Origin of the sequence: Pseudomonas sp. HMSC066A08 (assembly GCF_001813025.1) — a bacterium.
GTDB classification, from domain to species: Bacteria; Pseudomonadota; Gammaproteobacteria; order Pseudomonadales; family Pseudomonadaceae; genus Pseudomonas; species Pseudomonas aeruginosa.
The window spans coordinates 337478-389932 of the sequence record NZ_KV811305.1; the positions used below are offsets into that span (position 1 = coordinate 337478).

Genomic DNA, 52455 nt, shown 5'->3' on the forward strand with positions numbered 1-52455 from the left:
ACTGCGCCGCTTCGAACGCCTGCTGGAGATGCATGGCCTGCGCCGTTCCCCGGGCGAAGGGCTACGCTCCTATGGCGAGCGCGCCGCCCGCGTCCTGCCGGCGCAGGCGCCAGCCATCGCGGCCTTCGTCGGCGCGTTCGAAGCGCAACGCTATGGACACGGCGGTGCCGATGATCCAGGGTTGCGTCTGCGCGCATTGCGCCGGGCGCTGCCCTGGCGCCTGGTGCGCGCGCCGACGCGGGATGCTCGGGGAGAGGAGAAGGCATGACGGGGTTCATCGATGAACTGCTGGCCGAGGTGATCGGCCAGCAGGTGGCGTTGATGTCGGCGGTCGCCCGCCTGGAGGCGCGCACGGACGGCGAGGCACTGCACGACCTGCGCATCGCCCTGCGTCGTCTGCGCAGCCTGCTGCGGCCGATCCGCGGAGTCCCCGGTGTCGAGGAGCTGGAGCATGCCGCCGCCGAGGTCGGGCGGCTCAGCGGGCCGATCCGCGACCTGGAGGTGCTGCTGCCGGCGCTCGCCGCCGAAGGGCTGCGGGATGCGTTGGCGGTGCGCCGGCCGGTGCTGGAGTCCGGCTACGTAGCGGTTCTCGCCAGCCAGCCGTTGCACCGCCTGCAGCTTTGCCTGGACGTCTGGCCGGCCCTGTTGCGTACGGCCCAGCGGCATGCCGTGCTGGATGGCTTGCACGGCCGGGTGCGCAAGCGCCTGCGCCGGCAATGGAAGATCCTGCGCGCCGAGCTGGCGGACACCACCTACGAGCACTGGCACCCGCTACGGCTGCGGATCAAGCGCGTGCGCTACGGGCTGGAGGCCTATCCGCACGATTGCAGCATTCCCGGCTCGCTGCTGGCGCCGCTCAAGGCGGCCCAGTCGGCTCTGGGCGATTGGCACGACCTCGAACAGTGGCTGTTGCGATGCCAGCGCGAGCCGGACCTGGCGCCCGTGCGCGAGGTCTGGGCGGCACGCTTCGAACTGGCCCGGGAGCGTGCCGGAAGGGCCCTGTCGACATTGCAGGAGGCGCTTGCCGGGCACTGACGCCGCCGGTATTCCGATCGGCTTTTTCCCAAGGATCGCCTCGCCTAAGATGGGCCCTCGAATCCCCTCGCGAGGCACACATGAATTTTTCCGAATTGATCCAGGCGGTCCGCCGCGACCCTTCCTCGGTGGTAGTACCGGCCAGTTGGGGCCAGGGCCGCGCCACCTTCGGCGGCCTGGTGGTGGCGCTGGCCTACGAGGCCATGCTTGCGGTGGTCGAGGCGGGGCGTCCATTGCGCTCCATCGGCGTCAGCTTCGTCGGACCGCTGGCCCCCGAGCAGCCGGCGAGCTTCAGCGCCCGGTTGTTGCGCGAGGGCAAGGCGGTGAGCCAGGTACAGGTCGAGGTCCGTCAGGGCGAGCAGGTGGTGACGCTGGTCCAGGCCAGTTTCGGCGTCGCCCGCGCGTCGGCGGTGGCGGTTGAAGCGTTGCCGGCGGCCGGGATGAAGGGCCCCGAAGAGAGCCAGGAGCTGCCCTATATCCGTAACGTGACCCCGGAGTTCACTCGCTACATCGCCATGCGCTGGGCAGTGGGCGGCCTGCCGTTCTCGTCGAACAAGTCGCGCCAGATGGGCGGCTGGATGCGTTTCCGCGACGAACCCGAGGGAGAGCCCATGGAGGTTTCCCACCTGCTGGCGCTGCTCGACTCCTGGCCGCCGGCGCTGCTGCCGCACCTGGGTACCCCGGCGATGGCCAGCTCGCTGACCTGGACCGCCGAGTTCCTCCAGCCGCTGCCGCAGCAGCGCAGCGGCGACTGGTGCCGTTACCTGGCGGAGATCGAGGAGGCGCGCGACGGCTACGGCCACGTGGCGGCGCGGATGTGGAGCGCCGACGGTCAGTTGCTGGCGATCAGCCGGCAGATGGTCACGGTGTTCGGCTGAGGCGCATGTCAGGCGGGCGCGTACTCGGTGCGGTTGCGCCCGCCGCTCTTGGCCTGGTAGAGCGCGCTGTCGGCGCGCACCAGCAGGCTTTCCAGGTCGTCCCCGGCGTCCCTGCGCAGGGCGACGCCGATGCTCACGGTCATCCGCAGCGGTTCGCCGTCGGGATTGCTCACCCGCAGCGCCTCGACGCTGGCGCGTAGCCGTTCGGCGACGTCCAGCGCCTGGTCCAGGCTGACCTCCGGAAGCAGCGCGGCGAATTCCTCGCCGCCCAGGCGACCGAGCAGGTCCACCTCGCGCAGGCCCTGGCGCAGGGTCTCGGCGACACGTTGCAGGGCGCGGTCGCCGGTCAGGTGGCCGTGGCTGTCGTTGATGTTCTTGAAATGGTCGATGTCCAGCATCAGCGCCACGCAGGGATGGCGGAAGCGTTCGGCGGCCTTGAGCATGAGTTCCGCCTGGTGCAGGAACGAGTGGCGGTTGTGCAGGCCGGTGAGGGTATCGGTGCTGGCCAGCAGACGGAGTTCCTGCTCCATGGCCTTGCGCCGGCTGATGTCGTAGCACCAGATCAGGGTCGCCGGCTCGCCGTCGATTTCCAGGTGGCGCGCGCAGATCACCGCCCAGCAAGGCGTTTCCCCGCATAGCTGGGCTTCCCAGCCATCCACCTGGCCGCGCGCCTCCAGGGCGTTCTGCAGGCGGCTGTATTCGCTGGCGCTGGCGAACAGCCGGGGCAGGCTGAAGTCGTCCTGGGCCTGGCAACCCAGGCGCTTGAGCAGGCGCGGGCTGACGTAATGGATGCTGGCGCCGCAGGCGCTGAGCAGGACCACGTCGCTCGGGCTGGCCTCGAGGATGAAATGCAGCAGCGCCTTGCCTTCGCTGAGCTGGCGGGTGCGCTCGCCGACGCGTTTCTCCAGGGTGGCGTTAAGCTCGATCAGATGCCCGGCCAGTTGCTGCGCGCGCTTGAAGTCGGCGACCAGGCGCAGCACCAGCAGGGCACCGCCGGCACCGATCCCGAGCAGCGCCCAGAACAACGCGTAGAACGCCCGGTGCAGGCGCTTGCGGTCGACGTCCAACTGGTTGGTCAGGGCGATGTTGCTGGCGACGACGATCTGGTGGGTCGGTTCGAGCAAGGGCGGAACCTGTTGGACGATCTCCGCGGCCAGGCGGCGCGCGGCGACGGGATCGCCCCAGGGGGCCTGGTCCGACCAGCGATCGCTGAGCTCGATCAGGCGTTGCAGGGTGGCCTGTACCTCCGGACGCGGTTCGGCGAGATGCCTGAACAACGACTGGCGGCGCAGCGGCGCGATCAGGCTGGCGAGGACTTCGAGACGGATCGCCAGGTCGTCGGGTTGGCCTGCGCCGCTCTCGGTGCGCCGCGCGGCGTCCAGCGTGCGATCCAGTTCGGCGCGCAGCGAGTAGGTCTGCCACAGCTCGTTGTGCAGGTTCGGCTGGGCCAGTTGCTGGGCCTGGCGCACCGCCAGCCACAGCGCAGCCCCGGCGATCAGCGCCATGAGCAGCACCAGGCCGAGCAACAGCCCCATGATCTGGCGTTGCCGGCGCAGCTTTGTCGGATCGAGCAGCGGCACAGTCATGTCCGTTACTTACTCAAGAGTGATGGAGCTGACCTGCCAGACGGTACGGTTGTAGTAGACCTGGTTTCTCAACTCAGGATAGCGGGCCATCGGGTAGATGATGAAAAGCGGTCCGCGTTCGCGGATCGCCATGTAGGCGCCGTTGCGGCGATAGGCGAGGATGGGCTGGTAGCTGTCGAGGTCGCTGTACGGGATGATCGCCGAGTAGTCGTTCAGCGCCAGCACGCGCAGGCGCTTGGGCGGCGCCAGGTCCAGGTGGCGCAGCAACAGGCTGAGGCGCACGCCTTGCCAGCGGGCGTTGGCCTCGCCGGGGAGCTGGGCTTCCAGGGTCTCGCTGGGCAGGGCTTCGAGGTCGGACAGGGTCAGCCGTACGGGAGCGCCGCCGGACCGCTGCAGGGTGACGATCGGACGTCCGCCCAGCGGCACGGGCTCCGCGGCCTGGGCAAGAGGCAGCCCCAGGCAACAGAGAAAGACGATTAATTGACGCGTTGACGGCATGTTGTCGGTCCACGACAGGATTCCGTCGATTATATCGGCAGCGTCGCGCTAAAACTGAAGGGCTGTGCGAAATCCCGGACGAACTGTCACTTATGCCGTTCGCGCCAAGCCCGCCACCAGGCGCCGCTGAGGACGAAGCGGGGGAAGGTGACGAACTGCTCGACGAGCAGGCGACTGACAGCGTCGCGCCGATCGCTGAATGGCTCGGGTGCCTGTTCCTCCAGCGCGTGTCCCTTGGCCTGGATCGCCAGGCCGGCGCCGATGCCGATGACACCGAGCACCACCTGCAGGAGGTCCAGGCCGAACAGGCCGCCGAGCAGCAGGATCGCACCGACGATGAACAGCGGCACGGCGATCAGGTGCAGGACCAGGTTGGTCGGGTTGCGGTGGTTGGCGGCATAGCCGCGCCATTGCCAGGCGAGCAGGTTGGGATGACGTTTGCCCATGTTCTCGGTACTCCGTGACGGCGACCCGCGAGGCGGATCGTTGCATGTCGTCGAGTCTAGGCGGGGTGCGGCAGCGCGGCGAATGATTCCTGCCTATCCGGGTGATAGGCAGGTGCGCCGGCGGATCAGAGGCGCAGTTGGCCGATGGCGCGGGTCAGGTCGCCGGCCAGGTCGACCAGTTGCTGGCTGGTGGCCGCCGACTCGACGGTCTGCTGCACGGTGAGTTCGGTGACGTCGCGGATGCCCACCACCGAACGGGTCATTTCTTCCGCGACCTGGCTCTGCTGTTCCGCGGCGACGGCGATCTGCGTGTTGCTTTCACGCATCTGCGCCACCGCGTTGGCGATCGCCGCCAGCGCCTCGCCGGCGTCGCCGGCCTGGCTGACGCAACCGTCTGCCTTGAGCGAGCTTTCCTGCATGAACTCCACGGCGTCGCGGGTACCCGACTGCAGGGCGAGGATCATCTGGGTGATCTCGTCGGTGGAGTCCTGCACGCGACGGGCGAGGTTGCGCACCTCATCGGCCACCACGGCGAAGCCGCGGCCCATTTCCCCGGCCCGCGCGGCCTCGATGGCGGCGTTGAGGGCAAGCAGGTTGGTCTGTTCGGCGATGCCGTGGATCACGTTGACCACGCCGCTGATCTTCTGGCTGTCCTCGGCCAGCTTCTGGATCATCTCGGCGGTCTCCTGGACGCCCTGGGACAACCCGGCGATCGACGCGCTGACCCGGCTCACCGCCTGCTGGCCGGCGCCGGCCAGGCGGTCGGCTTCCTGCGACTGGTCACGGGTATCGGCGGCGTGCTGGGCGATATGGAAGACCGTGGTGGACATCTCGTTGATCGCGGTGGCGGTCTGGTCGGTCTCGCTCTGCTGGCCGAGCATGCCCTGGCGTACCTGGCCCATGCTGCGGGCCAGCGCCTGGGCGCCTTCGTCGAGCTTGGTAGCGGCCGCGGCGACGGTGCCGACGATGCGCTGGTAGCCGGCCTGCATGGCGTTGAAGGCGCTGGCCATCTGGCCGACTTCGTCGCGTCCCTGCAGCGGTACGCGAGCGGACAGGTCGCCGCTCTTCTCGACGTGCAGCATCACGTCCTTGAGGGTATGCAGGTGGGTGAGGATGAAGCGGATCAGCAGTTGCGAGGCCGCCAGCAGCGCCAGCATCAGCACCAGCACGGCGACGGCGTAGGCGCCGGCACGGTCGGCGAAGACCTGCCACAGGTCGCTGGCCGGGGCAAGCACGGCGAAGCGCTGGCCGGAGCCGGTCTGGCCGACCCAGGCGCCGAGCAGCGGGGTATCGCCCTGGCGCGCGCCGGACAACTCGATCCAACCCTGCCCCTTGCCCAGCGCCTGGGCAGCGGTACCGCCCAGGCTCGCGGCCTGTTCCAGCGGCAGCAGGTTGCTGCGGGCGGGCAGGGCGCTGCCGGCCGGCCAGCTCTGAACCAGCTCGCCCTCGGCGGCGGCGGCGCGCTGGGCGGAAGCGTTGCGCCCCGCGGCTTCCTGCTGCATAGCGAACAACACCAGCAGCAGGGTGGTGAAGAAGGCCACCGCGTTGACGGCCCAGAACTTGTACTTCAGTGGAATGTCGCTGATCCAGGTGCCCATAGGGGGATTTCTTCTTATCGGCAAGCTAATGGCAAGGCGCCATTATCTTGAAAGCTGAGTAAGGGGCAATCGTTGATGCGGGTCAACGAGACCGTTCGTCAGCTTAGCGGCCGATCCGCCGGGAGCTTGAGGGCGATCTCAGTCGATCGCCGGCAGGCCGAAGAACGCCCGCGCCGCGGCGCTGGTGTGGGCGGCCAGGCGCTCCGCGCTCTCGCCGCGATGGCGGGCCACGCAGTCGAGCACCTCGACCAGGTAGGCCGGCTCGTTGCGCCCGTTCTTCGGCTTCGGCCGCAGGCTGCGTGGCAGCAGGTAGGGCGCGTCGCTTTCCAGCATGAGACGGCCGACCGGGATCTCGCCTACCAGATCATGCAGGTGGGTGCCGCGGCGCTCATCGTTGATCCAGCCGGTGATGCCGATGTGCAGGTCGAGGTCGAGGTAGCCATACAGCGCCCGGCGCTCGCCGGTGAAGCAATGTACGACAGCGGCCGGCAGGCGATCGCGGAAGTCGCGCAGGATCGCCAGCAGGCGCTCGCTGGCGTCGCGTTCGTGGAGGAACACCGGACGCTGTAGCTCGACGGCCAGTGCCAGTTGTTCCTCGAGGGCCTTTTCCTGGGCCGGACGGGGAGAGAAGTCGCGATTGAAGTCGAGACCGCATTCGCCCACCGCGCGTACCCGCTGGTCGTCGAACAGGGCGCGCAGGCCGCGAGCGGTGTCGGCGTTCCAGTGGCTGGCCTCGTGGGGGTGGACGCCGGCGGTGGTAAACAGCCGGCCGCCCTCGTCGAGTTCGCCGCAGAGCTGCAGCGCCTGTTCGCTGTCGGCCAGGCTGGTGCCGGTGATCACCATCTGCACCACCCCGGCGGCGCGCGCGCGGGCGAGCAGTGCTTCACGTTCCGGGGCGAAGCTGGCGTGGGTCAGATTGACGCCGATATCGATGAGTTGCATGGTGCCTTCCTGGAATTCGCAGCGAGGCGGCGCCCCCTCGATCGCGCCGGACCCGCCGGGAGATGGGTGGCAAACCGCTTGTAGAACAATCCGTTATAATCGCAGATCGGGTTCTTCGGCGCCCGGATTATCTACCCAATGCCTCCGTTTGCAGCCGCTGTCGGAGAGGAACTTGCCAAGACTGCCATGCTCTGATTGATCCGGTCCCCCGGAGAGGGACATCGAGCCTGGCCTCTGGAGACCTGGATGACGCGTCTGTTGCTGCTTTCGCTTTGCCTGCTGGTGCTCGCACCCTTGCCGGCGGCTGCGCGCATCACCGGCCAGCCGGACAACTGGCACAGGGAACAGCCGGAGACCCGCGACCTGGCGAGCATCCGCCGCGCTGGCGTGCTCAAGGTGCTGGTCAACCAGAGCCGCAACAGCTCGGGCGAGGTGAAGGGCGAGCCGATCGGCGTCGAGTACCGTCGCCTGCGCGCCTTCGAGCAATACCTCAACAGCCGCTCGCCGTCCGCGCGGAACCTCACCCTCAAGCTCATACCCAAGCCCAAGGACCAGTTGCTTGCCGCCCTGCAGCGTGGCGAAGGCGACCTGGTCGCCCCCGGCGAACTGCTGCCGGCGCACGACGGCCTGCAGGTCAGCCCGAGCGCGCCGGTGCGCGCCGATGTGCCGCTGGTGCTGGTGGCGCGCAAGGGCAACCGGCGCTACACACGCCTGGAGCAGTTGTCCGGGCGGACCATCCCGCTGCCGGCCGGCAGCGCCGCCGAGGGCGCCATCGAACTGGTCAACCAGCGCCTGGCGCAACGCCGCATGGCACCGATCCGGATCGAAAAGCTGGACGCTTCCCTGGCCGTCGAGGATGTGATGGAAATGGTCCAGGCAGGCATCCTCGGCTTCACCGTGGTCGAGCAGCCCATCGCCGAACGCTGGGCCAAGGTGCTGCCGAAGCTGCGCGTCGATCGCCACCTGGTGCTGGACAATCGTGCCGACATGGCCTGGTACGTGCGCCGCGATGCCAGCACCCTGCGCGCGACCATCGACCGCTTCCTCGCCGACTACCGCGCGCCGGCCGACCAGGACGTGGCTTTCCAGCGTGTCTACCGGCGCGCCTACAAGGTCCGCAACCCCCTCGGCGCGGCGGACCGCAAGCGCCTGGAAGCGGTCCGTCCATTGCTGCAGCGCTACGCGCGGCAGAGCAGCATGGACTGGCTGGCGCTGGCGGCGGTGGCCTACAAGGAGTCGCACCTGAACCCGAAGGCGCGCGGTTCGGGCGGCGCCAGCGGGCTGATGCAGATCACCCCGGCGGCGGCGCGCAGCGTCGGGGTCGGCAACGTGCACGACAAGGACAGCAACGTGCTGGCCGCCAGTCGTTACCTGACCAAGATCCGCAAGCAGTTCTTCTCCAGCAAGCACCTCGACGAACGCGAGCGCCTGGCGTTCACCCTGGCGGCCTACAACATGGGCCCGGAACGGGTGCAGAACCTGCGCACCCAGGCGCGTCGCCGGGGGCTCGATCCGAACCGATGGTTCTTCCAGGTAGAGCGGGTGGCTGCGGAAGAGATAGGCATGGGCGTGGTGAGTTATGTCAGCAGCGTCAACAAGTACTACCTTGCATATGAACGCGAACGGGTTCGCTTGGAGCCCGGGGTGCGTGCGAAGACGGCGACGGCTCAAAAATAATCTATAAATTCGATATTGATAACGGGATTTTTGCAGTTTTAATATCGAATTATCTTGCCTATAGTGTGCCCATCTTATCCCACACCTGAGGACGCACCATGAATCCACTGATCAAGACCATCCTGTCGACCAACGCCGGTGCCGGCCTGGCCATCCTGCGTATCGTCACCGGTCTTACCCTGATGTCCCACGGTTCGCAAAAGCTCTTCGGCATGTTCGGCGGCGCCGGCCTGAACGGCATGGCGCAGTGGTTCGAGTCCATCGGCCTGACCCCTGGCTACCTGCTGGCGACCCTGGCCGGCAGCGCCGAGTTCTTCGGCGGCCTGGCGCTGGTGATCGGCTTGCTGGTGCGTCCGGCGTCGGTGGTGGTGGGCTTCACCATGATCGTGGCGATCTTCAGCGTGCACATCGGCAATGGCTTTTTCATCACCGATAACGGCTATGAATATGCCCTGACCCTGCTGATGATCAGCGTGGCGCTGCTGATCGATGGCGCCGGCAAGTTCTCGCTGGACGGCAAGCTGTCCCGCTGAACCGGGCTGGCGACGAAAAAGGGCGGCCACCTTCGGGTGGCCGCCCTTTTTCGTTGCGGCGCGGAGCACAGGTTTCCGCCTCGCCGGCCATGCCAGGGCTGCACCCCTGAGGGGTACGCCGCCGGCGTTAGCCGCCGAAGCGCCCTTCGCCGCGTTCTCGGCGTTTCCGCACCGGTCAGCGCTGCTCGGCCCGGCGCATCTGTTCCAGCGCGCCCAGGCGCAAGCGTTCCTGTTCGCTGAAGCGCTCTTCGGCCAGGCGTTCGACCGCCGCGCGGCGGTCGGCTTCGCTCAGGCCGGCATTGCCTTCGATCCGGCTCTTCTCGGCGAAATAGTCGTCCAGCCGGCCCTTCCAGGCCGAGCGTTGCCGATCGAGTTGCTCCAGGCGGGTGGTGGCTTCGGCGCCCACCAGTTGCTGACGCATCTGGCGGATGGCTTCCGGGCCGGCGCCAGCGGCCTGGAGGGCGGCGGTCTGCTGCTGCAGTTCGCTTTGCAGTTGCGGCAGCACGCTTTCCTGCTGGTCTTCCGGCAGGCTGGCGCGCAGGCGGTCGATGGCGGCGGCCTTTTCCTCGGCGCTGAGCTTGCCGTCCTAGCGGATCGCCAGGCGCTCCAGGGTGAACTGGTTGTAGGTTTCCTCGTCGGCGAAGAACGCCACGTGCGCTTCGTTGCTGAAGATCCGCGCGCGCAGGGCTTTCACCGCGGCTTCCCGCTGGCGCAGGGCGTCGAGGTCGGCCAGGCGCGGCAGGTCGCGTTCGAGCAGCACCAGTTCCTTCTTGTAGTCGATGTATTGCTGCATCAGCGCCAACGCCTGGCCGCGCGCCGGCTCCTGGAGTTCGGCGGCGATGTAGGCGCGCAGGCGGTCCAGGCTTTGCTGCAGGGGCTCTTCGCCGACGGCGCTGAGGAAGTAGTCGAACAGGTTGCGGATGTCGCGGGTGACCAGCAGGTTGCCGCTGGCATCGACGCTGAAGCTGCCATCGACGCTGGTGCCCCTGAAGGAGGCTGGCAGCGGCGCGACCTTGGCCGGCATGACCTGGGGGGCCGGCACCGCTTCTCCCGCGGAGGCTGCTGGTGGGGCGCGGTCTGCGCCCGCCTGCGGGCTGGCCGGGGGCGCCGTCTCGGGGGCGGGGGAAGGTTCCAGCCAGACGAACCAGGCCAGGCTGGCGGCGAACGCCAGTGGAATCAGCAGGAGGATTTTCTTCACGCGAGGGGGCTTCCGGGAAAGGGCCGGGGCCGAGGCCCCGGCCGGGGTCCTACAGGCTGGCGTTCTTCAGGCGGTTGGCGTGCTGGCGGTAGACGCTGACCGGGCTGGTCTCGAACAGGCTGGTGAGGCCGAAGACCTGGTTCACCTCGTCGAGGTGGTTCATCCGGTAGTTGTCGCGGATCACCATGCCCAGGTGCGAACTGCAGGTGCCGACCAGGCCGTCGTTGGCGGTGCCGTTCTTGAAGGTCAGCGACGAGGCGCCGAGGAAGGCATCGCTCGGATCGAGGAAGTTGGTCAGCGGCGAGGAACCGCTCCAGGAGTAATAGCTCACGCCGTTGACCTTGTAGGCGCCTTCGCCGCAGGCCGAGGTGGGGATGCCCTGCGGGTACTTGGCGTTGAAGCGCGCGGCACCCTCGCTGTTCAGCGACTCCAGCGAGCCCAGTGAATTCTGCGTACCGGTGCTGCCGCTGGAAAGGAAGCTGATCAGTGCGCCGAGGCTGTTGACCAGTCCGGAGAGGACTGCCTCGCCGGCCGAACCCGGTGGGATCTGGCGCAGGAAGTCGGCGGTGTCCGAACCCTTGTGCGGGGCGCCGACGCTGGTAGCGGAAGCGATCAGGTCGGGACGTACGGCGGCGACGTAGCGGATGGTCGGCCCGCCGTGGCTGTGGCCGATCAGGTTGACCTTGGGCTGGCCGCTGAGGGCGACGATTTCCTCCACCTGTTGCAGCAACTGCTCGCCGCGGACTTCCGAAGTGTCCAACTGGCTGACTTCGGTGACGTAGACCTGGGCACCGTCACGGCGCAAGGCGCTGGGAATGCCGAACCAGTAGTCGACCCCGAGGATGTTGTCGAAACCGAGCATGCCGTGGGCCAGCACGATGGGGTATTTGGTCTGGGTGTAGGTGCTGGCCTGGATCAGAGGGCTGGCAGCGAGAGAGGCGAGGCCGATGGCCAGGCCGAGAGGGAGCAGAGACTTCTTCTTCATGTTGTTCTCATCTCAGGTTGATGGGGCCGAGGGGCGCATCCTGCCAGCCATCGCCCGAATCCTTCCGGGAGAACCGCTTCGCTGTCCCTTGCGCAGGAACCGTGCCAGCTTCGGCCTTTTTCCTCCAGGCCAGGAAATCCGCGGCTTCCTGGTGGCCGCTCGTAACCTGCGTGGCAGAGTGGAAGAGGCGGGTTGTTACGGCGCGAAACGCTCGTTTGAATCTTCCCCGCACAACGCCCAGCGACCGAATGTGCGGTAGCGCACGCCCGCGGCGTCGTTTTGCGAGCAAAACAGGCTGAAATGGTCGACCTGCCATACGAAGGTTGGGGGTGGCGGGGCGTTTTCCAGCGGCGCGGCATCGCGAGCCAGGGTCAGATGGGCGCTGAATGGGCGGGTTTCCACGGGCAGCTCCAGTTCGGCAAGGCCGGAGCGCAGGGCGCGGCGCAGGCGCAGGAGGGCGCCGGGCGGTTGGCTGGGGGCCAGCAGCAGGATGCCGTTCCTCCAGCGCAGCAGGCGGTCGAGGCACAGGTCGAAGGGCGCGGCCTCGATGGCCGCGGCCATGTCCAGCAGGGCCTCGAGCCGAGCGGACGGGACCTGCCCGAGGAAGGCCAGGGTCAGGTGCAGGTTCGCCGTCGCCACCTGGCGTCCGGGCAGTGGCCGGCCATCGCGCCACCGGCCGATCCGCTTGGCGAGGAGAGGTGGACAGGGCAGGGCGAAGAACAGGCGAAGAGAGCGATCGGGCATGGGCGCCTCCGCGTGTTTCTTGACAGTCTCCGTGCGGCTTTTCTAGGATGCGCGTGCGCCGATTTAAACAGCAACTTGCGGGGCGCCCGGCAGCAGCCGAAATACCGCTAAAGCGCTGGCTCGGTGTTGCCTCTCACCGCTGTCCAGCGGGACCGAAGAGGCGGAGACATGACGTCATGACCTGTCCCAGCACGCAATTGCGCCTGGCACCCATCACCACCGGCCTGGTCCGGCGGAACCCGAGGATTCTCCTCAGCGGCCCGCACCAGCCGACCCTCGTCCGTTACCTCGAAGGCTGGCCGAAGCGCTGGAACGGTTCGCGTACCTTCCTTATCCAGTTCGCCCAGGACGGCAAGGACTTGGCGCGCTTCCCCAGCGACGCGTTCGACTTCGCCGTGGTCCAGGCCCCCGAGGCGGAAGACCTGGACCTGGTGGTCCGGCAACTGATCCGGGTCGCCCGCCAGGGCCTGGTCACCCGCCGTATCCTGCGCTGAGCGCGTGACCCCTCAGGGCGCCGGCGGATACTCGATCTCGACGACGAACCAGAGCTTTTCCCCGGCCGGGGTGCGCACCAGCACCTCGGCGTCCAGCTCCTTGCCGACCAGTGCGCGGGCGAGCGGCGAGTCGATGCTGATCTGGTTGTTGCGCAGGTCCAGTTCGTCGGGGCCGACGATGCGATAGCGGGCCTGCTCGCCGTCTTCGTCTTCCAGGGTCACCCAGGCGCCGAAATACACCCGGTTCGGATCCGCCGGCCGCTCGCCGACCACTTTCAGGTTCTCCAGGCGCTTGCGCAGGAAGCGCACGCGGCTGTCGATCTCGCGCAGCATCTTCTTGCCGTAGATGTATTCGGCATTTTCCGAGCGATCGCCGAGGGCGGCGGCTTCGCTGACCGCCTGGGTCACCTGGGGACGGCGCACGTGCCAGAGTTCATGCAGCTCTGCGCGTAACCGCGCGGCGCCCTCCGGAGTGATCAGCGGGGTGCCGGCGGTGCGCGGTGGACGATAGCGACTCATGGTTCGGGTGGTTCCACAAATGAACGGATGAAAGCCTGCCAGTGTATCCGATCAGCCCTCGCGCAGGACCCGCAGCGGGCTGCTGTTGAGCGCGCGGCGGGTGCCCAGCAGGCCGGCGCCGCCGACCAGCACGGCGCCCACCAGTGGCAGCGCCAGCAGCCAGGGATGCGGCTGCCACGGCAGGTCGAAGACCAGCCGGTAGAGCAGCAGGCTGACCACCTCGCAACCGAGTGCCGCGAGCACGCCGCTGAGCGCGCCGAGCAGGGCGAACTCGACCCGCCGGGTGCGCTGTAGCAGGCCGCGCTCGGCGCCCAGCGCGCGTAGCAGGGCACCCTGGCGCACGCGCTCGTCGAGGGTCGCCTGGAGACCGGCGAAGAGCACCACGAAGCCCGCCGCGAGAACGAACACCAGCACGTACTCCACGGCCAGGGTGACCTGGTCGAGGATGCTCCGCAGCTGGCTCAGCAGGGCGTCTACCGGCAGCAGGGTGACGGTGGGGAAGGCGCGGGCCAGTTCGATCAGGTCGCGTTCCTGGCTGGCCGGCAGGTAGAAGCTGGTCAGGTAGGTCACCGGCAGGTCGCTCAGGGTGCCGGGCTGGAAGACCATGAAGAAGTTCGGCTGGAAATTGTCCCACTTCACCTTGCGCAGGCTCTGGACCTGGACCTCGCGATTCTGCCCGGCGACGCTGAAGGTGAGCCGGTCGCCGACCTGGATGCGCAGGTTGGCGGCCAGCTTCTCTTCCACCGACACGCCCGGCAGGGCCCCCGGCTGCGGCGCGCTCCACCAGCGTCCGGCGGTGAGCTGGTTGCCGGAGGGCAGTCGCTCCGACCAGGTCAGGCCGAGGTCGCGCTGCAGGGCACGTTCGCTGCGCACGTCTTCGTCGAGCGCCTGGACCGGCTTGCCGTTCACCGCTACCAGGCGCCCGGGAACCATGGGGAACAGCGGCTCGGCGTCGGGGGAGAGCTTTTGCACGCGACGTTCGAAGGCGTCCTTTTCCGTCGGCAGGATGTTCAGGGCGAAATGGTTGGGGGCGTCCGGCGGCAACTGGGCCTGCCAGGTATCCAGCAGTTCGCCGCGAAGCAGGGCGATCAGGGCCATGGCCAGCAGGATCAGGCCGAAGGCCAGGCTCTGTCCGGCGGCAGCCAGCGGGTGCCGCAGCAACTGGCCGAGTCCCAGCCGCCATGGCAGGCTGGCACGCGCCAGCGCCCGGCGCAGGCCGTTCAGGCCGAGCAGCAGGAGGGCGCCGAGCGCCAGCGTGGCGACCAGGCCGCCGCCGAGCAGGGCGAGGGTCAGCTTCAGGTCGAGACTCAACCGCCACATGATCAGGCCCAGGGCGAGCAGGGCGCAGGCGTAGGCCATCCAGGTGCGCATCGGCACCGGCAGCAGGTCGCTGCGCAGGACCCGCAACGGCGGTACCCGGCCCAGGGCCGCCAGCGGCGGCAGGGCGAAGCCGGCCAGCGCTACCAGGCCGGTGGCGATCCCGGCAAAGGCGGGGAACAGGCCGCCGGCCGGTACGTCCGGCGGCAGCAGCGTGGCGAGCAGGCGGAACAGGCCGAGTTGCGCCAACCAGCCGAGCAGGGCGCCGATGGCACTGGCGAGCAGGCCCAGCAGCAACAGTTGCAGCGCATAGAGGAGCAGGGTTTCGCTGCGCGACAGGCCGAGGCAGCGCAGCAGCGCGCTGGCGTCGTAGCGCCGTGCGGCGAAACGGGCGGCGGACAGCGCCACGGCGACGCCGGCGAGCAGCACCGCGGCCAGGCTGGCCAGGTTCAGGTAGCGCTCGGCGCGGCCGAGGGCATCGCCCACCTGGCGGTTGCCGTCGCGGGCATCCTGCAGGCGCTGGTTGGCGGCGAGGCTGCCCCTGACCTGCTGGCGATAGGCCTGGAGGGCTTCCGGCGGGCCTTCCCAGAGATCGCGGTAGCGCACCCGGCTGCCCGGCTGGACCACCCCGGTGGCATCGAGGTCGGCCAGGCTCATCATGGCGCGGGGCGTCAGGCTGTAGAAGTCGCCGGCGCGGTCCGGCTCGTAGGTAAGGATGCGCGCGATGCGCAGCGGCTTGCGGCCGATCTCGATGCTGTCGCCGACCTTCAGGTCGAGGCTGGCCAGCAGGCGCGATTCGACCCATACCTCGCCCGCCTGCGGACGACCGCCGGCCTGCTCGGCAGCGAACGGCGCGGCAGCGCTCTTGAGCTGGCCGCGCAGGGGGTAGTGGTCGCCGACCGCCTTGATGCTGCTGAGCTGGATGCCCTGGTCGGTGGCGATCACGCTGGAAAACTCGACGCTGTCGGCATGGCGCAGGCCGAGACGGGTGCCGCGTTCGATCTGTTCGGCGCTTGCCGGCTGGGTACCGTTGAGCACCAGGTCGGCGCCGAGGAACTCGGCGGCGCGGGCGAGCATGGCGCCGTTCAGGCGGGCGCTGAAGTAGCCGATGGCGGTGCTCGAGGCGACCGCGATCAGCAGGGCGAAGAACAGCACGCGCAGCTCACCGCTGCGCGACTCGCGGAACAATTGGCGACCGGCGAGGCTCAGCAGGCGGGAGAGGGGCACCGGCTTCATCAGGGTTCGACCCGGTCGATCAGGCGTCCGCTTTCCAGACGGATCAGGCGCCGGCAGCGATGCGCCAGACGCTCGTCGTGGGTAACCAGGACCAGGGTGGTACCGCGTTCGCGGTTGAGTTCGAAGAGCAGGTCGCTGATCCGCTCGCCGGTGGCGCTGTCGAGGTTGCCGGTGGGTTCGTCGGCGAACAGCACGTCCGGCTCCGCCGCGAAGGCGCGGGCAATGGCGACCCGCTGCTGCTCGCCGCCGGAGAGCTGGCGCGGATAGTGGCCCAGGCGTTGGCCGAGACCGACTCGCTCGAGCAGTTCTCTGGCGCGCTGGCGAGCGTCGGCGCGGCCTTCCAGCTCCAGGGGCAGCATCACGTTCTCCAGCGCATCGAGGCTGTCGAGCAACTGGAACGACTGGAACACGAAGCCTACATGGGCCGCGCGGACGCGCGCCCGCTGGTCCTCGTCGAGGTCGCCGAGGGCGTGCCCGGCGAGACGGACCTCGCCGCCGCTGGGCTGGTCGAGCCCGGCGAGCAGGCCGAGCAGGGTCGACTTGCCGGAGCCGGAGCTGCCGACGATCGCCAGGCTGTCGCCGCGGGCGAGGTCGAGGGAGAGGTCGTGGAGGATGGTCAACTTGCCTTCCGCGCTACCGACAACCTTGCTAAGGTTCTGCGCGTTGAGAATGCTGGCGCTCATGGAGGTTCCGATGCGTGCATTGCTGTTGAGCGGCTGCCTGGCCCTGGTCCTGCTGACCCAGCAGGCCGCGGCGCAGACGCTGTTGGTCGTGGGCGATAGTATCAGCGCCGCTTTGGGACTGGATACCAGCCAGGGCTGGGTCGCCCTGCTGCAGAAGCGCCTCGTCGACGAGGGTTACGACTACCGGGTGGTGAACGCCTCGATCAGCGGCGACACCTCCGCGGGCGGCCTGGCGCGCCTGCCGGCGCTGCTTGCCGAGGAGAAGCCGGCGCTGGTGGTGATCGAGCTGGGAGGCAACGACGGGCTGCGCGGAATGGCGCCGGCGCAATTGCAACAGAATCTTGCCAGCATGGCGCAAAAGGCCCGGGCGGAAGGGGCGAAGGTGCTGCTGTTGGGTATCCAGTTGCCGCCGAACTACGGCCCGCGCTACATCGAGGCCTTTTCCAAGGTCTACGGCGCGGTCGCGGCGCAGGAAAAGACCGCCCTGGTGCCGTTTTTCCTCGAAGGGGTCGGCGGGGTCCAGGGGATGATGCAGGCGGACGGTATCCATCCGGCGCTCGCCGCCCAGCCGAGGCTCCTGGAAAATGTCTGGCCGACGCTGAAACCGCTGCTTTGAGACTTCCCCGGGAAACCGCTTTCGGCTAAGGTTGCGCACCCCTCAGGAGCCCCCCATGCCGCGTCCCGCCTGGACCCTCTACGCCTATCAACTGATCGAGCCCGACGATCAGCTGGACCTGTTCGCCTGTCGCGAGGTCCGGGTGCATGTGGTGGCGCGTCAGCTGGAGCTGGATACCCCGGCGGACCGCACGCTTTGCGGCAAGCTGCTGCCGGCCCGGCCACGCTGGCAGCCGCTGGAACGGGCGCGTCTACGCGACCGGCTGCTGTGTCCCGATTGCCGGAAACAACTGGAGGCGGAAAAGCGCGGGGAGCGCCTGTCCTGGTTGGTCTGAGCCCTCCCGGTGAAACCTGGCGGGGTGTTACACTGTCTTTCCTACTCTTTCATCGCACTCGCCAAGGATTCTCCGGAATGTTGTCGCGCGTACCCGTTGTCTCACTGTCTTTCGCCGCGCTGCTTTCGGCCGGCTCCGCATCGGCCCTGGAACTGCAGCTCCCGCCTCCGGGCGAGGACGTCGTCGGCCAGGTCCAGGTGATCAAGGCCAAGTACGAGGACACTTTCGCCGACCTCGGCGAGCAGTACAACCTGGGCTACAGCGAAATGGTCGCCGCCAACCCGGGCGTCGATCCCTGGCTGCCGGGCGTCGGTACCGAGGTGATCATCCCGACCCGCTTCGTGCTGCCGCCTGGCCCGCGCGAAGGCGTGGTGATCAACCTGGCCGAATACCGCCTGTACTATTACCCGAAAGGGCAGAACGTGGTGCACACCTATCCGCTGGGCATCGGCCGCGAGGGCTGGGGTTCGCCGATCGCGAACACCCGCATCACCGCCAAGACCAAGGACCCGGCCTGGTATCCGCCGGCCTCGATTCGCGCCGAGCACGCCGCCGATGGCGATCCGCTGCCGACCGTGGTGCCGCCGGGCCCGGACAATCCGCTGGGGCCGTACAAGCTGACCCTGGGCGTGCCGGGCTACCTGATCCATGGTTCGAACAAGAAGTTCGGCATCGGCACCCGCACCAGCCATGGCTGCTTCCGCATGTACAACGCCGACGTGACCCACCTGTTCTCGATGATCAGCGTCGGCACCAGCGTGCGTATCATCAACGAGCCCTACAAGTTCGGCGTGAGCAACGGCAAGGTCTACCTGGAGGCGCATACGCCGCTGAACGACCATGGCGACCCGTCGGTAGTGGACAAGCACACCGCGGTGATCAATACCCTGCTCAAGCGCGACGACCTGGCCAAGCGTATCCAGTTGAACTGGGACGTGGTCCGCGAAGTGGTGGCCTCGGAGGATGGCGTGCCGGTGGAAATCGCCCAGGAGTCGGCGCCGGCGATGACCGCGACGGTGGATAGCGATCCCACCCAGCTTACGCCCTGACGGAGAGCGTCGGGGCAGAGGCCCGCGTACCCGCAAGGGACGCGGGTTTTTTCATGCCCGGTCGGAATCGCAGGCATAAAAAAACCGGCCCCGAGGGACCGGTTTTCAACAGGTCGTGAGACCTATTACTTGCGGCTGGCTTTTTCCAGCATGCGCAGGGCACGCTCGTTAGCCTCGTCAGCGGTCTGCTGAGCTTTCTGAGCAGCGCCCAGAGCTTCGTCAGCCTTGCGATAGGCTTCGTCAGCGCGAGCCTGAGCACGAGCAGCTGCGTCTTCGGTAGCGGTCAGACGAGCTTCGGTTTCTTTGGAGTGGCTGCTGCAACCGGTGGCCAGAACAGCAGCCAGAGCCAGAGCAGAGAATTTCAGAACGTTGTTCATCGTGTTCCCCTTAAGGTGGACATTTCCATAACAGCAATCTCCCCAGCCGGGGAAATTAGCCGGCTACATACTACCCATTACTTGTAGTAAGTAAACTGACCAAGCGCAAGCCGAGCAACTTTTTTTTTAGTCCCCTCGACTTTAGCAGTAGTTGGAGTGTCGTTTGTTCAAAAAATATCCAGCGTGCGGCGCAAGTAAGCAATTTCCCGGACCTTGGGTAGAGTTGCTGCAAGAGGCGGGGGATGAGGGCTGCCGGGTTGTCGAGAATGTTCCGTCGGAGTGGCTGGCGCTTATCGACTTGGGGGAGTGGCAAGTAACAACTAAGTTGCCAGCATGTTGCCGGAAATGCCGTAAGTATTGGTGCGGAAATGAAAAAGGCCCGGCTAACTTGATTAGCCGGGCCTTCTTGCGATCTGGCGGTGAGGGAGGGATTCGAACCCTCGATACGGTTTCCCGTATACACACTTTCCAGGCGTGCTCCTTCAACCACTCGGACACCTCACCAGGTTCTCGACAGCGCCGTGTCTGTCGAGGCGCGCAATTTACTCGAACATTTCCCGCTTGGCAAATATTTTTTTAACTTTTTCATCGGCTTAGGTCGTCGAAGGAAAGTCCGCGGGGTGCCTTGGTAGACTGCCGGGCACGAAGAGGAGAGGCGGATGGCGAGCTGGGACATTTTCTGTAGCGTGGTCGACAACTATGGCGACATCGGTGTCACCTGGCGCCTGGCTCGCCAACTGGCCGCCGAGCACGGTCAGGCGGTGCGCCTGTGGGTGGACGAGCCGCAGGCCTTCGCCCGGATCTGTCCGCGGGCGGACCCGGCGGCGCACGTGCAGTGCCTGGATGGGGTCGAAGTGCGTGCCTGGGGCCGGCCGTGGGCACCGGTGGCGGCCGCCGACGTGGTGATCGAGGCCTTCGCCTGCGAACTGCCGGAAGCGCACCGGCAGGCCATGCGCGAGCGCAAGCGGCCGTCCCTGTGGCTGAACCTGGAGTACCTGAGTGCCGAGGAATGGATCGGCAGTTGCCACGCATTGCCGTCGCCGCAGGCGTGCGGGCTTTCCAAGTACTTCTTCTTTCCCGGGTTCCGCGAGCCCAGTGGCGGTCTGTTGCGCGAGGCCGGCCTGCTGGAGCGTCGGCGCCGTTTCCAGGCCTCCGTCTCGGCACAGGATGAGTTTCTCGCCTCCCTCGGCGTGCGGCGGAAGGTTGGCGAGCGACTGATTTCGCTGTTTGCCTACGAAAACCCGGCGCTGCCTGGCTGGCTGGAACAACTGCGCGACGCCCGCCAGCCGAGCCTGCTGTTGGTGCCGGAGGGGCGGGTGCTGGCGGATGTCGCCGATTGGCTGCGGGTGGCTACCCTGGCTGTCGGGGACGTCCACGTGCGCGACGCGTTGCGGGTCCAGGTGCTGCCGTTCATGGCGCAGGACGACTACGATCGCCTGTTGTGGTGCTGCGACCTGAACGCGGTGCGCGGCGAGGACTCCTTCGTTCGCGCGCAGTGGGCGGGACGGCCGCTACTCTGGCACATCTATAGACAGGAAGAGGAGGCGCACCTGGCGAAGCTCGAGGCATTCCTCGAACTCTATTGCGCCGGCCTGCCCGCCGACCTGGCGGAAGACCTGCGCACCTTCTGGCTGGCGTGGAACGCCGGCGGTGGACTTGCTGGGGCCTGGGAGGGGCTGGAAAGGCAACTGCCCGAGTGGCGTCGGGAAGCGCAGCGCTGGGCCGACGAACAGGGCATGCGTCCGGATCTTGCGGCAAGGCTGGTGCAATTTTACGCAGATTGGCTATGATACGCGGCCTGATTTTTTGTCTTTCATCCATCGGATATTCGTATGAAAACCGCTCAAGAGTTCCGCGCCGGCCAGGTTGCCAACATCAATGGCGCTCCCTGGGTCATCCAGAAGGCCGAGTTCAACAAGTCCGGCCGTAACGCTGCCGTCGTCAAGATGAAGCTGAAGAACCTGCTGACCGGCGCCGGTACCGAGACCGTGTTCAAGGCCGACGACAAGCTGGAGCCGATCATCCTCGATCGCAAGGAAGTGACCTACTCCTACTTCGCCGACCCGCTGTACGTCTTCATGGACAGCGAGTTCAACCAGTACGAGATCGAGAAAGACGATCTGGAAGGCGTGCTGACCTTCATCGAAGACGGCATGACCGACATCTGCGAAGCCGTGTTCTACAACGACAAGGTGATCTCGGTAGAGCTGCCGACCACCATCGTTCGCCAGATCGCCTACACCGAGCCGGCCGTCCGCGGCGACACCTCGGGCAAGGTGATGAAGACCGCGCGCCTGAACAACGGTGCCGAGCTGCAGGTTTCCGCGTTCTGCGAAATCGGCGACTCGATCGAGATCGATACCCGCACCGGTGAGTACAAGTCCCGCGTCAAGGCCTGATCCTTCCGTGCGACGAGAAAAAGCCCGGCATTCGCCGGGCTTTTTCGTTTCCGCTGTCCGCCGCCGCGGCGCGGAGAGGCAGAGGCTTCAGACCGACACGTTCAGGCGTACGTCGATATTGCCGCGGGTAGCGTTGGAGTAAGGGCAGACCTGGTGGGCGGCGGCTACCAGCGCTTCGGCGGCTTCGCGCTCCAGGCCCGGCAGGCTGATGTGCAGTTCGACCTCCAGGCCGAAGCCGCCGGGAATCTGGCCGATGCCGACCTTGCCGGTTATCGAGGCGTCGGCGGGAAGGGCCTGCTTGCGCTGGCCGGCAACGAACTTCAGGGCCCCGATGAAGCAGGCGGAGTAGCCGGCGGCGAACAGTTGTTCCGGGTTGGTGGCCGCGCCGCCCTGGCCGCCCAGTTCGCGCGGAGTGCTGAGTTTCACGTCGAGCACGCCGTCCGAGGATACCGCACGGCCGTCACGGCCTCCGGTGGCGGTAGCGGTTGCGGTGTAGAGAGCCTTGATGGTTTGCATGAGGGTCACCTGTCTGGATTGTGCGTTAATTTATTGCGCGCTAAGTAAGTGTGTGAAGTGAAATTTATCGCCATGTTATTTTGTGCGCAAGATAAATCGTTGGAAGATTTGGCGATAAAAACCAGACAGGTAGGTATAAGCCCCTCAATCCGGTGCTTGCAGGTTGCCGCGCAGGGCCAGCAGCTCATCCTTGAGGGCGACCAACTGTGGCAAGTCGAGGCCGGTACTCTCCAGGATGCAGGCGGGAATGCTCTCGGCCTGTCGCTGCAGGGCGCGGCCCTTGTCGGTCAGGCGCAGCAGGACTACGCGCTCGTCTTCGCTGCTGCGAGTGCGGGTAATCAGACCTTCGCCCTCCAGGCGCTTGAGCAGAGGCGTGAGCGATCCCGGGTCGGTAAGCATGCGTGCGCTGATTTCGCCCACGGTCAGGCCGTCGCGTTCCCACAGCACCAGCATGGCGATGTACTGCGGATAGGTGAGGCCGAGCGCTTGCAGCAGGGGCTTGTAGACCTTGGTCATCTGCAGCGAGGTGGAATACAGGGCGAAGCACAGCTGGTTGTCCAGCTTGAGCTGCTCGCAAGGGGTGGTGGGCAGTCGGGACATGGCTGTCTTCCAGGTAAGTAGGGCACTGTGCATGAATTTAGCGTAGTGGCTATTGGCTTTCCAGGTTTCCCGCCGGGTGGTGTCCTCAGCGCTCGCCGAGACGCTGCTGCAGGGCCTGGTCCCAGGGCGGCGGAAAGCCGAAGCGCTCGCGGAGGAAAGCCAGCAGCAGACGGGTTCGCGAACTGGCTTCGCGTTCCAGGCGCAGGGCATAGATGCAGGTGGGCTCGGCGGCGGGCAAGCCGTCGTCGCAGAACAGCGCCTGCAGTTCGCCGCGCAGCAGGTACTCGCTGCACAACCAGGTCGGCAGGTGGGCGATGCCGAGGCCGGCCAGCGCCGCGTCGACCATCGCTTCGGCGTTATTGGTGGCCAGCCGCGCCCGTTTCGGCCGCAGGTGCTGGAGCTTGCCGTCGTGCTGGAAGCGCCAGGCATAGGGTGGCGACAGGTTGTCCCAATCGATGCCGGCATGCTGCGGCAGTTCGCCTGGGGATGCGGGAACGCCGTGTTCGCGCAGGTATTCCGGGCTGGCGCAGACCACCCGCACCATCGGCGCCAGCGAGGTGGCCACCAGGCGGCTGTCGGGCAGCGGGCCGGCGCGCAACACCAGGTCGACCTCGCCGAGATGTTCGCCCTGCAGGTCGATGAAGCTGCCGATCAGGCGCAATTGCACGTCGAGACCGGGGTTGGCCTTGAGGAAGTCGGCGATCGCCGGGGCCAGGTGGCGGCGGCCGAAGGGCACCGGCGCATCGATACGGATCAGGCCCTGCGGCGCGGTGCTCAGGGACACCGCTTCGGCGCGGGCCAGGCGCAGTTCGGTGACGATCCGCCGGGCGCGGTCGGCGAAGGCCAGGCCGGCCGGAGTAGCGCGCACCGCATGGGTGGTGCGCACCAGCAGGGTGCTGCCGACGGCGCGTTCCAGGGCGTCCATCCGGCGCGCCACGGCGGACGGGGTGAGCGGGTGCTTGCGCGCCGCGGCGGAGAAGCTGCCGCCGTCGAGGACATCGAGGTAGAGAACGAACTGTTCGCTGAGGGTATCGGGCAACATGCTCATGCCTTTGCGTAGTTGGCATAGCCATTTTGCCTTCTTGTGCGTTTCCCATCCAGCCACGCTTGCCTAGCATGAAGGCGTCGAAAGGGGGCTGACATGCTGGATGTATTTCTCGATTTCCTGCTGGGGATGGTGCTCGGTTGCCTGGGCGGACTGTTCGGGATAGGCGGCGGCTTGCTGGCGATCCCGGCGCTGGGGGTGATCTTCGGTCTCGACCAGCAACTGGCGCAGGGTACCGCGCTGGTGATGGTGGTACCGAACGTGGTGCTGGCGTTGTGGCGCTACCACCAGCGCAACCGCATCGATCCGCGCCAGGCCGGAATCCTTGCCCTGACCGGCCTGCTTTGCGCGTTCCTGGCGTCCAGCGTGGCCGCGCGGATCGATGCGGCGCGGATGCGCGAAGCGTTCGTGATCTTCCTCCTGGCGCTGGCCGGCTACATGTTCTGGCGCCTGTTCCGGCGCCCGCCGCAGGGCGGCGCGACGCCGCGCTACGGTTTGCCCTGGATGGGCGTGCTGGGCCTTGGCGCGGGCTCGCTCGGCGGGCTTTTCGGGGTCGGTGGCGGGGTGCTGGCGACACCGGTGCTGACTTCGGTGTTCGGCCTCGCCCAGGTCGTCGCCCAGGGCCTCGCGCTGGCCCTGGCCGCGCCGAGCACGGCAGTGGCGCTGGGGACCTACGCGATGCACGGTCATGTCGACTGGCGGATGGGGATCCCCCTGGCGCTGGGCGGCCTGCTGAGCATTTCCTGGGGCGTGAGGCTGGCCCACGCCTTGCCCGAGCGAAGCCTGCGCATGGCTTTCTGCGCCTTCCTCGCGTTGTGCGCGGTGCTCCTGCTGGTGCGCGGTTGAGTCAGAGACGGAAGCCCTCGCCGATGTATTCGGCGAGCTTCTCGGTGACCGGTGACTGGCCGTGCGGGTTGCGCATCAGCATGATGCTGGCCGAGGGCAGGGCGGGCAGGCCCTCGCTCTCGTCGAGGATGCGCAGGTTGCCGGTGAGCAGGCTGCGCAGTTGCACGGTCACGGCGAGGCCGGCGCTGACCACCGCGAACAGCGCCGACAGGCTGGGGCTGCTGTAGGCGATGCGGTAGTCCAGTTCCGCCGCCTCCAGGGCGTTGCAGGCCCAGGCCCGGCAAAAGCAGGTGGTGTTGAACATGGCCAGCGGGATCGGCCGCTGGTCGTGGGGGCAGAAGCCCTCGGCGGCCATCCAGACGAAGGGCTCCTGGCGCAGCAACTGGCCGATCTCGGTGCCCGGCTCACGGGTGACGATGGACAGGTCGAGGTCGTTGCGCGCCAGCAGGTTGAGCGAGGTGTCGCAATGCACCTCGACCTGCACCAGCGGATAGGCTTCGGCGAAGCGCGACAGGATCGCCGGGAGGAAACGCATCACGTAGTCGTCCGGGTTGCCGATGCGCACCGAGCCGACCATGTGCGGACGGCGCAGGGTGTTGAACACCTCGCCGTGCAGCTTGAGGATCCGCCGGGCATAGCCGAGCAGCACCTGGCCTTCGGCGGTGAGGCGGGTCTGCCTTCCGTCGCGCTCGAACAGCGAGCGCTGCAGGACGTCCTCCTCTAGCCGCTTCATCTGCATGCTGACCGCCGACTGGGTGCGATTCACCGCCTCCGCGGCGCGGGTGAAACCGCCGTACTCGGCGATGGCGACGAAGGTGCGGAGCAGTTCCGTATCGATGCCGGGCTGGTAGCTCATACATCAATCTCCGAGATGGATTGCATAAGAATGATTCGTTGGATTGATCCTATGCCCGGCGGGAGACTGTGCCTATCCCGAACGGAGGGCAAGACGATGAAAGGTCAACAGGATTATTTCGGCAATCACTTCCACGCTGCATCCCATTCCGCCTCGTCGGCTGCACCGTCGTTGTGGCGCCGTTGGCGGCGCTGGCTGCAACTGGCCCGCGAGCGTCGGGAATTGCTGAGGCTGAGCGACGAGGCGCTGAAGGACCTCGGCCTGAGCCGGGCGGATATCTTCCAGGAAGGCGAGCGTCATTTCTGGGACGATCCGCTGCGTCGGCATTGAACGAACCGCCGCGGCGCGCCGGGCTGGCGCGGTGGCGGAGGCGCGATAGACTCGCAGTCTCGTTCATCGACTGGGGCGCTCCATGAGTCTTTCGCTTTCCCTCGCCGAAGCCCGCCGCCTGGCCCTGGCCGCGCAGGGCTTCGACGGCCGGCGGACGCGCCGCAGCGTGCAGCGGCGGCATCTGCGCGTAATGCTCGCGCGCCTTGGCCTGTTGCAGATCGATTCGGTGAATGCGCTGGTGCGCTCGCACTACCTGCCGCTGTTTTCCCGCCTCGGTCCCTATTCCATGACGCTGCTCGACGAGGCGGCCTGGAGTGTCGGCCGTCACCGCCAGTTGTTCGAATACTGGGGGCACGAGGCCTCGCTGCTGCCGCTGGAACACTACCCGCTGATGCGCTGGCGGATGCGCCAGGCCGCCGACGGCCAGGGCATCTACCAGCAACTGGCACGTTTCGGCCGGGAACGGCAGCCACTGATCCGCCAGGTGTTGCAGGCGGTGCGCGAGCAAGGCGCGCTGGGTGCCGGCAGCTTGAGCACGCGGCAGGAGCGGGCCGGTCCCTGGTGGGACTGGAGTGCGGAAAAGCATGCGCTGGAATGGCTGTTCGCCGCCGGCGAGCTGACGGTGGCCGGAAGGCGCGGCTTCGAGCGGCTCTATGACCTGCCGGAGCGAGTGTTTCCCGCGGAATTGCTGGCGCGTCCCGAGCTTTCGGAGGCACAGGCCCAGCGCGAGCTGTTGCGGATGGCGGCGAGCGCCCTGGGCGTGGCCACCGAAAAGGACCTGCGCGATTACTATCGGCTGAGCCCGGCGCAGAGCCGCGCGTGCCTCGCCGAACTGGTGGAGGCTGGCGAACTGCTGCCGGTCAGGGTCGAGGGCTGGAGCCAGCCGGCCTACTGCCCCGGCGAACCGCAGGTGCCGCGGCGGCTGGGCGCCAGTGCCTTGCTCTCGCCCTTCGACTCGTTGGTCTGGGAGCGGGCGCGGGCCGAGCGCCTGTTCGATTTCCGCTATCGCCTGGAGATCTACACGCCGAAGGAAAAACGCGTGTACGGCTACTACGTGCTGCCATTCCTGTACAACGGCCGTCTGGTCGGCCGCGTCGACCTCCGCGCCGAGCGGGCGCGGGAGCGCCTGGCGGTGCATGCGCTGCATGCCGAGGCGAACGGCATGGACGATGCCGCCCTGCACGAGCTGGCCGAGCAGCTGCGCAGCATGGCCGCCTGGCTGGGCCTGGCGACGGTGGCGATCGAGGGGCACGGGGAGTTGGCGGTGCGCTTGCGCGGGGTGCTGCTCTAGCGAGCGCTCCCGCCGGGCGGCGGGAGCGGCGGGGGCGCGCTCAGCGGCGCACCTGCTTCAGGGTTTCGGCGATCAGGAAGGCCAGCTCCAGCGACTGGTCGGCGTTCAGCCGCGGGTCGCAGTGGGTGTGGTAGCGGTCGCTGAGGCCGTCTTCGGTGATCGGTCGCGAACCGCCGATGCACTCGGTGACGTTCTGCCCGGTCATCTCGATGTGGATGCCGCCGGCGTAGCTGCCTTCGGCCTGGTGCACCTCGAAGAACTGGCGGACTTCGGCGAGCACGCGGGCAAAGTCGCGGGTCTTGTAGCCGCTGGAGGCCTTGATGGTATTGCCGTGCATCGGATCGGAACTCCACAGCACCTGGCGGCCCTCGCGCTGGATGGCCTGGATCAGGCGCGGCAGGTGGTCGCCGACCTTGTCGGCACCCATCCGCACGATCAGGTTGAGACGGCCCGGATCGTTGTCCGGGTTGAGGATATCGATCAGGCGGATCAGTTCCTCGCTGTCCATGCTCGGCCCGACCTTGACCCCGATCGGATTGCCTACGCCGCGCAGCATCTCGACATGAGCGCCGTCGAGCTGGCGGGTGCGGTCGCCGATCCAGAGCATGTGCGCCGAGCAGTCGTACCACTCGCCGGTCAGGCTGTCGCGGCGGGTCAGGGCTTCCTCGTAGTTCAGCAGGAGCGCTTCGTGGGCGGTGAAGAAGCTGGTTTCGCGTAGTTGCGGCGCGCTGTCCAGGCCACAGGCGCGCATGAAGGCGAGGGTCTCGTCGATGCGGTCGGCGAGTTGCTGGTAGCGCTCGGCCAGCGCCGAGTTGGCGATGAAGTCGAGGTTCCAGCGATGCACCTGGTGCAGGTCGGCGAAGCCGCCCTGGGCGAAGGCGCGCAACAGGTTGAGGCTGGCGGTGGACTGGTGGTAGGCCTGCAACAGGCGCTCCGGGTCCGGCACGCGGCTCTTCTCGTCGAAGCCGATGCCGTTGACGATGTCGCCGCGATAGGCGGGCAGGGTCACGCCGTTCTGCGTTTCGTCGCCGGAGGAGCGCGGCTTGGCGAACTGGCCGGCCATGCGCCCGACCTTCACTACCGGGCAGCCGGCGGCGAAGGTCATTACCACCGCCATCTGCAACAGTACCTTGAAGGTATCGCGGATCTTCGCCGCGGAAAATTCGGCGAAGCTTTCCGCGCAATCCCCGCCCTGGAGCAAGAAGGCGCGTCCGGCGGTAACTTCGGCGAACTGCCGGCGCAGCTCGCGAGCCTCGCCGGCGAAGACCAGCGGCGGGTATCCGGCGAGGGTCTGCTCGACCCTGGCCAGGTGCGCGGCATCGGGGTACTCGGGTTGTTGCTGGATCGGCTTGGCCCTCCAGCTCTCGGGGCTCCAGGACTGGCTCATCTACGACTCTTGGCAATGCTCGGGAAAGCGGATTGCGGCATGGTAGAGCAGCTCGCCGCAGCGCCGCCAGCGATCGTTGCAATAGCGGAAATCCATCGTCGGGCCGGCTTTGCTATGCTGCGGTGCTTTTGCCGGAGCGCCTGGCGATAGCCGGCGAAGCGGCGGAGGGAGGTGAGTGGTGAGCGAAGAACGTCTGCTGGTCGAGGAGCGCGACGAATACGGGGTCATCCGGGTCATCGAGTCCGGCGACTATCGCTTCCTCGAGTTCGGCGACGGTGTCGAGCAGAGCTGCGTGTTCATGCCCGATCCGGCCTGGCTGGAATACGACTACACCCGCGCCATGCTGCTCGGCGCGCTCTGTCATTCGCAACCGCGCCGCGCGTTGTTCCTCGGTTTCGGCGCCGGCAGCCTGACCCAGGCCTGCCTGCGCCACCTGCCGCTGGAGGAGGCCGAGGCCATCGAGCTGCGCCCGGCGATTCCGCGCCTGGCCCGCGAGCATCTGGGGCTGCGCGACGACCCGCGCCTGCGATTGCGCATCGGCGACGCACTGGAGAGCCTGGGCGAATGCGCGGAGGCCGACCTGATCTTCCTCGACCTCTATACCGATACCGGCCCGTCGGCCGCGCACCTGGCCTGGAATTTCCTCGGCGCCTGCCAGGAGCGCCTCGCCGAGGATGGCTGGCTGGTGATCAACCAGTGGAGCGGCACCGATGGCAAGCCGCTGGGCGCGCCGCTGCTGCGCGGGCGCTATCACCATCATTACTGGGAGTGTCCGGTGGCCGAGGGCAACGTGGTGATGCTGGTGCCGGCGAACCTGGCCCTCGAACTCGACCAGGAAGCCCTGCGGACGCGTGCCGCGGCGCTGGAGCCGCAACTCGGCTATTCGTTGCAGGGCTATATCGACAGCCTGCGCCCGGCCCAGTAGCCAGGGCGCGCTGACAAGGGGCCGGCTAGCGTCCTTCGAAGCGTCCCGGGCGACGTTCCTGGAGAGCGCGCAGGCCTTCCTTGGCGTCCTCGCTGTCGAGCAGGCGCCTGGCGGCTTCCGGCAACGCAGCGGCGGCGACCGCTTCGCCTTCCAGCAGGGCCTGGCGCGCCGAGCCGAGGGTGGCGCGCACGCCCAGCGGCGCCTGGGCCGCGACCCGTTCGGCGAGGGCGATGGCGTGGTCGAGGAGGTCTTCCGGGGCGGTGACCTCCTGCACCAGGCCGAGACGATAGGCTTCGTGGGCGTCGAATTCATCGCCGGTGAGCAGCCAGCGCATGGCGTTGCCCCAGCCGGCGACCTGGTGCATGCGCAGTGTCGCGCCACCGAACGGGAGGATTCCGCGCTGCACTTCGAGCTGGGCGAAGCGCGCGTTGCTGGCGCAGAGGTTGATGTCGGCCGCCAGCATCAGTTCGATGCCGATGGTGTAGCAGTAGCCTTGCACGGCTACCACCAGCGGCTTGCTTGGACGCCGGCCGCCGAAGGTGCCCCAGGGATCGACGGCGCCTTCGGGGAGTTTCCAGCCCTGGCGGAAGGTCTCGCCGACATTGGCCAGGTCCAGCCCGGCGGTGAAATGCTCGCCGTGGGCGAAGAGCAGGGCACAGCGCAACTGGTCGTCGGCCTCGTATTCGCCGAGCGCGGCGACCAGGTCGTCGAGCATCGGCAGGTCGAAGGCGTTGCGCTTGGCCACGCGGTCGAGGCCGAGCAGCAGCAGGTGGCCGCGCCGTTCGCGGCTGATGCGTCCTGGGAGGGTGTCGTTCATGCGGCGGTTTCCTGGCGGGGGGCGGGCAACGTCGGTATAGACGTCTGGAATCGGGATGTCCATTGTCAGTCTCTCCCATGACGCATATCGGAAAAAACGCACACAAACGTCAAAATTCCGGTATGATGCGCGCCGGTCAAAACCGGCCCCGTTCAGGACCTGCATTTTTCGGAGCGCTGTGCTCTGGCTGTGTATCCGCTCTGCGGATTTCCTTTACGTAATCTTCTAATTCAAAAGCAATCTCGCAAATCCCCGCCCCAGCTGCCTGGGTGGCCGTTTCGGCCGTACAGGGCATGAGCAGCCATGGGTCATGGGTCTTTGCGGATGTATACGAGGCAAACCCATGACTCAGGAAACCGTCGGCTTCGCCGCGCTCGGTATTCACCCCAATGTGCTCGCGGCAATCGTCGCCGTAGGCTACGAAGAGCCTTCGCCTATCCAGGCTCAATCGATTCCGCTGATCCTCGAAGGCCATGACATGATCGGCCAGGCGCAGACCGGTACCGGCAAGACCGCCGCGTTCGCCCTGCCGTTGCTGTCGCGCATCGACCCGAGCCGCCGCGAGCCGCAGATGCTGGTGCTGGTGCCGACCCGCGAGCTGGCCCTGCAGGTCGCCACCGCCTGCGAAACCTATTCCAAGCAATTGCCGGGCGTCGGCGTGGTCGCCGTCTACGGCGGCGCGCCCATGGGGCCGCAGCTGAAGGCCCTGCGCCAGGGCGCACAGATCCTCGTCGCTACCCCCGGCCGCCTGTGCGACCACCTGCGCCGCGACGAGAAACTGCTGGCCACCGTCCAGCGCCTGGTGCTCGACGAAGCCGACGAGATGCTCAAGCTCGGCTTCATGGACGACCTGGAAGTGATCTTCGAGGCGCTTCCCGAATCGCGCCAGACCGTGCTCTTCTCGGCGACCCTGCCGGCGTCCATCCGTGGCATCGCCGAGCGCCACCTGAAGCAGCCCAAGCACGTCAAGATCGCCGCCAAGACCCAGACCGTGGCGCGCATCGAGCAGGTCCACCTGATGGTCCATGCCGACCAGAAGGCCGGTTCGATCCAGCGCCTGCTGGAAGTCGAGCAGTTCGACGCGCTGATCGCCTTCGTCCGCACCAAGCAGGCCACCCTCGACTACGCCGAATTGCTCGAGCGCCAGGGCTACCGCGCCGCCGCGCTCAACGGCGACATGCCGCAGGCCCAGCGCGAGCGGGTCATCGAGTCGCTGAAGGACGGTTCGCTGGACATCGTCATCGCCACCGACGTTGCCGCCCGGGGCCTGGACGTACCGCGCATCACCCACGTGCTGAACATCGACATGCCGTACGACCCCGAGTCCTATGTACACCGTATCGGCCGTACCGGCCGTGCCGGCCGGGAAGGGCGCGCGCTGCTGCTGGTGACTCCGCGCGAGCGGCGCATGCTGCAGGTGATCGAGCGGGTCACCGGGCAGAAGGTCGGCGAAGTCCGCCTGCCGGATGCCGAGACCGTGCTGGAGGCCCGCCTGGCGCGCCTGGCCGCGAGCCTGACGCCCTTGCTCGACAGCGCCGTCGAGCAGCGCGGCGCGGTGCGCGACGAACTGTGCCGTCGCCTCGGCTGCGATGCCGAGACCCTGGCCGCCGCGCTGCTGGCGCGCCTGACCGCCGGCAAGGCGCTGGACCTGGAGTCGGTGCGCCGCGAACAGCCGCTGACCCCTTCGGCGCCGCGCGAGCGTGCCGACCGCGGCGAGCGCGGCGAGCGTCCGGAGCGCAGCGGCGAGCGTCGTCCGATGGCACCGCCGAGCGAAGGCCGTGCCCGCTGCCGCACCGCCCTCGGCGCGCGCGACGGGGTCGCGGCGAAGAACCTGCTGGGCGCGATCCTCAACGAGGGCGGCCTGTCCCGCGAGGACATCGGCCGCATCCAGATTCGCGATACCTTCAGCCTGATCGAGCTGCCCGAGGCCAACCTCGAGCGCCTGCTGACCAAGCTCAAGGATACCCGCGTCGCCGGCAAGGCCCTGCGCCTGCGCCGCTATCGCGAGGACTGAGGTCCAGCGTGATGAAAAAGCCCCGCTTCGGCGGGGCTTTTTCATGGGCTTGATGTTTGCTGGCCAGGCTGTTTTTCGCGCCTGCCCCGGCTTCTCGTTTCGTCACCCCGGGCGAGTCCCTTTGGCAAGCGTCCTGAAGGAAACAAAAGACTCGCCCAGCCGTCAGGGCAGGCACCAGGTCGTGCATGCCCGACCTGCACATACCGAAGCCCTGATCCGCCGCCTATCCATGACACCGCGGACAACGCCTATGGCGTTATTCGCGCTACAGGACGATATCGCTCGCGATTTCCTGGCTGCCAGCCGAGTCCACCCAGCTTGCGGCGGGAAGCCGATGCTCTCCGCCAATCCCACGAGCAGCCCTGTCAATCGAAGCGATAGATATCCATCCCCAGCGAGCCCAGGGTAAAGCCGCTGTGCTCGACGCGCATCCCGCCGCCGCCCGCGCCGCGGGCGAAGAACAGCGGCAACAGGTGCTCGTCGCTGGGGTGGTTGCGCGCCGCCCAGGGCGCCTGCCGGCGGTAGTCGTGAAGCGCGGCCTCGTCGTCGGCCTGGAGCTTTTCCACCATCCAGTCACGGAACTCCCGCGCCCAGGGCGCGATGGCCTCCGGCCCGGCGCGCCAGTCCAGTTCGCCCAGGTTGTGGGTGATGCTACCGGAACCGATCAGCAGCACGCCTTCCCCGCGCAGTTGGCGCAGGGCCTGGCCGACGCGGCTCTGCAGGGCCGGACCGAGGCGGCTCGGCAGGGACAGCTGGAGCACCGGGATGTCCGCCTGCGGGTACATCAGGCTCAGCGGCACCCAGGTGCCGTGGTCGAATGGTCGCTGTGGGTCGGCCTGGGCCGGCAGGCCGGCGGCCTGGAGTAGTTCGATCGTCCGCTGCGCCAGCGCCGGCGCGCCCTTGGCCGGGTAGCGCACGGCGTAAAGGGGCGGCGGAAAGCCGTAGAAGTCGTGCCAGATATCCGGCGCCGCGGCGCCGGTTACCCGCAGGTCGTCGCTTTCCCAGTGTGCGGAAACCACCAGGATCGCCTTCGGCCGCGGCAGCTCTGTAGCCAGGCGGCGCAGTTGTACGCCGCTGGCGCCCGGTTCGAGGGCGAGCATCGGTGAGCCGTGGGAAATATAGAGAGTCGGTAGCATGATTCACCTCGTGACTCGGATGAGCCATGTTCCTCCCTCGATCAATCGAAAACCAGTATATGTTTTTGAGGATACCTATCGATCCAGGCGTTAGGTCGCGGTCTCGCGCGCTACGCCGGTTGGGCTTTCCGCCCAGTAGCGTCGATCGTCGAGGATCGCCCGGTCACGCTCGAACGCCAGGGGCGGGCGTTCCCTGAGGAAGTCCACCGAGGTACGGATCTTGGCGTCCAGGTAGTGCCGCGGGGAGTACAGCACGAACACCTCGCGGACATGCAGTCGATGGCCCGGCAGTAGTCGCAACAGGCTGCCGTCCTGCAGCGCGCGGGCGGCGTCTCAGCCCGACGCCGGGTTGGACGTTGGGCTCCAGCCGCCGCCCAGCGCCTTGTAGAGGTTGACCAGGGTCAGCGACACCGCTTCGTCGCTGGCGACCTGCTGTTCCTGGTTGTCCAGCAGTTGCCGCTGGCTGTCGAGCACGCTGAGGAAGTCCACCGCGCCGGCGCGGTATTGCTCGCGGGCGCTCTGCAGGGCGCGGCGGTTCTGCGCCACGGCTTCGCCGAGGCGTTCCTGGCGGCGCTGGTTGGCGGCGTAGTCGTGCATCGCGTCGTCGACTTCCTGCCAGGCACGGAGCACGGTGCGCTGGTAGTCGATGGCGGCTTCCTGCTGCTGTGCCTCGCGTAGTTCCAGGCGTCCGCGCAGGCGTCCGCCTTCGAAGATCGGCAGGCTGAACGCCGGGCCGATGGCGAACTGGCGATGGTCCCAGTCGCCCAGGCTGGACAGTTGCAGGGATTCGAAACCGAAGTTGCCGTTGAGCGTGATGCGCGGATAGAAGTCGGCCTTGGCCACGCCGATGCTGGCGGTAGCGGCGTGCAGGCGCGCTTCGGCACGGCGGATGTCGGGGCGGCGCTGGGCCAGTTCGGACGGCAGGCCGACCGGCACGCTGCCCGGTGGACGCGGAATCTCCCGCGCCGGGCCGAGTTCGGCGAGCAGGCTGCCGGGGCTGGCGCCGACCAGGTAGCCGAGGGCGTTGACCAGGTGCGCCTGGTTCTTTTCCACCTCGGGCAGGCGTGCCTCCATGCTGGCCACCTGGGCCAGCGCCTGGGCTACCTCGAGGTCGGTGGCGACGCCGTTGGCCAGGCGCGTGCGGGTGAGTTCCAGGCTGCGCCGTGCGGTTTCGAGGTTGTCGCGGATGATCGCCGCACGGCTCTGTTCGCCGCGCAACTGGATATAGTCGCGCGCGGCTTCCGCCAACACCGAGACCTGCACGTCGCGCAGTTCGTTCTCGCTGGCTTCCACCGTCGCGTCGGCGGCTTCCAGCTCGCGTCGCACGCGGCCCCAGAGGTCCAGCTCCCAGGAGGCGTCGAAGCCGGCCAGGGCGTGGTTGTAGTTGCCCTTGCCGGCCTTGCCGGAAGGATCGAACAGGCCGGCGCTGGTGGTCCGCTGGCGCTGGTAGGTGCCGCTGGCGTCCACCGAGGGCAGGGCGTCGCCGCCGAGGCTGCGACGGATCGCGCGGCTCTGCTGCAGGCGCGCCGCAGCGCTGCGCAGGTCGAGGTTGGCACGCTGGACCCGTTGCAGCAGGGCGTTCAATTGCGCGTCATCGAACAGCGTCCACCATTGGGCTGCGAGCGGCGCGGCGGCGAGGTGGCTGGGATTGCCGGCCGCGGCCTGGAGCGACCATTCGCCGGGCGCAGGGCGGTCCGGGCGGGTGAAGTCGGGGCCGAGGCTGCAGGCGCCGAGCGCAAGGCTGGCAATAAGCAGGAGCGGAGTGCCTTTCATTGCTGGGCGACCTCGGCGGAGTGGGTACCGGTCGCGGTGTCGATCCGTGCTTGCACCGACATGCCTACGCGCAACTTGCCCGCCATGGCCTGGCGCGGCTCGAGAACGATCTTCACCGGGATCCGCTGGACCACCTTGGTGAAGTTACCGGTGGCGTTGTCCGGGGCGATCGGCGCGAAGCTCAGGCCGGTGGCCGGAGCGATGCTGTCGACGTGGCCGCGCAGAACCTCGCCGGGGAAGGTGTCGACGCGGATCTCCACGGCCTGTCCGGGAGAGACGTGGGTCAGTTGGGTTTCCTGGAAATTGCCGACCACGTAGGCCTGCTGCAGCGGTACCACCGCCAGCAGCGCGCTGCCCGGCGTGACATAGGCGCCGACGCGCAGTTGGCGGCGGCCGACCAGACCGTCGAAGGGCGCGCGGAGTTCGCAGTAGGAGAGGTCCAGGCGGGCCTGGTCGCGTCGCGCCTGCATGCGTTGCAGGTCGCCACGGGCCTGGCCGATGCGGGCTTCGAGAACGCCCACCTGCTTGCGCGTGGCATCCACTGCGGCCTGGCCCTCGGCCAGCCGGGCGCTGGCGGTATCGATCCGCGACTGCGCCTGCTGGGCGTTCTGCAGGCTGCCGGCGCCCTTGCTGGCGAGGGTCTGGTAGCGGCTTTGCTCGTGACGGGCGAAGACCAGCTCGGCCTGCTCGGCGCGGACCTTGGCCCGCGCCTGTTCGATCATTGCCTGCTGGCGTTGCAGGTTGGCCTCGGCATTGGCCAGGTTGGCCTCGGCACCGAGCACGTCGGCCTCGGCGGCGGCCAGGGCGGTGCGGAAGTCGCGGTCGTCGAGGCGGGCGAGCAACTGGCCGGCCTTGACCGGCTGGTTGTCCTCGACCAGCACGTCCTGGACGAAGCCGGCGACTTTCGGCGCGACCAGGGTGAAGTCGGCGTGCACATAGGCGTCGTCGGTGCTCTGCACGACCCGTGGGGCGAACAGGTGGAACAGTAGGTAGACCAGCAGGACCAGGACCAGCAGGGCGGCGAGCAGCAGGCTGCCCTTGCGCGAAGTGATGAACGACATACAGCGACCTTTCAGTGTGTGGGAGCGACCGGACGGGGCGGGTAGGCCCGTTGCGGCAGGATCGGAATCAGGATCAGCAGGGCGCAGGCCAGGCCGGCCATCGCCAGCAGCACATCGGCGTTGCCCAGCACCTGGGCCTGTTGGCGGGCCTGTTCGGCCAGGTGCTGCCAGTGCGCGCCGGAGTCGGCGCCCGGTTGCAGGCCGGCGATCTGTTGCAGGCGCAGTTCGACGGCCTGGGACGCATTGCCCAGGTGATCCACCAGGCGGTTGGAGTGGTAGTGCTCGCGGGCGGTGCCGAGGGCGCCGATCACCGCGGTGGCGACTACCCCGGAGAAGCCGCGGACGGTGTTGAACCAGGCCGAGGCGAAGGGCCCCTCGATGGGCGCGATAACGCTGGTGGAGAGCATCAACAGCGGAATCACCGCCATCGGCTGGCCGACCACCAGTAGCAGCATCGGCAGGTAGAAGTCCTCGCGCACCCAGTCCGCCGTCAGTTGGCTGAAGCTCAGGCAGGCACCGGCGCACAGGCACAGGCCGCAGGCCAGCACCCAGCGGCAGTCGACCCTCGGGATGTTGCAGAGGGCCGCCACCAGCGGCAGCGCGACGAGCTGCGGAAGGGCCACCAGCAACACCATGGGTACGCTCTGCAGGGGGCGGTAGCCGCGGATCTCGGCGAGGAATTCGGTCGGCACGCCCATGCTCGCGCCGAGCACCACCAGCACGCCGGCCAGGGTGATCAGGGCGAAGGTCAGGTTGCGGCGCTTCAGCAACTGCAGGCGGAAGAACGGCAGCGGGTGGCTCCATTCGTTGACCAGGAACAGCCCCAGCAGGAGGCTGCCGCTGCCCAGCAGCAGGCAGATCAGCGGCGACTCGAACCAGTCCAGGCGTTCGCCTTGCAGCAGACCGATCACCAGGGCGCAGATCGCCGGGAAACCGGTGAGCAGGCCGATGCCGTCGAACTGGCGGAAGCGTTCCAGGCGCACCGGGTCCTGGGGGATGCCATGGGACACCGCGGCCATCGCCACCAGGCACAGCGGAATGACCTGCCAGAACACCCACTGCCAGCCGACGTATTCGAACCAGAACGCCGCCAGTGGCAGGCCCAGGTTGGGCCCGAAGGTCGCGGTGAGGGCATAGGCGCCCAGGCCGTAGAGCTTTATCCCGGGCGGCAGGAAGCGTAGCGCCACGGTCATCAGCATCGGTGGCAGGCAGCCGGCCATCAGCCCTTGCAGGGTGCGCAGAACCAGCAGGCTCTCGAGGTTCGGCGCGAACGGACAGAGCAGGGCCAGCAGGGCGAAGCCGCCGATGGCGAAGAGCGTGAAGCGGCGCAGGGAAAAGGTCACCGAACACCAGGGCGCGAATGCCATGGCGGCGACCTGGGTGGCTTCGTAGAGCACGGTCAGCCAGGTGCCTTCATCATGGCCGATGGCGAGTGCGCCGCGCACATCGGTCATGGCGATCTCGGTGACGTGACCATTGAGACCGGCGGTGAGCGAGGCAAGCAGCACGCCGAGCAGGCCGACCACGATGCGCGCGCCGAAAGGCTGGGCGGCGGGGGCTGCGGTTGGCGTCGGCTGGCCGAGCGGGGTGGCGAGCGAAGTCATCGCGACCTCGCTGCGGCGAGGGTGGCCTGGGTGGGGAAACAAGGCATGGGCGGAAACTCTTCTGATTTCCGCCGCAGTCTAGGAGCGTCCCGGTAGTGTGAAAACTGAAATGATCGAAATGAATCAGTGCATTTTTTGCATCTTTTTCAGTTGGAGCCAAGCAGCGGATGGGGATCGTTCTGCACTTCCTCGCAAATCCGCTTGATCGTTTGCCGGAACCAGCGGTGCGCGGGATCGTTGTCGAAGCGTGGATGCCAGGCCTGGACCACCATCACGGTCTTCAACGGCACCGGGATGTCGAACTGGCGCAGGCCCAGGCCCAGTCGGTTGGCCCGCCACAGGGAGTGCTCGGCGATCGGCAACAGCAGGTCGGAACCGGGCAGGGCGAAGATCGCCGAATGGAAGGTTGCGCAGACCAGCTTGACCTGGCGGGTCACCCCCAACTCTCCCAGGGCTTGGTCCAGCGGGCCGTGGTGGAGCCCGCGGCGCGAGACGCTGATGTGGGGGAAGGCGGCGAAGCGCTGCGGGGTGATGTCCCCGTCGAAGATCGGATGCCCCTGGCGGGCCAGGCCGACGAAGCGGGTGGTGAGCAGTTGCTGGGTCTTGACCTCGGGCTCCATCCAGGACGAGGCGCCGATGTAGAGGTCGATGCGGTTCTGCCGCAGGGCTTCGTCGTCTATGTCCGATTCCGAGGCGAAGCGCAGGGTACAGCGTGGCGCTTCCTTGCTGAAAACTTCCAGTATGCGGGTGGCCAGGCCGCCGACCAGGGTGTTGTTGGAACGCAGGGTGAAGCAGCGCTCCAGCTTGTCCAGTTGGATGGTCTCGCGGGTGTTGAACAGGTCGCGGGCCTGGTCCACCAGTTGCCGGACCTGCTCCTGCAGTTCCAGGGCGTGGGGCGTGGGCACCAGCTTGCGGCCGGCGCGGACCATGATCGGGTCGCCTACCGCCTCGCGGATCCGTGACAGGGTACGGCTCATCGCCGGTGGGCTGAGGTGCATGCGGCGCGCGGCTCCGACCACGCTGCCCTCTTCGAGAAGAACGTTGAGAGCGACCAGGAGATTCAGATCGGGAAGATGCATGGAGTGGAAGTATAAGCACCCAGGCATGCGCAAGGTGCAGTATTTCGTCCTCCCAGGCGTGCGTTCGCTGCATTGCTGGATTGCGTTCGCGGTGCCTTTACGCGCACCGGTGGCTGCCGAAGAATGCCGGTGCACGCTCTATCCGAGGATTTGCCGATGTTCCATACGCTCCTGGTCGCCATCGACGGCGGCCCGCAGACCCGTCGCATTGCCGAGCTGGCGCGGCAGGCCGCCGCGCCCGGCGCGCGGGTCCACCTGCTGTGCGCGGTGGACGCCGGCTATGCGTTGCCGGGCCGGCCGACGCTGCTCGACTATCCGCCCGCCGCGCACGAGTGCGAAGAGGCCCGGCAGGTGCTCGACGAGGCCCGTGCGCTGCTAGCCGGGTGCGAGCTGGAGGTATGGGCCGAGCTGCGCGCCGGCGACCCGGTGCAGGTGATCCTGGGCGAGGCTCGGCGCCTGGGCTGCGAGCTTATCGTCATCGGCCATCGGCACCTGGGACGGCTGGAGCGCCTGCTCGATCCTTCGGTCGGCGACCGGGTGATCCGCGAGGCGCCGTGTCCGGTGCTGGTGGAAGTGCGCGAGGAAGATGCGCAGGGGAGTTGACCTGCCGGCCGATTGTCGCCACCTTGCGGTTTTTCCCACGAATGCGGAGGGCAGGATGCAGGCGGATTTTTGGCACGCCCGCTGGGCGAACAACCAGATCGGCTTCCACCTGGACGAGGTCAATCCCTACCTGATGCGCCACCTGTCGCGGCTGCGATTGCAAGCGGGCGAACAGATCCTGGTGCCGTTGTGCGGCAAGACCCTGGACCTGGCCTGGCTGGCCGCCCAGGGACTGGATGTGCTGGGGGTGGAGCTTTCGGAAAAGGCCGTGAGCGACTTCTTCGAGGAGCACGACCTGCGCCCCGAGATCGATCAACTGGGTGGTTTCCGCCGCTACCGGGTTGCCGGCATCACCCTGCTGCAGGGTGATTTCTTCGCCTTGCAGGCAGAGCACCTGGCGCAGTGCGGGGCGTTCTACGACCGCGCCGCGCTGATCGCCCTGCCGCCGGAAATGCGCGAGCGCTATGCCGGGCATCTCCAGGCGGTCCTGCCGACGCGCAGTCTGGGCTTGCTGGTCACCATCGACTACCCGCAGGCGGAGATGGCCGGTCCGCCGTTCGCCGTGCCCGACGAGGAGGTGCGTGGCTACTACGCTGGCGGTTGGCGGATCGAGGAACTGGAGCGCGGCGACGTGCTCGGCGTCAACTGGAAATTCCTCGAGCGCGGGGTGTCCTGGCTGGACGAGGCCGTCTACCTGCTGGAGAGAGGCTGAAACGGGGCGCCGCGCGGCGCCCCGTCCATTTTCAGCGGAGTTCGTCGACCAGCACCGCAAGGGTGCTCAGGACGTCCTGGCCGAGTCGCTTGGAGCGGGCGCCGGACCAGCCGGTCCCGGGCTCCGGGTTGTCGTCGTGGTCCTTGAACGGCATCTCGATGGTGAACGCCAGGCAGTCGTAGGTCTGCCCGACGAAGTTGCAGGCCAGCGCCAGGTTGGCCTGGCCCGGCGCGCTGCGTGGATAGCCATGGCGGGTCTGGAATTCGCCGCGCGCCATCAGTTCCTCGCGGAAGCGTTGCTCGAGCCGTTCCAGGCGGGGCGTATAACCCGGGTTGCCCTCGCAGCCGGCGGCGAACACATGGGGGATTTCCTCGTCGCCGTGGATGTCGAGGAACAGGTCGACGCCATGGCGCTTCATCTGTTGCTGGACGAACCAGACTTCCGGGCTGCGCTCGGCGCTCGGCTCCAGCCAGGCCCGGTTGAGATCCTGGCCGGCGGCGTTGGTGCGCAGGTTGCCGTGGAACGCGCCGTCCGGGTTCATGTTCGGCACCAGGTACAGGTCGGCCTTTTCCAGCAGGCGCTGCATTTCCGTATCGTCCGGCCGCTGCAGGCGCTCGATCAGGCCTTCCATGAACCATTCGGCCATGTGTTCGCCGGGATGCTGCTGGGCGATGACCCACAGCTTCAGGCGGCTGTCGGGATGGCGCCTGACCCGCAGCAATTCGATGTCGCGGCCTTGCACGCTGGTGCCGACGGCGAGCCGTTCGATGCCCTCGATCCCGAGCGCACGTTCGATCAGGCGGGCATGCCGTTCGCGGCTGTAGGGCTCGAAGTAGGCGAAGCGGACCTGGCTTTCCTCCGGTTCCAGCTGGAAATGCAGACCGTCGGCGTCGTACTGCGACGGTACGCGGAACCAGCGTTCGCCATCGTACGAGGCGACTGCCTGGTAGCCGCTCCAGGCATGGCTGTAGGCCGACTGTCCGGCGTTGGTCAGGGTGAAGCGGTGCTCTGTGGCGGGGATCATGTCCTCGACCTTGAAGTGGAACCACTGGAAATGCTGGCTGGCCAGGTCGGGACGGATCGCCAGGCGGATCCGGCGGGGATCGCTGGCATCGATGACCTGGATGTTGCCGCTGTCGAAATCGGCGCGGATCTGCATGGGAACCTCATCGGGCGAAATCACGGAACCCGCATGTTCCGGGGCTGGCCCGCGGCTGTCAAAGCGACCATGGATAGGTGGTTTTCCCGACATAAAAAAAGGGCGACCGATGGTCGCCCTGTCCCAAGTGTGAAAGCGGATCAGCGTGCGCTGGCGCGCAGCGCTTCGATGCGATCCTCCAGCGGCGGGTGGCTCATCAGCAGGCCGGCCAGGCCGTGCTTGAGGCCGCCATTGATGCCGAAGGCGTTCAGGGTGTCGGGCATCTGCACCGGCACGCCCTGTTCCGAACGCAGGCGTTGCAGCGCGGCGATCATCGCGCCGGTGCCGGCCAGGTGGGCACCGGCGGCGTCGGCGCGGAACTCGCGGCGACGCGAGAACCACATGACGATGATGCTGGCGAGGATGCCGAGCACCAGTTCGGCGAAGATGGTCGCGACGAAGTAGCCGATGCCCGGACCGTCCTCGTTCTTCAGGATGGCCTTGTCGACGAAGTTGCCGAAGATCCGCGCGAAGAACATCACGAAGGTGTTCACCACGCCCTGGATCAACGCCAGGGTGACCATGTCGCCGTTGGCGACGTGGCCGATCTCGTGGGCCAGGACGGCCTTCACCTCATCGGGCGAGAAACGTTCGAGCAGGCCCTGGCTGACCGCGACCAGCGCGTCGTTCTTGTTCCAGCCGGTGGCGAAGGCGTTGGCCTCGTAGGCGGGGAAGATGCCGACCTCCGGCATCTTGATGCCGGCTTCGCGGGACAGCTCTTCGACGGTCTGCAGCAACCACTGTTCGTGACGGGTGCGCGGTTGGCTGATGACTTCGGTACCGGTGCTCATCTTCGCCATCCACTTGGAGATGAACAGCGAGACCAGCGAACCGGCGAAACCGAACACGGCGCAGAAGACCAGCAGGCTGCCGTAATTCTGGCCGGTGAAGCGGTCCACCCCGAGCAGTTTCAGGGTGATGCTGGCAATCACCAGGACTGCCAGGTTGGTGGCCAGGAACAACAGGATGCGCATCATGGTGTAAAGCTTCTCCTCACGGCTGAAGGCACGGAGCGCGGTTCGCAGGCCGCCGGGGCGGGCGAACGGGCTCCTGATAATCATGCGGGGTTATATAAGGGGCGGTCCATGGCGATTCAATCGAGGGACTATTTCAAACTGTGTCGCCTTACGCGCCCAGGTTGCCCTCGAACAGCAGGCGGGTCAGCCCGGCCAGGCGTTCGCCGTCGCCCTGCGCGAGCGCCTGGCGCAACTGGTTGGCCAGGCTGGCCTGTTCGCGGCGCACGCTGGCCGGCGCCTCGGCCAGCGCCGCCGCGGCCCGGGGAACGATACGGGTAAGTCTTAGGAAGGCCTTTTCGCTGAGCACCGCCTGGTCGAGAGCCTCGTAATGGATGGTGCTGGCGAAGCGCAGGTAGCCTTCCTCGGCGAGCCAGAGCAGCGCGCCCAGACAACTTTGGTGACGTTTGCTCGGCAGGCCGAACTCGTCCGGCGCCTCGCGACCGATCAGGTCTTCGACGTAGAGCGCGGTCTTGCGCGGAAACGCCTGGTAGAGAAGCAGGAGGCCGCCAGCGGCGTCCTTGTGGAAGTCGTCGATCTGCAGGTCCATGGATGGGGCGCCAGGCAGGGCGGCGCCAGTGGCGCCGCGGGAACGGGGAGTTTACTGCTGGTAGCCCTTGAGGAAACTGCCGATGCGCAGGATCGCCTGCTCCAGATCGTCGACGCGGGGCAGGGTGACCACCCGGAAGTGGTCGGGCCACGGCCAGTTGAAGGCGGTGCCCTGGACGATCAGCAGTTTTTCCGAGAGCAGCAGGTCGAGGACGAACTTCTCGTCGTTGTGGATCGGGCAGATCTTCGGGTCGATCCGCGGGAAGGCGTACAGCGCGCCCATCGGCTTCACGCAGCTGACGCCGGGGATGTCGTTGAGCAGTTCCCAGGCGCGGTTGCGTTGCTCCAGCAGGCGCCCCGGCGGTAGGACCAGGTCGTTGATGCTCTGGTAGCCGCCCAGGGCGGTCTGGATCGCGTGCTGCGCCGGGACGTTGGCGCACAGGCGCATGTTGGCGAGGATGTCGAGGCCTTCGATGTAGCTCTGCGCCCGCTGCTTGGGCCCGGAGATCGCCACCCAGCCGGAGCGGAAGCCGGCCACCCGGTAGGATTTGGACAGGCCGTTGAAGGTCAGGCAGAGCACGTCCGGCGCCAGCGAGGCGGTGGAGACGTGGACGGCGCCGTCGTAGAGGATCTTGTCGTAGATCTCGTCGGAGAACAGCACCAGGTTGTGCTGGCGGGCCAGCTCGACCATGCCTTCCAGTACTTCCCTGGAATACACCGCGCCGGTGGGGTTGTTCGGGTTGATGATCACCATCGCCTTGGTGTTCGGAGTGATCTTCGCCTTGATGTCTTCCAGGTCCGGCCACCAGTTGGCCTGCTCGTCGCACAGGTAGTGCACCGGCTTGCCGCCGGCGAGGCTGACGGCGGCGGTCCACAGCGGGTAGTCGGGAGCGGGGATCAGCACCTCGTCGCCGTTGTTCAGCAGCGCCTGCATGGACATCACGATCAGTTCCGACACGCCGTTGCCGAGGTAGATGTCCTCGATGCCGACGCCCTCCACCTGCTTCTGCTGGTAATACTGCATCACTGCCTTGCGGGCGCTGAACAGACCCTTGGAGTCGCTGTAGCCCTGGGCGGTCGGCAGGTTGCGGATGACGTCCTGGAGGATTTCCTCGGGAGCTTCGAAACCGAACGGCGCCGGGTTGCCGATATTCAGCTTGAGGATGCGGTGACCCTCTTCCTCTAGGCGTTTGGCGTGCTTGAGCACCGGCCCGCGAATGTCATAGCAGACGTTGGCGAGCTTGTTCGATTTGCTGACCTGCATGATGTGTCGAGTCCCGAAGTGAGCGAACACCGTGGAACAGGCTGCGAAAAGCCCACTGGATCGCGGCTTGGCAGGCTGTAACGCGGATGACAGACTGGCGTCTATAAGGAGCACGCATGATACGTGCGGCCCGTCCCCCGGAAAAGGGAGCGCCGGGCATTTTTCAGATCGCGAGGTAGAGCCGATGAGCAAGATCGACAAACCCCTGGACTCCTGGCGCGAGGAGTTGACCGAGGAGCAGTTCCACATCTGTCGCCTGGGCGGAACCGAACGCGCCTTCAGTGGCGAATACCACGCCACCAAGACCCCCGGGATCTATCGCTGCACCTGCTGTGGCACGGCGTTGTTCGACTCCGACGCCAAGTACGACTCCGGCAGCGGTTGGCCGAGCTATTTCCAACCGGTGGACGCCGAGGCGGTCCGCGAACTGGACGACTTCAGCCACGGCATGCACCGCATCGAAGTCCGCTGCGGCCGCTGCGATGCCCACCTGGGGCATGTCTTCCCGGATGGCCCCCGGCCCACCGGATTGCGTTACTGCATCAACTCGGCCTCGCTGAAGCTGGTGCCGCGGGAGAGCTAGAGAGCGACGACCCGTCTTTGGTTCGGGTCGTTTTTCACTCAATTAGGTTGTGTGCAATTGAGTTGCGAGCTACTTTGTTTCCAGGCCTACCCACGACAAGGAAGACAAGCCATGAGCGATTCGCTGCTGAGCATTCCCTGCACCACCATCAAGGGCGAACAGAAGACCCTGGCCGATTTCGGCGGCAAGGCGCTGCTGGTGGTGAACACCGCCAGCAAATGTGGCTTTACCCCGCAGTACCAGGGGCTGGAGGCCTTGTGGGAAAAATACCGTGAGCGCGGCCTGGTGGTGCTCGGCTTCCCCTGCAACCAGTTCGGCAAGCAGGAACCGGGCGACGAGGGCGAGATTTCGCAGTTCTGCGAACTGAACTACGGGGTGAGCTTCCCGCTGTTCAGGAAGATCGAGGTCAACGGCGCCGGCGCCCACCCGTTGTTCGTCAGCCTGAAGAAGCGCGCGCCGGGCCTGCTCGGCAGCCAGGGCATCAAGTGGAACTTCACCAAGTTCCTGATCGGCCGCGATGGCCAGGTGGTGAAGCGCTATGCACCGACCACCAAGCCGGAGGAACTGAGCTCGGCGATCGAGGCGCTGCTTGGATGAACGCCCAGGGACAAGTCGCCAGGCCGGATGGCGTCGAAGAGTCGCTGCTGCTCGACAACCAGCTGTGCTTCAAGCTGTACGCCGCCTCGCGCGCGGTGATCCGCGGCTATCGGCCGCTGCTCGAACAGATCGGCCTGACCTACCCGCAGTACCTGGTCATGCTGGTGCTCTGGGAGTGGCATGCGAGCCCGCCGGAGCAGCCGACGGTGAAGGCCCTGGGCGACCGCCTGCTGCTCGACTCCGGAACACTGACGCCCTTGCTCAAGCGTCTCGAACAGCTCGGCCTGGTGGATCGTCGTCGTGCCAGTCACGATGAGCGGGAAGTGCACCTGACGCTGACGGTGCCGGGGATCACCTTGCGCGAACGGGTCATTCCGCTGCGCCAGCAACTGATCTGCAGCACCGGTTTCGACCTCAACGAGATGTTCGACCTGCACCAGCGCCTGGGCGGATTGTTGTCGCGCTTCCGTCTGGCGGTGGGGGGCTAGCCGTCGTCGCGAGACCGGCTAGTCGCCCGCGGTGAGCGGGCACCAACGGTCGAGGATGGCTTTCAGTTCGTCGCGGTGGAAGGGCTTGGCCAGGTAGTCGTCCATGCCGGCGGCGCGACAACGTTCGCGCTCGTCCGGCAGGGCGTTGGCGGTCAGTGCGATGATCGGCAGGCCGCCCCAGCGTCCGCTGTCGCGGATCTGCCGGGTCGCTTCGTAGCCGTCCATCACTGGCATGTTGCAGTCCATCAGGACCAGGTCGATGGGATGCTCCTCCAGCATCTTCAGGGCATTCAGCCCGTGTTCGGCGATCCATACCTGGCAGCCGAGCTTGTGCAGCAGGCCCTTGGCGACCAACTGGTTGACCGGGTTGTCCTCCACCAGCAGGACCCTGGTGTTGCGCTGTTCTCCCGTGGTGTCCGAGGCGCTCGACGGGGCTATGGCGGTGTGTTCGAGCACGTGTTTCAGGGCCTGGTACAACTGGTTGCGACTCAGCGGCCTGGCCAGTTGGCGCAACGGCGACAGGCGGCGGGCCAGCTCCGGTTCGAGGAAACTGCCGTAGGCGGTGACCAGCAGGATCGGCGTACCGATGCTCGGACGCAGTCCCATCAGGCAATCCGGGCAATCCGATATCAGTACGTCGAGCGAGTGGCCGAGCAGGCTGTCGTCGGTCTCCAGACGCTTGTACTCCAGGCCCCAGCGTGGCAGCCAGGTTTGCAGCAGCTGCGCCAGCCCGCTGTTGGCCGAGCATTGCGCGATCACCCGGCCGCGCAGCGGCAGCGCCTGCAGCGGAGGGCTGACCGGCGCCAGCGGCAGGCCGACGCTGAACAGGCTGCCCAGGCCGACCGTCGACTCCACCGTCAGTTCGCCCTGCATGGCCTCGCACAGCTTGCGCGTGAGGGCCAGGCCGAGGCCGGTGCCGCCGTATTGGCGGGTGATACCCGCGTCGGCCTGGGTGAACGGTTGGAAGATGCGATCCAGCGCCTCCTGGGCGATACCGATGCCAGTGTCGCGCACACTGATGCGCACACCCTCGGCGGTGGCTTCCACGCGAACGTCGACCCGCCCCAGGCGGGTGAACTTCAGCGCGTTGGACAGCAGGTTGCTGACGACCTGGCGGATCCGCGTCGGGTCGCCGGAAACCTGGGCGGGCAGGGTGGGGTCGACCAGGCAGGTCAGCTCCACGCCGGCCGCGGCGTTCTGCGAGAGGAGGCTGGCGGTGTCTTCCACCAGGACGCCCAGGTCGAACGGGATCTGTTCCAGGACCAGTTGCCCGGCCTCGAACTTGGAGAGGTCGAGCACGTCGTTGAGCAATTCCACCAGCACCTTGCCGGAGTCGTGGGCGATCGACAGCTGTTGGCGCTGTTCCGGGGTAAGCGGGCCGTCGAGGCTCAGCGAGAGCATGCCGAGCAGGCCGTTCAGCGGGGTGCGGATCTCGTGGCTCATGTTGGCCAGGAAGCTGGCGCGGGCCTGGGCCATGTCGAGAGCGGTCTGGCGGGCTTCTTCGAGTTCCTGGTTGGACAGCGTCAGGCGCGCGTTGGCTGCCTTCAGCTCGGCGGTACGGGCGGCGACGATGCTTTCCAGCTCCTCCAGGTACTGGGTCAGGCGGTTCTCCGCCTCCCGGCGCTGTTCGATCTCAACCGAGATGCGCCCGAGCTGGCGGTTGATGACTTCCACCAGCACGCCGATCTCGTCGCGTTCGTGGCCCTTGGGGCAGGGCAGGCGCATGCGTGCCGGCGAGCGTGGATCGTGTCCGCTGAGGGCCTGGATCAGGCTGACCAGGGGCTTGGTCAGCAGGGTATAGAAGAGCACCAGCAGGATCAGCGACAGCAGCAGGCTGCGCACGAAGCCGGAGAGCAGGGTGATGCCGGCGCGACGGAGGAAGTCGTTGCCGAACACGAAGGTGTCGATTTCCAGGTGCAGTACGCCGAGGGCCTCGCCCGGCGCATGGTCGACATGCAACGGGTCCTCGTAGACCCGCTTGTGGCCGAAGAGGAAGTCGCTGAGCGGCCGCAGGCGGCTTTCGGCGGGTTCGCGCGAGGCGCTGGCCAGCGGCAGGCCGGAGGTGTCGATGATTTCCGCACGGACCACGGCGGGCGAGCGCAGCAGGCCGAGGACCAGCTCCTGGGCCAGCTCCGCATCGATGTTGTAGGCGATTCGCGCGGCGGGGTTGTGGCTGACGTCCAGCAGCGCGCGCACTTCGCGATTGATGGATGCGTCCTGGCTGGCATAATCGACGCCAACCTGAATCAGGCTGAGCAGGGTTCCCAGGATAAAGGCCACCAGCACGGTGAGGCTGGCCTGTTTGAACGACAGGCGATGGGTCAGCGCTATATCCATGGGGGCGGGGATCAGCCTTGGCGAGGTTCTGCCGCCTAGCATAGCCCATCCCGACCGTCTGTCGGGGTTCCTGGGCGCAACCGATGATCGATCCGTGACGTCAGTCCGATCCGAGGAGAACACAATGGATTCCCGATTGAGCGATTTTCTTGCCCGCGCCGAAAGCGTGCTCGCGCGCCTGGAGCCGCTGCTGCCGGCCGTACGCGAAGCCGTCGACTGGGAGCGCAGCCTGGCGGCGCGCTGGCACCGCGACGGCCGCAGCGGCTACCTGCAGCCGCTGGAGGTCAGCCTCGACCTGCGCCTGGCCGACCTGCTGGGTGTAGAGCGGCAGCGCGAGCAACTGGAACGCAACACCCGTCAGTTCGTCGCCGGCCAGCCGGCCAACCACGCCTTGCTCTGGGGGGCCCGCGGGACCGGCAAGTCCTCCCTGGTTCGTGCACTGCTGGCCGAGCTGGCCGGCGCCGGGCTGCGTCTGATCGAGATCGAGCGCGACCACCTGGCCGACCTGCCGCGCGTGGTCGAGCAACTGCAAGGCCTGCCGCAGCGCTTCGTACTGTTCTGCGACGACCTCTCGTTCGATGCCGGGGAAGGCGACTACCGGGTACTCAAGAGCGTGCTCGACGGCTCGCTGGAACAGGCGCCGGACAATGTGCTGCTCTACGCCACCTCCAACCGCCGGCACCTGGTTTCGGAGAAGCAGAGCGACAACGAGAACTGGAAGATGGTGGACGGCGAGCTGCATCCCAACGAAGCGGTGGAGGACAAGATCGCCTTGTCCGACCGTTTCGGCCTGTGGCTGTCGTTCTATCCCTTCACCCAGGAGCATTTCCTCAGCGTGGTTCGCCACTGGGTGGACGTGCTCGCGGAGAAGGCCGGGCTGGCCTGGAGCTGGAGCGAGGAGCTCGAGAAGGAAGCGATCCGCTGGGCGCTTGGCCGCGGCAACCGCAACGGCCGTTGCGCCTATCAGTTCTCCCGCTACTGGGTGGGCAAGCAACTGCTGGAGCGCCAGGCATGATCGATCTGCAGCAATCTGGCGCCGGGCTGGCCGGCTACGCCCTGCTGGCGGCGCAGGCCGAGGCGCTGTTCGCCGACGAGCGCGATTTCATCGCCAACGCCGCGCAGTTCTCCGCCTTTCTCTTTCATGAGCTGGGCGACCTGAACTGGGCCGGCTTCTATCTGAACCGCAACGAGGAACTGGTCCTGGGGCCGTTCCAGGGCAAGGTCGCCTGCGTCCGCATTCCCTTCTCCAAGGGCGTCTGCGGCGCCGCGGCGCGTACCCGGCTGACCCAGCGGGTCGACGACGTCCACGCGTTTCCCGGCCACATCGCCTGCGATAGCGCTTCCAGCAGCGAACTGGTGGTGCCCCTGCTCAAGGACGGCCGCCTGGTCGCTGTGCTCGATCTGGACAGCCCGAGCGTGGGACGCTTCAGCGCCGAGGACCAGGCCGGGATCGAAGGCCTGGTGGAGATATTCCTGCGCCTGACGGACTGCTGAGCGACGCGTTCAGGCTTTCGCTGCGAGCTTGTCGAGGGTCCGTCGTTCCCCCGGCAGCAGCGCTTGCATCGCCGGGCGTTCGAGCATCCGCGCGAAATGCGCGGCGAGGGCCGGCCAGCGTTGCTCGTCCAGGTTTTCGCCGGCGTGACGCAGGTTGACCAGTTGGCTGGCGATCGCCAGGTCGGCGAGGGTCAGCCGCTCACCGACGAAGAAGGCCCGGCCGTCGAGATGGTTTTCCAGGTAATCGAAGTGCGCTGGCAGCTTTTCCTCCAGCGCGCGACGTACGTCGTTCTCCTCGCAGGCCTGGCCCATCGCCGGCTTGAGTATCCGGTTGCGGAAGATCGTCAGCGTGGCCAGGGGAGCGATCTCGTAGTCGGCGTATTTTTCCAGCCAGCGCACCGCTGCGCGGCCGGCGGGGGCCTCGCCCTGGAGATTCGGCGGTTCGGGATAGCGTTCTTCCAGGTACTGGCAGATCACGCTGGAGTCGGCGAGGGCCAGGTCGCCGTCGCGCAACGCCGGGATGCGGCCCAGCGGGCTGATCTCGCGATACCAGGCCGGCTGGCCGAACGGGGCGATCGCTTCCAGCTGGTAGTCGAGGCCCTTTTCGGCCAGTAGCAGGCGGACCTTGCGGACGAACGGAGACAGCGGGGCTCCGTAGAGTGTCAGGCTCATAGCGATTTCCTCGGTCGATATGAGCCTGGGTTATAGCACGGCTTCCGTGGGCAGGCCGGAGTCAGTCGTAGACGTTCTTCTTCTTCCACAGGTCGTCTGCATCGAGGGCCTTCAATCCCTCGTTGAGTTCGCTGGGGTCCTCGCTCGCCGGCTGGCTGTTGTTCAGCACCATCGCATTGGCGCGGGCCAGTTGCGCCTCCATCTGCTGCAGCTCCGCCTGGTAGCGCGCCAGCTCGGGCTGCTTGCGCAGGTACTGGGCGCCGCGTTCGAAGGCCAGGCGCGCCTGGCGCGGTTCGTTCTGCTGCAGGGCCTGCTGGCCGAGATTGCCGAAGAACTCGATATGCAGGCGCACCAGGAGGTGGCGGATTTCCTTGACCCAGATCTGCGCCTCGCTGCGCGGCAGGTGGCCGTCCTGGGTGAAACGGGTGAGCTGGGCATGCAGGGCTTCGAAGAGGAAGCGGACTTCCTTGGCCTTGTCCTCGGTCAGGATCGCCTGGGGCGGATTGCGCACCGGGATCGACTCGCCCTTGGCGACCAGCGCGCGCAACTCTTCTATACGAGCCTTGAGCCCGGCATCGGCTTTCTTCTCCAACGCCAGTTGCTGCTCGCTGAGGCTGAGCTCGATCTGGCTCATCAACAGCTTCAGCGACGGGCTGACGAACTGGCCGGGAAGGCTCTCGGAAATCTGCGCGCAGCGCCGGACCCGGTCGTTGAGTTCGGCCTTCAGGCGCGCTTTCTCCAGCTTGCTGTTTTCCACCACGTGGTTGATATAGCCAATGGCGATGAGGAGGGCGATCCCGCCGATGATGAGGGCGGTAATGAGGAGTGGCGACACCTTGAGACTCCGCTGTAAGAATTTTCTTAGTCTAATGTCTTGGTGCTACCACTGATAGCAGCAGCTCATTATTTGCACAGAAGTCTTTGATTTAAAAAAATTTTCTCAGAAGGGTTGACGCCTCCCCGGACGCTCCATAAAATGCGCGCCACTTCCAGCGTGAAGCCAAACGCGAAACACTGGAAGCCGGAAAGATCTGTTGTAAGTTCCGGGCCGCGTCCCCTTCGTCTAGTGGCCTAGGACACCGCCCTTTCACGGCGGTAACAGGGGTTCGAGTCCCCTAGGGGACGCCATTGCGGGAATAGCTCAGTTGGTAGAGCACGACCTTGCCAAGGTCGGGGTCGCGAGTTCGAGTCTCGTTTCCCGCTCCAGATTCTACAGCCTGGCTTCGGCGGGGTTGATGAAAGTTAGGCGTCAAAGGTTCGGTTTCGGCCGAACGGGCAACAAGTTGTAACGCGGGAATAGCTCAGTTGGTAGAGCACGACCTTGCCAAGGTCGGGGTCGCGAGTTCGAGTCTCGTTTCCCGCTCCAAACATGACCCAGGTTTCGGCCTGGGTCGAAGAGAAAAGGGCCTTCGGGCCCTTTTTTCGTTTCTGCGCGCCAGGCTGCTCGTCCCGGTCTCCTTTCTTGCCTCGTTCTGCCGTTCAAGCCCCGCTGTCTCGCGGTAGCGAGGACGTCCCGGGGCCCGCGCGCTGGACGCCTTTCCCGTCGCGTTCGGCGGCGGAGGCGGGCGCGGTCGCTCGCCAGGCTTCTGGGGTAAGATTCGTTCCGGGCACCGGCTGCGTTGCGCCGCAAGTAGGTGCAGGCTGGCGCGAGCGAGCCGGCTCTGTCGGGGTGTTCCCGTCGCCGGACGTTGTCGGCTTCGTGCTTGTATTTTCAACCTCATACGGACATGACCCTGATCCCGGCAATCCCGGGCGGGCTTCGTGCAACTTGCGCGGGAGCGTGGCACCTATGCAGATCGGCAGGCCGCGGCGGGACAGTCTCTTTCATTTCGGTATCGTGATCGCCGCGCTCGCGGCCGTCCCGTTGCTCATGGCGCCGCTGGTGTACCAGCAGGCCAGGATGCGTGCCGAAGGCGAGGCCGCGGTAACCTCTGTCGCCATTCTTCGCCAGTTGGACACCCTGCTCGGCGTTGTCTCGGACAGCCTGGACAAGAGCCAGGAGGCGGTGGGCAAGCCGTGCCGGGAGGTCCTGGGCCGATTGACCCGGATGACCATGCTGAGCCCGTATTTCCGCTCGCTGGTCCTAGTGGAACGCGAGAACGTCTATTGTTCCTCCCTGCGGGGCGAGTTGCACGACCTGCCGTTGCAGGTGGCCTTCAAGGCCTTGGGCAGCCTACCGGCCGGGCAGCGCATCACCCCCAGCAACGCGACGCCGCAGGTACCGGAGCGGGCTTCGGTCATCATGTCGCGTGGCGATGAAAACGGATCCGGCGTGCTGGCGATAATCGACGGTCAGTACCTGCTGGATATCCAGCAGGCGGCTTCCTACGACGAACAGTTCCAGGTGCAGATGGTCCTGAGACAGTCGCAGAGACAGCTACCCGGCGGCGCGCCCGCCACCGGTGATGGCGTCGCCGTGGCGGCTTCGGCAAGGTTTCCGGTCGAGGTGCGGGTGGCGGTCGCTCCCGCGCTGGCCAGCGCCTATCGTGCCGATGCCTGGCGGCATTACGCCCCCTTCATC

The 52455-nt window shown here is 67.0% G+C and carries 53 protein-coding genes, 4 tRNA genes and 2 pseudogenes (2 of these 59 only partly in view); 27 read left to right on the forward strand and 32 right to left on the reverse strand.

Annotated elements, in window-relative coordinates; all coding sequences use genetic code 11:
* The 3 genes from tgpA to HMPREF2886_RS17825 form a co-directional block, all read left to right on the forward strand.
* Positions 1-268, forward strand: partial view of a protein-glutamine gamma-glutamyltransferase TgpA gene (gene tgpA, locus HMPREF2886_RS17815; RefSeq protein ID WP_039027658.1) — the end only. 1739 nt of this gene lie to the left of the window's left edge; the window shows 268 of its 2007 coding nt (coding positions 1740-2007); the start codon falls outside the window, past its left edge; its stop codon occupies positions 266-268.
* A complete protein-coding gene (locus tag HMPREF2886_RS17820) occupies positions 265-1035 on the forward strand; it encodes a CHAD domain-containing protein (protein ID WP_033976051.1) in 771 nt (256 codons plus the stop codon). Before tgpA ends, HMPREF2886_RS17820 begins: the two co-directional genes overlap by 4 nt.
* 80 nt (positions 1036-1115) lie before the next feature.
* Complete coding sequence (locus HMPREF2886_RS17825) at positions 1116-1913, forward strand: acyl-CoA thioesterase (protein WP_019371656.1); 798 nt, start codon at positions 1116-1118, stop codon at positions 1911-1913.
* Between the two features lie 8 nt (positions 1914-1921).
* On the opposite strand, the gene HMPREF2886_RS17830 is transcribed toward HMPREF2886_RS17825, so the two are convergent.
* The 5 genes from HMPREF2886_RS17830 to HMPREF2886_RS17850 all read right to left on the reverse strand — a co-directional run bounded on the left by HMPREF2886_RS17830 (position 1922) and on the right by HMPREF2886_RS17850 (position 6983).
* Positions 1922-3499: a GGDEF domain-containing protein gene (locus HMPREF2886_RS17830; RefSeq protein ID WP_033970326.1), complete on the reverse strand. Its 1578-nt coding sequence runs from the start codon at positions 3497-3499 to the stop codon at positions 1922-1924.
* A gap of 9 nt (positions 3500-3508) precedes the next feature.
* Positions 3509-3997, reverse strand: a complete 489-nt coding sequence (locus tag HMPREF2886_RS17835; protein ID WP_033970325.1) for a putative pterin-binding protein — start codon at positions 3995-3997, stop codon at positions 3509-3511.
* 86 nt (positions 3998-4083) lie between these two features.
* Positions 4084-4443 carry an Mpo1-like protein gene (locus HMPREF2886_RS17840; protein ID WP_033970323.1) on the reverse strand — a complete coding sequence of 120 codons (360 nt, stop codon included), beginning with the start codon at positions 4441-4443 and terminating at the stop codon, positions 4084-4086.
* A gap of 125 nt (positions 4444-4568) precedes the next feature.
* Entirely contained in the window at positions 4569-6041 is a 1473-nt protein-coding gene (locus tag HMPREF2886_RS17845; RefSeq protein WP_033970322.1) for a methyl-accepting chemotaxis protein, read from the reverse strand.
* A gap of 138 nt (positions 6042-6179) precedes the next feature.
* A complete protein-coding gene (locus tag HMPREF2886_RS17850; protein WP_070747972.1) occupies positions 6180-6983 on the reverse strand; it encodes a TatD family hydrolase in 804 nt (267 codons plus the stop codon).
* 246 nt (positions 6984-7229) lie between these two features.
* On the opposite strand from HMPREF2886_RS17850, the gene HMPREF2886_RS17855 reads away from it, so the two are divergent.
* Entirely contained in the window at positions 7230-8660 is a 1431-nt protein-coding gene (locus HMPREF2886_RS17855; protein WP_003114749.1) for an MltF family protein, read from the forward strand.
* 98 nt (positions 8661-8758) lie between these two features.
* A complete protein-coding gene (locus HMPREF2886_RS17860; protein ID WP_003090958.1) occupies positions 8759-9193 on the forward strand; it encodes a DoxX family protein in 435 nt (144 codons plus the stop codon).
* A gap of 175 nt (positions 9194-9368) precedes the next feature.
* Here HMPREF2886_RS17860 and HMPREF2886_RS17865 read toward each other — a convergent pair.
* From HMPREF2886_RS17865 to thpR, 3 genes and pseudogenes are all read right to left on the reverse strand, one after another.
* Positions 9369-10391 (reverse strand): annotated as a pseudogene (locus HMPREF2886_RS17865) (lipase secretion chaperone).
* Positions 10392-10440: 49 nt separating this feature from the next.
* Positions 10441-11376 (reverse strand): triacylglycerol lipase, encoded by a 936-nt coding sequence (lipA, locus tag HMPREF2886_RS17870; RefSeq protein WP_003090955.1) that lies wholly within the window; start codon positions 11374-11376, stop codon positions 10441-10443.
* 195 nt (positions 11377-11571) lie between these two features.
* Positions 11572-12120 carry an RNA 2',3'-cyclic phosphodiesterase gene (gene thpR, locus HMPREF2886_RS17875; protein WP_070747974.1) on the reverse strand — a complete coding sequence of 183 codons (549 nt, stop codon included), beginning with the start codon at positions 12118-12120 and terminating at the stop codon, positions 11572-11574.
* A gap of 176 nt (positions 12121-12296) precedes the next feature.
* Here thpR and HMPREF2886_RS17880 point away from each other — a divergent pair, with 176 nt between their 5' ends.
* A complete protein-coding gene (locus HMPREF2886_RS17880; RefSeq protein ID WP_033973921.1) occupies positions 12297-12614 on the forward strand; it encodes a hypothetical protein in 318 nt (105 codons plus the stop codon).
* Between the two features lie 12 nt (positions 12615-12626).
* Here HMPREF2886_RS17880 and greB read toward each other — a convergent pair whose 3' ends face one another.
* Genes greB through HMPREF2886_RS17895 form a run of 3 tightly spaced genes read right to left on the reverse strand, consistent with a single transcriptional unit; the run spans position 12627 to position 16369 of the window.
* Complete coding sequence (greB, locus tag HMPREF2886_RS17885) at positions 12627-13133, reverse strand: transcription elongation factor GreB (RefSeq protein ID WP_003090951.1); 507 nt, start codon at positions 13131-13133, stop codon at positions 12627-12629.
* Positions 13134-13184: 51 nt separating this feature from the next.
* Positions 13185-15677, reverse strand: coding sequence for an ABC transporter permease (locus HMPREF2886_RS17890; RefSeq protein ID WP_083318579.1), 2493 nt, complete (start codon positions 15675-15677; stop codon positions 13185-13187).
* 8 nt (positions 15678-15685) lie between these two features.
* Positions 15686-16369 (reverse strand): ABC transporter ATP-binding protein, encoded by a 684-nt coding sequence (locus HMPREF2886_RS17895; RefSeq protein WP_003090949.1) that lies wholly within the window; start codon positions 16367-16369, stop codon positions 15686-15688.
* A gap of 10 nt (positions 16370-16379) precedes the next feature.
* On the opposite strand from HMPREF2886_RS17895, the gene tesA reads away from it, so the two are divergent.
* The 3 genes from tesA to HMPREF2886_RS17910 all read left to right on the forward strand — a co-directional run bounded on the left by tesA (position 16380) and on the right by HMPREF2886_RS17910 (position 18368).
* On the forward strand, positions 16380-16985 hold the full coding sequence (gene tesA, locus HMPREF2886_RS17900; protein ID WP_033973918.1) for an esterase TesA: 606 nt from the start codon (positions 16380-16382) through the stop codon (positions 16983-16985).
* A 55-nt stretch (positions 16986-17040) separates the two neighbouring features.
* Complete coding sequence (locus HMPREF2886_RS17905; protein ID WP_033973916.1) at positions 17041-17319, forward strand: hypothetical protein; 279 nt, start codon at positions 17041-17043, stop codon at positions 17317-17319.
* Positions 17320-17396: 77 nt separating this feature from the next.
* Entirely contained in the window at positions 17397-18368 is a 972-nt protein-coding gene (locus HMPREF2886_RS17910; protein ID WP_003090946.1) for a L,D-transpeptidase family protein, read from the forward strand.
* 125 nt (positions 18369-18493) lie between these two features.
* On the opposite strand, the gene oprI is transcribed toward HMPREF2886_RS17910, so the two are convergent.
* Positions 18494-18745: an outer membrane lipoprotei OprI gene (gene oprI, locus HMPREF2886_RS17915; RefSeq protein ID WP_003090944.1), complete on the reverse strand. Its 252-nt coding sequence runs from the start codon at positions 18743-18745 to the stop codon at positions 18494-18496.
* 414 nt (positions 18746-19159) lie between these two features.
* Positions 19160-19249, reverse strand: a tRNA-Ser gene (locus HMPREF2886_RS17920).
* 155 nt (positions 19250-19404) lie between these two features.
* On the opposite strand from HMPREF2886_RS17920, the gene earP reads away from it, so the two are divergent.
* Both earP and efp read left to right on the forward strand, forming a co-directional pair.
* Complete coding sequence (gene earP, locus HMPREF2886_RS17925) at positions 19405-20535, forward strand: elongation factor P maturation arginine rhamnosyltransferase EarP (protein ID WP_033973914.1); 1131 nt, start codon at positions 19405-19407, stop codon at positions 20533-20535.
* A gap of 42 nt (positions 20536-20577) precedes the next feature.
* The gene (gene efp / locus HMPREF2886_RS17930) at positions 20578-21144 is read left to right on the forward strand and encodes an elongation factor P (RefSeq protein ID WP_003090942.1); all 567 of its coding nucleotides are present in this window, start codon (positions 20578-20580) and stop codon (positions 21142-21144) included.
* Between the two features lie 87 nt (positions 21145-21231).
* Here efp and ohrR (HMPREF2886_RS17935) read toward each other — a convergent pair whose 3' ends face one another.
* The 3 genes from ohrR (HMPREF2886_RS17935) to HMPREF2886_RS17945 all read right to left on the reverse strand — a co-directional run bounded on the left by ohrR (HMPREF2886_RS17935) (position 21232) and on the right by HMPREF2886_RS17945 (position 23302).
* Entirely contained in the window at positions 21232-21660 is a 429-nt protein-coding gene (ohrR, locus tag HMPREF2886_RS17935) for an organic hydroperoxide resistance protein OhrR (protein WP_033973913.1), read from the reverse strand.
* A gap of 144 nt (positions 21661-21804) precedes the next feature.
* The gene (gene ohrR, locus HMPREF2886_RS17940) at positions 21805-22260 is read right to left on the reverse strand and encodes a hydroperoxide stress response transcriptional regulator OhrR (RefSeq protein WP_003090940.1); all 456 of its coding nucleotides are present in this window, start codon (positions 22258-22260) and stop codon (positions 21805-21807) included.
* Positions 22261-22345: 85 nt separating this feature from the next.
* A complete protein-coding gene (locus HMPREF2886_RS17945) occupies positions 22346-23302 on the reverse strand; it encodes a LysR family transcriptional regulator (RefSeq protein WP_033973926.1) in 957 nt (318 codons plus the stop codon).
* Between the two features lie 99 nt (positions 23303-23401).
* Between HMPREF2886_RS17945 and HMPREF2886_RS17950 the strand changes: the two genes are divergently transcribed.
* Positions 23402-24151 (forward strand): sulfite exporter TauE/SafE family protein, encoded by a 750-nt coding sequence (locus HMPREF2886_RS17950; RefSeq protein ID WP_003143723.1) that lies wholly within the window; start codon positions 23402-23404, stop codon positions 24149-24151.
* Between the two features lies 1 nt (position 24152).
* Here HMPREF2886_RS17950 and HMPREF2886_RS17955 read toward each other — a convergent pair whose 3' ends face one another.
* Positions 24153-25007, reverse strand: coding sequence for a LysR substrate-binding domain-containing protein (locus tag HMPREF2886_RS17955; RefSeq protein ID WP_070747978.1), 855 nt, complete (start codon positions 25005-25007; stop codon positions 24153-24155).
* A 96-nt stretch (positions 25008-25103) separates the two neighbouring features.
* On the opposite strand from HMPREF2886_RS17955, the gene HMPREF2886_RS17960 reads away from it, so the two are divergent.
* Both HMPREF2886_RS17960 and HMPREF2886_RS17965 read left to right on the forward strand, forming a co-directional pair.
* Complete coding sequence (locus HMPREF2886_RS17960; RefSeq protein WP_033973908.1) at positions 25104-25337, forward strand: DUF1127 domain-containing protein; 234 nt, start codon at positions 25104-25106, stop codon at positions 25335-25337.
* 82 nt (positions 25338-25419) lie between these two features.
* Entirely contained in the window at positions 25420-26628 is a 1209-nt protein-coding gene (locus HMPREF2886_RS17965; protein WP_070747980.1) for a winged helix-turn-helix domain-containing protein, read from the forward strand.
* 40 nt (positions 26629-26668) lie between these two features.
* Here HMPREF2886_RS17965 and HMPREF2886_RS17970 read toward each other — a convergent pair whose 3' ends face one another.
* A complete protein-coding gene (locus HMPREF2886_RS17970) occupies positions 26669-28015 on the reverse strand; it encodes a class II 3-deoxy-7-phosphoheptulonate synthase (protein ID WP_003117352.1) in 1347 nt (448 codons plus the stop codon).
* 175 nt (positions 28016-28190) lie between these two features.
* On the opposite strand from HMPREF2886_RS17970, the gene HMPREF2886_RS17975 reads away from it, so the two are divergent.
* The gene (locus HMPREF2886_RS17975) at positions 28191-28940 is read left to right on the forward strand and encodes a spermidine synthase (protein WP_033973903.1); all 750 of its coding nucleotides are present in this window, start codon (positions 28191-28193) and stop codon (positions 28938-28940) included.
* A 25-nt stretch (positions 28941-28965) separates the two neighbouring features.
* Here the strand turns inward: HMPREF2886_RS17975 and HMPREF2886_RS17980 are convergent, their stop codons facing one another.
* A complete protein-coding gene (locus HMPREF2886_RS17980) occupies positions 28966-29757 on the reverse strand; it encodes a crotonase/enoyl-CoA hydratase family protein (protein ID WP_003104155.1) in 792 nt (263 codons plus the stop codon).
* Between the two features lie 310 nt (positions 29758-30067).
* On the opposite strand from HMPREF2886_RS17980, the gene HMPREF2886_RS17985 reads away from it, so the two are divergent.
* Entirely contained in the window at positions 30068-31771 is a 1704-nt protein-coding gene (locus tag HMPREF2886_RS17985) for a DEAD/DEAH box helicase (RefSeq protein WP_003119873.1), read from the forward strand.
* 365 nt (positions 31772-32136) lie between these two features.
* Here HMPREF2886_RS17985 and HMPREF2886_RS17990 read toward each other — a convergent pair whose 3' ends face one another.
* The 6 genes and pseudogenes from HMPREF2886_RS17990 to HMPREF2886_RS18015 form a co-directional block, all read right to left on the reverse strand.
* Positions 32137-32907 (reverse strand): DODA-type extradiol aromatic ring-opening family dioxygenase, encoded by a 771-nt coding sequence (locus tag HMPREF2886_RS17990; RefSeq protein WP_033938260.1) that lies wholly within the window; start codon positions 32905-32907, stop codon positions 32137-32139.
* Between the two features lie 90 nt (positions 32908-32997).
* A pseudogene (locus HMPREF2886_RS17995) lies at positions 32998-33237 on the reverse strand (LysR family transcriptional regulator); the annotation flags it as partial.
* Between the two features lie 3 nt (positions 33238-33240).
* Positions 33241-34680 (reverse strand): efflux transporter outer membrane subunit, encoded by a 1440-nt coding sequence (locus HMPREF2886_RS18000; protein WP_033976066.1) that lies wholly within the window; start codon positions 34678-34680, stop codon positions 33241-33243.
* Positions 34677-35741 (reverse strand): HlyD family secretion protein, encoded by a 1065-nt coding sequence (locus tag HMPREF2886_RS18005; protein WP_070747982.1) that lies wholly within the window; start codon positions 35739-35741, stop codon positions 34677-34679. The genes HMPREF2886_RS18000 and HMPREF2886_RS18005 overlap by 4 nt, the downstream gene beginning before the upstream one ends.
* A gap of 11 nt (positions 35742-35752) precedes the next feature.
* On the reverse strand, positions 35753-37345 hold the full coding sequence (locus HMPREF2886_RS18010) for an MFS transporter (protein WP_012613928.1): 1593 nt from the start codon (positions 37343-37345) through the stop codon (positions 35753-35755).
* Between the two features lie 146 nt (positions 37346-37491).
* Positions 37492-38451: a LysR family transcriptional regulator gene (locus HMPREF2886_RS18015; protein WP_079387295.1), complete on the reverse strand. Its 960-nt coding sequence runs from the start codon at positions 38449-38451 to the stop codon at positions 37492-37494.
* A 129-nt stretch (positions 38452-38580) separates the two neighbouring features.
* On the opposite strand from HMPREF2886_RS18015, the gene HMPREF2886_RS18020 reads away from it, so the two are divergent.
* On the forward strand, positions 38581-39027 hold the full coding sequence (locus HMPREF2886_RS18020; RefSeq protein WP_033976070.1) for a universal stress protein: 447 nt from the start codon (positions 38581-38583) through the stop codon (positions 39025-39027).
* Positions 39028-39082: 55 nt separating this feature from the next.
* Positions 39083-39739, forward strand: a complete 657-nt coding sequence (locus HMPREF2886_RS18025) for a thiopurine S-methyltransferase (RefSeq protein ID WP_033976072.1) — start codon at positions 39083-39085, stop codon at positions 39737-39739.
* Positions 39740-39770: 31 nt separating this feature from the next.
* On the opposite strand, the gene HMPREF2886_RS18030 is transcribed toward HMPREF2886_RS18025, so the two are convergent.
* From HMPREF2886_RS18030 to HMPREF2886_RS18045, 4 genes are all read right to left on the reverse strand, one after another.
* The gene (locus HMPREF2886_RS18030; protein ID WP_033973894.1) at positions 39771-40898 is read right to left on the reverse strand and encodes a M14 family metallopeptidase; all 1128 of its coding nucleotides are present in this window, start codon (positions 40896-40898) and stop codon (positions 39771-39773) included.
* A gap of 140 nt (positions 40899-41038) precedes the next feature.
* A complete protein-coding gene (gene htpX / locus HMPREF2886_RS18035; protein WP_003090915.1) occupies positions 41039-41914 on the reverse strand; it encodes a protease HtpX in 876 nt (291 codons plus the stop codon).
* A 148-nt stretch (positions 41915-42062) separates the two neighbouring features.
* Positions 42063-42500: a hypothetical protein gene (locus HMPREF2886_RS18040; RefSeq protein WP_033973893.1), complete on the reverse strand. Its 438-nt coding sequence runs from the start codon at positions 42498-42500 to the stop codon at positions 42063-42065.
* Positions 42501-42551: 51 nt separating this feature from the next.
* Positions 42552-43763 carry a pyridoxal phosphate-dependent aminotransferase gene (locus tag HMPREF2886_RS18045; RefSeq protein ID WP_033973892.1) on the reverse strand — a complete coding sequence of 404 codons (1212 nt, stop codon included), beginning with the start codon at positions 43761-43763 and terminating at the stop codon, positions 42552-42554.
* 184 nt (positions 43764-43947) lie between these two features.
* Here HMPREF2886_RS18045 and msrB point away from each other — a divergent pair, with 184 nt between their 5' ends.
* From msrB to ospR, 3 genes are all read left to right on the forward strand, one after another.
* Complete coding sequence (gene msrB / locus HMPREF2886_RS18050; RefSeq protein WP_033973891.1) at positions 43948-44346, forward strand: peptide-methionine (R)-S-oxide reductase MsrB; 399 nt, start codon at positions 43948-43950, stop codon at positions 44344-44346.
* Between the two features lie 111 nt (positions 44347-44457).
* Positions 44458-44943: a glutathione peroxidase gene (locus tag HMPREF2886_RS18055; RefSeq protein ID WP_024917022.1), complete on the forward strand. Its 486-nt coding sequence runs from the start codon at positions 44458-44460 to the stop codon at positions 44941-44943.
* Complete coding sequence (gene ospR, locus HMPREF2886_RS18060; protein WP_033973889.1) at positions 44940-45431, forward strand: hydroperoxide stress response transcriptional regulator OspR; 492 nt, start codon at positions 44940-44942, stop codon at positions 45429-45431. Before HMPREF2886_RS18055 ends, ospR begins: the two co-directional genes overlap by 4 nt.
* Before the next feature lie 18 nt (positions 45432-45449).
* Here ospR and sagS read toward each other — a convergent pair whose 3' ends face one another.
* Positions 45450-47810, reverse strand: coding sequence for a two-component system sensor histidine kinase/response regulator SagS (gene sagS, locus HMPREF2886_RS18065; protein WP_033976078.1), 2361 nt, complete (start codon positions 47808-47810; stop codon positions 45450-45452).
* Positions 47811-47892: 82 nt separating this feature from the next.
* On the opposite strand from sagS, the gene HMPREF2886_RS18070 reads away from it, so the two are divergent.
* Both HMPREF2886_RS18070 and HMPREF2886_RS18075 read left to right on the forward strand, forming a co-directional pair.
* The gene (locus HMPREF2886_RS18070) at positions 47893-48783 is read left to right on the forward strand and encodes an ATP-binding protein (RefSeq protein WP_003090906.1); all 891 of its coding nucleotides are present in this window, start codon (positions 47893-47895) and stop codon (positions 48781-48783) included.
* The gene (locus HMPREF2886_RS18075; protein ID WP_003090905.1) at positions 48780-49262 is read left to right on the forward strand and encodes a GAF domain-containing protein; all 483 of its coding nucleotides are present in this window, start codon (positions 48780-48782) and stop codon (positions 49260-49262) included. The genes HMPREF2886_RS18070 and HMPREF2886_RS18075 overlap by 4 nt, the downstream gene beginning before the upstream one ends.
* 9 nt (positions 49263-49271) lie before the next feature.
* On the opposite strand, the gene HMPREF2886_RS18080 is transcribed toward HMPREF2886_RS18075, so the two are convergent.
* Positions 49272-49934, reverse strand: coding sequence for a glutathione S-transferase family protein (locus tag HMPREF2886_RS18080; protein WP_033970968.1), 663 nt, complete (start codon positions 49932-49934; stop codon positions 49272-49274).
* Positions 49935-49995: 61 nt separating this feature from the next.
* The gene (locus tag HMPREF2886_RS18085; RefSeq protein WP_033970966.1) at positions 49996-50769 is read right to left on the reverse strand and encodes a hypothetical protein; all 774 of its coding nucleotides are present in this window, start codon (positions 50767-50769) and stop codon (positions 49996-49998) included.
* Positions 50770-50986: 217 nt separating this feature from the next.
* Between HMPREF2886_RS18085 and HMPREF2886_RS18090 the strand changes: the two genes are divergently transcribed.
* The 4 genes from HMPREF2886_RS18090 to arr form a co-directional block, all read left to right on the forward strand.
* Positions 50987-51062, forward strand: a tRNA-Glu gene (locus tag HMPREF2886_RS18090).
* 2 nt (positions 51063-51064) lie between these two features.
* Positions 51065-51140: transfer RNA gene (locus tag HMPREF2886_RS18095), tRNA-Gly, on the forward strand.
* Between the two features lie 84 nt (positions 51141-51224).
* Positions 51225-51300: transfer RNA gene (locus tag HMPREF2886_RS18100), tRNA-Gly, on the forward strand.
* Positions 51301-51723: 423 nt separating this feature from the next.
* Positions 51724-52455: the 5' portion of an aminoglycoside response regulator cyclic di-GMP phosphodiesterase Arr gene (arr, locus tag HMPREF2886_RS18105; protein ID WP_033976080.1), read on the forward strand. Its footprint extends 846 nt past the window's final position; only the first 732 of its 1578 coding nucleotides appear in the window; its start codon is at positions 51724-51726; its stop codon lies off the right edge, out of view.

What these genes read in the sequence shown, in the direction of transcription:
- HMPREF2886_RS17820 (WP_033976051.1), top strand. Translation starts at nt 265, where the DNA reads ATGACGGGGTTCATCGATGAACTGCTGGCCGAGGTGATCGGCCAGCAG.
- HMPREF2886_RS17825 (WP_019371656.1), top strand. Translation starts at nt 1,116, where the DNA reads ATGAATTTTTCCGAATTGATCCAGGCGGTCCGCCGCGACCCTTCCTCG.
- HMPREF2886_RS17830 (WP_033970326.1), bottom strand. Translation starts at nt 3,499, where the DNA reads ATGACTGTGCCGCTGCTCGATCCGACAAAGCTGCGCCGGCAACGCCAG.
- HMPREF2886_RS17835 (WP_033970325.1), bottom strand. Translation starts at nt 3,997, where the DNA reads ATGCCGTCAACGCGTCAATTAATCGTCTTTCTCTGTTGCCTGGGGCTG.
- HMPREF2886_RS17840 (WP_033970323.1), bottom strand. Translation starts at nt 4,443, where the DNA reads ATGGGCAAACGTCATCCCAACCTGCTCGCCTGGCAATGGCGCGGCTAT.
- HMPREF2886_RS17845 (WP_033970322.1), bottom strand. Translation starts at nt 6,041, where the DNA reads ATGGGCACCTGGATCAGCGACATTCCACTGAAGTACAAGTTCTGGGCC.
- HMPREF2886_RS17850 (WP_070747972.1), bottom strand. Translation starts at nt 6,983, where the DNA reads ATGCAACTCATCGATATCGGCGTCAATCTGACCCACGCCAGCTTCGCC.
- HMPREF2886_RS17855 (WP_003114749.1), top strand. Translation starts at nt 7,230, where the DNA reads ATGACGCGTCTGTTGCTGCTTTCGCTTTGCCTGCTGGTGCTCGCACCC.
- HMPREF2886_RS17860 (WP_003090958.1), top strand. Translation starts at nt 8,759, where the DNA reads ATGAATCCACTGATCAAGACCATCCTGTCGACCAACGCCGGTGCCGGC.
- lipA (WP_003090955.1), bottom strand. Translation starts at nt 11,376, where the DNA reads ATGAAGAAGAAGTCTCTGCTCCCTCTCGGCCTGGCCATCGGCCTCGCC.
- thpR (WP_070747974.1), bottom strand. Translation starts at nt 12,120, where the DNA reads ATGCCCGATCGCTCTCTTCGCCTGTTCTTCGCCCTGCCCTGTCCACCT.
- HMPREF2886_RS17880 (WP_033973921.1), top strand. Translation starts at nt 12,297, where the DNA reads ATGACCTGTCCCAGCACGCAATTGCGCCTGGCACCCATCACCACCGGC.
- greB (WP_003090951.1), bottom strand. Translation starts at nt 13,133, where the DNA reads ATGAGTCGCTATCGTCCACCGCGCACCGCCGGCACCCCGCTGATCACT.
- HMPREF2886_RS17895 (WP_003090949.1), bottom strand. Translation starts at nt 16,369, where the DNA reads ATGAGCGCCAGCATTCTCAACGCGCAGAACCTTAGCAAGGTTGTCGGT.
- tesA (WP_033973918.1), top strand. Translation starts at nt 16,380, where the DNA reads ATGCGTGCATTGCTGTTGAGCGGCTGCCTGGCCCTGGTCCTGCTGACC.
- HMPREF2886_RS17905 (WP_033973916.1), top strand. Translation starts at nt 17,041, where the DNA reads ATGCCGCGTCCCGCCTGGACCCTCTACGCCTATCAACTGATCGAGCCC.
- HMPREF2886_RS17910 (WP_003090946.1), top strand. Translation starts at nt 17,397, where the DNA reads ATGTTGTCGCGCGTACCCGTTGTCTCACTGTCTTTCGCCGCGCTGCTT.
- oprI (WP_003090944.1), bottom strand. Translation starts at nt 18,745, where the DNA reads ATGAACAACGTTCTGAAATTCTCTGCTCTGGCTCTGGCTGCTGTTCTG.
- earP (WP_033973914.1), top strand. Translation starts at nt 19,405, where the DNA reads ATGGCGAGCTGGGACATTTTCTGTAGCGTGGTCGACAACTATGGCGAC.
- efp (WP_003090942.1), top strand. Translation starts at nt 20,578, where the DNA reads ATGAAAACCGCTCAAGAGTTCCGCGCCGGCCAGGTTGCCAACATCAAT.
- ohrR (WP_033973913.1), bottom strand. Translation starts at nt 21,660, where the DNA reads ATGCAAACCATCAAGGCTCTCTACACCGCAACCGCTACCGCCACCGGA.
- ohrR (WP_003090940.1), bottom strand. Translation starts at nt 22,260, where the DNA reads ATGTCCCGACTGCCCACCACCCCTTGCGAGCAGCTCAAGCTGGACAAC.
- HMPREF2886_RS17945 (WP_033973926.1), bottom strand. Translation starts at nt 23,302, where the DNA reads ATGTTGCCCGATACCCTCAGCGAACAGTTCGTTCTCTACCTCGATGTC.
- HMPREF2886_RS17950 (WP_003143723.1), top strand. Translation starts at nt 23,402, where the DNA reads ATGCTGGATGTATTTCTCGATTTCCTGCTGGGGATGGTGCTCGGTTGC.
- HMPREF2886_RS17955 (WP_070747978.1), bottom strand. Translation starts at nt 25,007, where the DNA reads ATGAGCTACCAGCCCGGCATCGATACGGAACTGCTCCGCACCTTCGTC.
- HMPREF2886_RS17960 (WP_033973908.1), top strand. Translation starts at nt 25,104, where the DNA reads ATGAAAGGTCAACAGGATTATTTCGGCAATCACTTCCACGCTGCATCC.
- HMPREF2886_RS17965 (WP_070747980.1), top strand. Translation starts at nt 25,420, where the DNA reads ATGAGTCTTTCGCTTTCCCTCGCCGAAGCCCGCCGCCTGGCCCTGGCC.
- HMPREF2886_RS17970 (WP_003117352.1), bottom strand. Translation starts at nt 28,015, where the DNA reads ATGAGCCAGTCCTGGAGCCCCGAGAGCTGGAGGGCCAAGCCGATCCAG.
- HMPREF2886_RS17980 (WP_003104155.1), bottom strand. Translation starts at nt 29,757, where the DNA reads ATGAACGACACCCTCCCAGGACGCATCAGCCGCGAACGGCGCGGCCAC.
- HMPREF2886_RS17985 (WP_003119873.1), top strand. Translation starts at nt 30,068, where the DNA reads ATGGGTCTTTGCGGATGTATACGAGGCAAACCCATGACTCAGGAAACC.
- HMPREF2886_RS17990 (WP_033938260.1), bottom strand. Translation starts at nt 32,907, where the DNA reads ATGCTACCGACTCTCTATATTTCCCACGGCTCACCGATGCTCGCCCTC.
- HMPREF2886_RS18000 (WP_033976066.1), bottom strand. Translation starts at nt 34,680, where the DNA reads ATGAAAGGCACTCCGCTCCTGCTTATTGCCAGCCTTGCGCTCGGCGCC.
- HMPREF2886_RS18005 (WP_070747982.1), bottom strand. Translation starts at nt 35,741, where the DNA reads ATGTCGTTCATCACTTCGCGCAAGGGCAGCCTGCTGCTCGCCGCCCTG.
- HMPREF2886_RS18010 (WP_012613928.1), bottom strand. Translation starts at nt 37,345, where the DNA reads ATGACTTCGCTCGCCACCCCGCTCGGCCAGCCGACGCCAACCGCAGCC.
- HMPREF2886_RS18015 (WP_079387295.1), bottom strand. Translation starts at nt 38,451, where the DNA reads ATGCCTGGGTGCTTATACTTCCACTCCATGCATCTTCCCGATCTGAAT.
- HMPREF2886_RS18020 (WP_033976070.1), top strand. Translation starts at nt 38,581, where the DNA reads ATGTTCCATACGCTCCTGGTCGCCATCGACGGCGGCCCGCAGACCCGT.
- HMPREF2886_RS18025 (WP_033976072.1), top strand. Translation starts at nt 39,083, where the DNA reads ATGCAGGCGGATTTTTGGCACGCCCGCTGGGCGAACAACCAGATCGGC.
- HMPREF2886_RS18030 (WP_033973894.1), bottom strand. Translation starts at nt 40,898, where the DNA reads ATGCAGATCCGCGCCGATTTCGACAGCGGCAACATCCAGGTCATCGAT.
- htpX (WP_003090915.1), bottom strand. Translation starts at nt 41,914, where the DNA reads ATGATGCGCATCCTGTTGTTCCTGGCCACCAACCTGGCAGTCCTGGTG.
- HMPREF2886_RS18040 (WP_033973893.1), bottom strand. Translation starts at nt 42,500, where the DNA reads ATGGACCTGCAGATCGACGACTTCCACAAGGACGCCGCTGGCGGCCTC.
- HMPREF2886_RS18045 (WP_033973892.1), bottom strand. Translation starts at nt 43,763, where the DNA reads ATGCAGGTCAGCAAATCGAACAAGCTCGCCAACGTCTGCTATGACATT.
- msrB (WP_033973891.1), top strand. Translation starts at nt 43,948, where the DNA reads ATGAGCAAGATCGACAAACCCCTGGACTCCTGGCGCGAGGAGTTGACC.
- HMPREF2886_RS18055 (WP_024917022.1), top strand. Translation starts at nt 44,458, where the DNA reads ATGAGCGATTCGCTGCTGAGCATTCCCTGCACCACCATCAAGGGCGAA.
- ospR (WP_033973889.1), top strand. Translation starts at nt 44,940, where the DNA reads ATGAACGCCCAGGGACAAGTCGCCAGGCCGGATGGCGTCGAAGAGTCG.
- sagS (WP_033976078.1), bottom strand. Translation starts at nt 47,810, where the DNA reads ATGCTAGGCGGCAGAACCTCGCCAAGGCTGATCCCCGCCCCCATGGAT.
- HMPREF2886_RS18070 (WP_003090906.1), top strand. Translation starts at nt 47,893, where the DNA reads ATGGATTCCCGATTGAGCGATTTTCTTGCCCGCGCCGAAAGCGTGCTC.
- HMPREF2886_RS18075 (WP_003090905.1), top strand. Translation starts at nt 48,780, where the DNA reads ATGATCGATCTGCAGCAATCTGGCGCCGGGCTGGCCGGCTACGCCCTG.
- HMPREF2886_RS18080 (WP_033970968.1), bottom strand. Translation starts at nt 49,934, where the DNA reads ATGAGCCTGACACTCTACGGAGCCCCGCTGTCTCCGTTCGTCCGCAAG.